Below are 57,671 nucleotides of genomic sequence, written 5' to 3'. Positions count from 1 at the left end.
CGTTCGGGATGGCGTTGCGGTTGACGGTGATGCCGACCTCGTGCAGGCGGTCCTCGGCCTGCTGGCCGTCGAGCTCGCTGTTGCGCAGGTCGACCAGGACGAGGTGGACGTCGGTGCCGCCGGAGAGCACGGACGCGCCGGCCTCGGCGACGTCGGCCTGCAGCAGGCGCTCGGCGAGGATCCGGGCGCCGTCCAGGGTGCGCTGCTGGCGCTCCTTGAACTCCTCCGAGGCCGCGACCTTGAAGGCGACGGCCTTGCCGGCGATCACGTGCTCCAGCGGGCCGCCCTGCTGGCCGGGGAAGACCGCGGAGTTGATCTTCTTGGCGAACTCGGCCTTGGACAGGATGACGCCGCCGCGCGGGCCGCCCAGGGTCTTGTGGGTGGTGGTGGTGACCACGTCCGCGTAGGGCACCGGGTTCGGGTGCAGCCCGGCGGCCACCAGGCCGGCGAAGTGCGCCATGTCCACCATGAGCAGCGCGCCGACCTCGTCGGCGATCCGGCGGAACTCGGCGAAGTCCAGCTGGCGCGGGTAGGCCGACCACCCGGCGATGATCAGCTTCGGCTGGTGCTCCTTGGCGAGGCGCTCGACCTCGGCCATGTCGACCAGGCCGGTCTTCTCGTCGACGTGGTACGCGGCCACGTTGTAGAGCTTGCCGGAGAAGTTGATCTTCATGCCGTGGGTCAGGTGACCGCCGTGGGCCAGGCTCAGGCCCAGGATGGTGTCACCCGGCTGGATCAGCGCGAACATCGCGGCGGCGTTGGCCTGCGCGCCGGAGTGCGGCTGGACGTTGGCGTGCTCGGCGCCGAACAGGGCCTTGATGCGGTCGATCGCGATCTGCTCGACCACGTCGACGTGCTCGCAGCCGCCGTAGTAGCGGCGGCCGGGGTAGCCCTCCGCGTACTTGTTGGTGAGCACCGAGCCCTGGGCCTCCATGACCGCCACCGGGGCGAAGTTCTCGGAGGCGATCATCTCCAGGGTGGTCTGCTGGCGGTGCAGCTCGGCGTCGACCGCGGCGGCGATCTCCGGGTCGAGGGCGTGCAGGGACTGGTTGAGAACCGTCATGGTGTGTTCTTCCCGGTGGAGGAGGAAAGGGGGCCGCGGGGCTGGGGGGCGACCGCCGCGCGACGGCCGCCCCGGTCAGGGTCTCAGCCGCCGATGAGGGCGGTGTACTCGTCCGCGCTGAGCAGCTCGTCGGTGGACTCCACGCGCACCTTGAACAGCCAGCCGCCCTCGAACGGGGCGCTGTTGACCAGGCCGTTGTCGTCCAGGACGTCCTGGTTGATCTCGGTGACCTCGCCGGTCACCGGGGAGTACAGGTCGCTGACCGACTTGGTGGACTCCAGCTCGCCACAGGTCTCGCCGGCAGTCACGGTGTCGCCGACCTCGGGCAGCTGCACGTAGACGATGTCACCGAGCGCGTCGGCGGCGTGCTTGGTGATGCCGACCGTGGAGACACCGTCCTCGGCGGCCGTCAGCCACTCGTGCTCCTTGGTGTACTGCAGGTGCTGGGGGTTGCTCATGGCGTCATTCTCCAGGATGGGAAGCGGGTACGGCGAAGCGGGCCGCCGCGAGGACGGCTTCGACGTGCGGGTATGGGGAAAACCGGGTGCCGGAGGGCGGTCAGCGGGCGCGCTTGTAGAACGGCAGCGCCACGACCTCGACCGGCTCGTGCTTGCCGCGCACGTCCACCGCGACGGTGGTGCCGGGGGTGGCGTGCGCCGCGTCCACGTACGCCATCGCGATCGGCCGGCCCAGCGTCGGGGAGGGCGCGCCCGAGGTGATCCGGCCGATCGGGGCGCCGTCGGTGGAGACCACGGTGTACTCGGCGCGCGGGACGCGCTTGCCCTCGGAGACCAGGCCGACCAGCACCTTGGGCGGGTTGGTCTCGGCCGCGGCGGCGGCCTGCTCCAGCGCCTTGCGGCCGACGAAGGCGCCGTCGTTGGTGGTCTTGTCGAAGCGGACGACCCGGCCCAGGCCCGCGTCGAACGGGGTGAGGTCGGTGGACAGCTCGTGCCCGTACAGCGGCATGCCCGCCTCCAGGCGCAGCGTGTCGCGGCAGGACAGACCGCACGGGATCAGGCCGCGGCCCTCGCCCTCGGCGGTCAGCGCCTGCCAGATCGCCTCGGCGTCGACCGGGTGGCAGAAGATCTCGAAGCCGTCCTCGCCGGTGTAGCCGGTGCGGGCGAGCAGCACCTCGCGGCCGGCCACCCGGGCCGGGAGGATCGCGTAGTACTTCAGGCCGGGCAGGTCGGCGTCGGTGGTCCCGGCCAGGATCGCGGTGGACTCCGGGCCCTGGACGGCGATCAGCGCGTAGGTGTCGCGGTCGTCGGTGACGACGGCGTCGTAGCCCTTGGCGCGGGCGATCAGCTCGTCGAGGACCAGCTGGGCGTTGGAGGCGTTGGCGACGACCAGGAAGGCGTCCTCGCGCAGGCGGTAGACGATCAGGTCGTCCAGGATGCCGCCGTCCTCGGCGCAGATCATGGTGTAGCGGGCGCGCAGTACGCCCAGCGCGGAGACGAAGCCGACCAGCGCGTGGTCCAGCATCTCGCCGGCCTGCGGGCCGGTGACGGTGATCTCGCCCATGTGCGAGAGGTCGAACAGACCGGCCTTGGTGCGGACGGCGAGGTGCTCCTCGCGCTCGCTCCCGTAGCGCAGCGGCATGTCCCAGCCCGCGAAGTCGGTCATGGTCGCGCCGAGGGCGCGGTGCAGCGCGTCGAGCGCGGTCAGGCGGAGGGACGACATGGCCAGGAACTCCTCGGTCGGGGCACTCAGGGGTGCACGCGCCGGACCGGACCCGCTCGGGGCCGACCCCGCGCGCGGGCATGCGGCGGCGTGGGTCTCCCCATCTGTCGTCGAACCTGAGAGCTTCACCGCCCAGCGGCCCGCAGCTGTTTCCAGCATCGGGGACGGCAGGGCGGCTTGCACCGTGGGTGGGCGCGCGACACGGTCGTGCGCCGCTTTCCAGATGTGCCTAACCCGTGCGGTAGGGGGGCCTGAGAGATTCCGGGGAGGACTTGCTCCTTCGGCGCCGGCTGTGCCGTCGGGCGGCACTCCGGGCTCTCCCGCGCGGGTTCGAGCGGCCGGTGTGGAGTTGTGGGGCCCGCGGCGCATGCCGTCGGACGCGCACATCATGGCACGTCCGTGGCGAGGAGGGGAGAGGGGACCCGGTCACACGGGGCGGTACCGAACAGCAGCCCTGGGGAGGGCCCCCGAAACCCCTAGACTGCTGCGCGTCGGCGCAGAGGGCGGCCGACCGGCAGAGGGCGGAATCGGCGGCGCATGGGATACCCGGTGGAGCAGCAGCAGGGATGGGGCGGTCCGGAGGGGGCGCCGGCGGGCGGCACGTGGCCGGCCAACGAGCTGGAGCAGGTGCTGACCGCGGCCCTGGGCGACCCGGGCGCGACGCCGAGGGTGATCGAGGTGCTGGCCCGCAGCCAGGTGTGGGTGCCGCTGCCGGCCGGGGCCGACCCGCAGGGGCAGTCGCTGGACCTGCCGACCATCGAGCTGGCCGGCGACCCGTACGTGCCGGTGTTCTCCTCGCAGGAGGTGTTCCTGCAGCAGGCCCCGGGGATGGCCTTCGCGATCGCGCCGGCCTGGGAGTTCGCCCGCGGGCTGCCGCTGGGCGTGGGCATCGCGGTGAACCCGGAGGCGGCGGTGGGCATCCCGGTGCCCCCGCAGGGCGTGGCCGAGCTGCGCCGCGGGCCGCGCGAGGACCGCTGGGAGGGCGCCGAGGACCCGGCGGCGCCGAGCGGCGGCCGGGTGGCGCTGCGCGAGCCGGTGCCGGGCGAGGACCCGGAGCACTTCCTGGCCGCCTGCCGGGCCGAACTCAGTGCCCTGCCCGGGGTGTTGACCGCCCGCAGGGCGCTGGCCAGCATCGAGGGCGAGCCGACGGTGATGTTCGTGGGCGTCCAGTTGGATCCGGCGGCCCCGGCCGACCCGGGCGCGGTGAACGAGGCGCTCGGCCGGGCGCTGGGAACCGCGCCGCTGCCGGGCGGCGTCCACCTCGTACTGCTCGACCTCGCCGAGGACCCGGTGGTCGAGTGGCTGCTCACCCAGGTCATGCCGTTCTACACGCGGGTGTGAGCGGGGTTCGTTCGTAGGCACGTCGCCGTGGCGGTGGCCGGTGCCGCGCCATAGGGTGCGTGCAGACGGCCGACGGGCCGGCGGGTTCGAGGAAAGAGGCGCGGCGAGGTGGGCGCATGAGTGCGGGAACGGGAGCGGGCGGGGTGCCGGGGCCCTGGGGCCAGGCACCGGCCGGGCGCCCGGGAGCGGATCCGGGCGCGTTGGAGCAGGCCCTGCGCGAGGTCGCGCCGGAGCGCTACGACGCGTACGAGCGGCTGCTGCACGCGCTGGCGGACGGCCGGGTCTGGATGCTGCTCTGGCACGGCACCCCGGGCAGTCCGGACGCGCAGTACGGGAACATGGAGATCAGCGGCCACGGCTACGCGCCGGCCGTCACCTCGCCCGAGCAGCTGGCCGCCTCCGGCTGGGCGCGGGCCCACGAGGTCATCTCCGGCCGGGAGATCGCCGCGTCGCTGTACCGCACCCGCTGGGGCCTGTGGCTCAACCCGCACGCGCCCGGCGGCGGCGTCGGCGTGCCCTGGGCGGACCTGCGGCGGATCGCCGCGGGCCTGGACCGGCTGCCGGCCGGTCCGTTGAAGCTGAGCGAGCCGCAGATCGACGCCCAGCAGTTCTTCGCGCTGCTGGAGCGGCAGGCCGGGGAGGTGCGGGCGGTCCGGGCGCTGCGCCGGGCCTGGGTGCAGCCGGCGGTGGGGGAGCCGTACCTGGCGATCGGCCTGGACCTGTACGAGAGTTCGCCGCCGGCGGTGGAGGCGGTGCGCGCGCTGATGCAGCGGGCGATCGCGGTGGCCCCGGAGGGGCTCGCGGTGTCCACGGTGGCGATGTCGGACGAGTACGACCCGGTGGCGCTGTGGATGCGCGCCAACTCGCGCCCGTTCTTCGACCGGGAGGCGGGCCGCCCGGCGACCGGCCCGTACCCGCCGGTGCCGCCGCCCCCGTACCCGTCGGTGCCGGGGCAGCCCGCACCGGGGCAGCCCGCACCGGGGTGGTCGTACGGGACGCAGCCGCCCGCGCAGGGCTGGCAGCAGCAGCCGCAGGCGCCGTGGCCCGGCTACCCCGGGCGCTGACCGCCCAATACCATTTTTTGCCGAAATCTTTACCGAGAAGCCGACTTGACCACCCGTCAAGTCGGCTTCGTTGCTTTCCGGACGAATTGTTCGGTTCGCGTACCCGATCATCTTGACATGGCTGTTACAGCCGTGTGAAGAGGGATATGCCGGAGGTCGGGGAGGTGCATGCCTGCAGATCACAGTTGGGCATCTCTCGGTTGTCAGGGCTGGCGCAAGCCAGTTCGGATGGCAGAGAGTTCTGCGCAACGCATCGCGCGTTCTTGCACCCCACAAGGGTGAACGCGCACGCCGACAGCCCGTCCACGCGAAGCCCATCCCGCGTGGTGGCAGTGTCCGTGCACGACGCACTGCCGTGAACACCCGCTCCTCCTAAGAACCTTTCGCACGTCCGCAGCCGCACCGCCGAAGCCGGCGACCGGCACCCGTGGGCCGGCCACCGTCGGCGAGGGGACCAACTGACCATGACCGCATCCGTCACTACCGCCGGGAACGAACCGGAGGCACCCGCCACCGCGAGCCCGGCCAAGAAGATCGAGGGCCGCTCCCTCGGCCAGATCGCCTGGACCCGCTTCAAGCGCGACAAGGCCGCCGTCGCCGGCGGTGTCGTGGTGATCCTGCTGATCCTGCTGGCCGTGCTGGCCAAGCCGATCGAGTCGATGTTCGGGCTCGACCCGGACGCCCTCCACCAGGACCTGCTGGACGCCGACCTCGGCGGGCTGCCGTTCGGCGACTGGGGCGGCATGAGCTGGGACCACCCGCTCGGCGTCGACCCGCTGCAGGGCCGAGACCTGCTCACCCGCGTCATCGAGGGCTCCTGGGTCTCCCTGCTGGTCGCCTTCGGCGCGACCGTGCTGTCCAACACCATCGGCACCGTGCTCGGCATCATGGCCGGCTACTACGGCGGCTGGGTGGACACCCTGATCAGCCGCGTCATGGACGTGTTCCTGGCCTTCCCGCTGCTGCTGTTCGCGATCGCGATCTCGACCTCCCTGCAGGGCGGTGCGTTCGGCCTGCACGGCCTCCCGCTGCACATCCTGGTGCTGATCTTCGTGATCGGCTTCTTCAACTGGCCCTACATGGGCCGGATCGTGCGCGGTCAGACGCTCTCGCTGCGCGAGCGGGAGTTCGTCCACGCGGCCCGCAGCCTCGGCGCCCGCGGCCCGTTCATCCTGTTCAAGGAACTGCTGCCCAACCTGGTCGGTCCGATCCTGGTCTACTCGACCCTGCTGATCCCGACCAACATCCTCTTCGAGGCCGGGCTGAGCTTCCTCGGCGTCGGCATCCAGCCTCCGCAGGCCTCCTGGGGCGGGATGCTCCAGGACGCGATCCGGTACTACCAGGTGGACCCCCAGTACATGGTGGTCCCCGGTCTGGCGATCTTCATCACCGTTCTCGCCTTCAACCTGCTCGGCGACGGGCTGCGCGACGCCCTCGATCCCAAGAGCAACTGACGCCGCGTCAGGCCACCTCCTCCTCCACATCCCCAAGGGGTTGATCTCACCCATGCGTAGGTCCCGTACCGTCGCCCTGACCGCGATGGCAGCCGCTGCCGTCCTGGTCGTCACCGGTTGCAACAGCTCGCCGAAGAGCGCCGATTCGTCCTCCTCGTCCGCCGCCTCGGGCGGCGGAGCCGACGCGGCCACCAAGAACATCGTCAACGCCTCGGACAAGAAGGGCGGGACGGTCACCTTCGAGATGAAGGGCACCCCGGACTCGCTCGACCCGGGCAACACGTACTACGCGTACATCTACAACTTCTCGCGCCTGTACGCGCGGCCGCTGACCACCTTCAACCCGGCCGCCGGCGAGGAGGGCAACAAGCTCGTCCCGGACCTCGCCGAGTCGATGGGCCAGCCCAGCGCGGACGGCCTGACCTGGACGTACAAGCTGCGCAAGGGCCTGAAGTACGACGACGGCACGCCGATCACCTCGAAGGACGTCAAGTACGCCGTCGAGCGCTCCAACTTCGCGCCGGACGTGAACTCCAACGGCCCGACCTACTTCCACGACCTGCTGGTGGACAACCCGACGCCGTACGCGGGCCCGTACAAGGACAAGGAAGGTGACCTGAAGTCGATCGAGACCCCCGACGACACCACGATCATCTTCCACCTGCAGCACCCGTTCGCGGACTTCGACTACCTGGTCAGCGCCCCGCAGACCGCGCCGGTCCCGCAGGCCAAGGACACCGGTGCGGACTACGTCAAGCACATCGTGTCCTCGGGCTCCTTCAAGTTCGAGTCCTACGAGGACGGCAAGCAGGCCGTCCTGGTGCCGAACACCAACTGGGACCAGAGCACCGACCCGATCCGGAAGCAGCTGCCGGAGAAGATCGTGCTCAAGATGAACATCGACCAGGCCACCATCGACAAGGACCTGCTGGCCGGCAACGCCCAGGTCGACCTGGTGGGCCAGGGCGTCGACCCGCAGACCCAGGCGCAGATCCTGCAGAACCCGAAGCTGAAGGCCAAGACCGACAACTCCTACGGCGGCCGCCTGGTCTACCTGGCGATCAACAGCAAGGTCGCGCCGTTCGACAACGTCGACTGCCGCAAGGCCGTCCAGTTCGCGATCGACAAGGTCTCGGTGCAGACCGCCGTGGGCGGCCCGATCCGCGGCCAGATCGCCAGCACGGTGCTCCCGCCGGACATCCCGGGCCACCAGGACTTCAACCTGTTCGAGACCAAGGACAACAAGGGTGACGAGGCCAAGGCCAAGGACGCCCTGAAGGCCTGCGGCAAGGACAGCATCAACACCGTCATCTCGGCCCGCACCGAGCGCGCCACCGAGGTCGCCGCCGCCACCTCGATCCAGGCCGCGCTGAAGAAGGTCGGCATCAACGCCGAGATCCAGCAGTACCCGCAGGGCAAGTACCTGACCGACAGCGCCGGCGCGCCGCAGTTCACCCAGGACCACAACATCGGTCTGATGATGATGCAGTGGGGCGCGGACTGGCCGACCGGCTACGGCTTCCTGCAGCAGATCGTCGACGGCCGCGCGATCAAGGCCTCCGGCAACAGCAACCTGTCCCAGCTGAACGACCCGGCGGTCAACAAGCTGATCGACGACGCCGCCGTCAACTCGGACAAGGCCGCCCGCGAGAAGATCTACGGCGACATCGACAAGAAGGTCATGGAGCAGGCGGTCATCGTCCCGCTGACCTACTTCAAGGTCTTCCTGTACCGCCCGGACAGCGCCACCAACCTGGCCTCCAACCCGGCCTGGTCGGGCGAGTACGACTACCTGAACATCGGCACCACCAAGTAAGAGCCTGGCTCCGCAATCCCTGAAGGCAGGTGAAGGCAGCGGCGCCCGCCGCCGTCCGGAAGATCCCGGACGGCGGCGGGCCGCCGGAGCCGCCCAACTGTGTTTGCCTACATCATCCGCAGGATCTTCGCGGCGGTGATTCTGCTGCTGGTCGTCAGTGCGGTCACCTTCGCGATCTTCTTCCTGCTCCCGCGCGTCGCCGGTGAGACGGCCGACCAGCTGGCCGCCCAGTACATCGGGAAGAACCCCTCGCCCGAGGCGATCGCCGCGGTCAAGCAGAACCTCGGCCTCGACCAGCCGCTGTACGCCCAGTACTGGAACTTCCTCAAGGGGCTGGTCAGCGGCGCCGAGTACAAGTTCGGGCCGGAACCGGCCACCTGCCACGTGCCCTGCTTCGGCTACTCCTTCAAGAACCACCTGGAGGTCTGGCCCGAGCTGTCCAAGCGGATCCCGATCACCATCTCGCTCGCCATCGGCGCGGCCGTGCTCTGGCTGGTCTCCGGCGTCGCCACCGGCGTCGTCTCCGCCCTCAAGCCGCGGTCGTTCTTCGACCGGCTCTCCATGGGCATCGCCCTCGCCGGCGTCTCGCTGCCGGTCTTCTTCACCGGTGCGCTGCTGCTCACGCTGTTCAGCTACGAGTGGCCGATCCTGGACAACCTCCAGTACGTCGACTTCACCGACAACCCGATCATGTGGGCCCGCAACCTGATCCTCCCGTGGATCTCGCTGGCCTTCCTCTACTCCGCGCTCTACGCCCGGCTCACCCGCGCCGGGATGCTGGAGACGATGAGCGAGGACTACATCCGCACCGCCCGGGCCAAGGGCCTGGCCGAGCGGAAGGTCGTCTCCCGGCACGGTCTGCGCGCCGCGCTCACCCCGATCGTCACCATCTTCGGCATGGACCTCGGGCTGCTGCTCGGAGGTGCGCTGATCACCGAGCAGGTCTTCTCGCTGCAGGGCGTCGGCCAGTTCGCCGTCCAGGCGATCTCCGACAACGACCTGCCGAAGATCCTCGGCGTCACCCTCCTCGCCGCCTTCTTCATCGTCGCCTGCAACCTCGTGGTCGACCTCCTGTACGCCCTCGTCGACCCCCGGGTGAGGCTCTCGTGACCGACCTCCAGAAGACCCCGGCGGACGCCGCTTCCGCTCCGGCTCCCGCCGGCGACCCGTTCCTGTCCGTGCGCGACCTGCGGATCCACTTCGACACCGACGACGGCCTGGTCCGCTCGGTGGACGGGGTCAGCTTCGACCTGCACAAGGGACGCACCCTCGGCATCGTCGGCGAGTCCGGCTCCGGCAAGTCCGTCACCTCGCTGGGCATCATGGGCCTGCACCGCTCCAAGCGGGCCCGGATCAGCGGCGAGATCCGGCTGAACGGCGAGGACCTGATCTCGGCCGGCCCCGACCGGGTGCGCCAACTCCGCGGCCGCGAACTGGCGATGATCTTCCAGGACCCGCTGACCGCGATGCACCCCTACTACACGGTGGGGCAGCAGATCGTCGAGGCCTACCGGGTGCACCACCCGCAGGCCACCAAGAAGCAGGCCCGCACCCGCGCGGTCGAGATGCTCGACCGGGTCGGCATCCCGCAGCCCGACCGCCGGGTGGACGACTACCCGCACCAGTTCTCCGGCGGCATGCGTCAGCGCGCGATGATCGCCATGGCCCTGGTCAACGACCCCTCCCTGCTGATCGCCGACGAGCCCACCACCGCCCTGGACGTCACCGTCCAGGCGCAGATCCTGGACCTCATCCGCGACCTCCAGGAGGAGTTCGGCTCCGCCGTCATCATCATCACCCACGACCTCGGGGTCGTCGCCGAGCTGGCCGACGACATCCTGGTCATGTACGGCGGCAAGTGCATCGAGCGCGGCCCGGCCGAAACCCTCTTCGACGCCCCCGAACACCCCTACACCTGGGGCCTGTTGGGCTCGATGCCGCGACTGGACCGGGAACTGCAGGACCGGCTCGTTCCGGTCAAGGGCACCCCGCCCAGCCTGATCAACGTGCCGACGGGCTGCGCCTTCCACCCGCGCTGCCCGTACGCCGCCCTGACCGGCGGACGCTCCGACAGCGAGGTCCCGGTGCTGGCCGAAGCCGCGCCCGGCCACCACGCGGCCTGCCACCTGCCGGCGGCCGAGCGGCACCGCATCTTCGCCGAAGAGATCGCGCCCCGGCTGTGAGCCCGGCCTCGTACCACCTTTCTGGAGAGAACCGATGACGGACACTCAGACGACGTCGATCCCGTCGCCGGCGCCCGCCTCCGACCGCGAGCCGCTGCTGAAGGTGACCGGCCTGACCCGGCACTTCCCGATCCGCAGCGGACTGATGCGTCGTCAGACCGGCGCGGTGCGGGCCGTCGACGGCATCGACTTCACGGTCAACGCCGGCGAGACGCTGGGCGTCGTGGGCGAGTCCGGCTGCGGCAAGTCGACGATGGGCCGACTGGTCACCCGGCTCGACGAACCGACCGCCGGGAAGATCGAGTTCGAGGGCACCGACATCACCCACCTGGGCGTCGGGGCGATGCGGCCGATGCGCCGCGACATCCAGATGATCTTCCAGGACCCGTACTCCTCGCTGAACCCGCGGCACACCGTCGGCACCATCGTCAGCGCGCCGTTCAAGCTGCAGGGCGTGCAGCCCGAAGGCGGCGTCAAGAAGGCCGTCCAGGAGCTGCTGGAACTGTGCGGGCTCAGCCCCGAGCACTACAACCGGTACCCGCACGAGTTCTCCGGCGGCCAGCGCCAGCGCATCGGCATCGCCCGCGCGCTCGCGCTGAAGCCGAAGATGATCGTCGCCGACGAGCCGGTCTCGGCCCTGGACGTCTCGATCCAGGCCCAGGTGGTCAACCTGCTGGACGACCTCCAGCAGGAACTCGGACTGACCTACCTGATCATCGCGCACGACCTCTCGGTGGTCCGCCACGTCTCGGACCGGGTCGCGGTGATGTACCTCGGCAAGGTCGTGGAGATCGCCGACCGGGACTCGCTGTACCGCAGCCCGATGCACCCGTACACCAACGCGCTGATGTCCGCCGTGCCCGTCCCCGACCCGCGCCGCCGCCAGCGCGCCGGCCGCGAGCGGATCCTGCTCACCGGCGACGTCCCCTCCCCGATCAACCCGCCCAGCGGCTGCCGCTTCCGCACCCGCTGCTGGAAGGCGCAGGACATCTGCTCCAGCCAGGAGCCGCCGCTGGTCGCGCTGAAGACGGGGCACCAGGTGGCCTGCCACTTCCCCGAGAACGCTCCTTCGGGGAACGCGCCTGCCGAGACGGCTTCCTGAGGGTTTCCGGCTCAACGCGGAAGGCCGCCCACCCCCTGGCCGGGGGAGGGCGGCCTTCCGCCGTTCACGCCGCGGGTGTCAGGTGCGGCCGGTCGGGACGGCCTCCGCCGGATGCCGACCCTGGTGGGCCGGGGCGGGCGGCGGGAAGCGGCGGTCCAGGGCCCTGGCCACCTTGCGGCCGAGGCGCTGGAACGGGACCTCCACCAGCCGGTAGCTCAGGTAGCCGAGGACGACCAGCGCCGCCAGGTAGCCGACCGTGAGGGCGGTCTGCCCCTGCCAGCCGGCGAGCGGATGGCCGCGCAGCTTCCAGCCGATGAAGAACATCAGCGGGCCGTGCAGCAGGTAGACCGAGAAGCTGATCGTGCCGAGCCCGCTGAGCCAGCGCGGGAACCGCCGTCGGCGCAGCAGCAGGCCGGCGGCGAAGACGGCCCACGCGGCCAGGTAGGCGAAGGAGAAGGCCATCCAGGATTCGGTCCAGGTGTGCCACAGCGCCGTGCCCTGGTCGTACAGGTAGCCGACCGTGACGCCGCAGACGATGACGAAGGCGCAGCAGAGCAGGGCCGGGAGCCGGTCGATCCCGCCGTGCTCCAGCCGGTGCAGCACCGTCCCGGCGAACATGGTCGCGAAGATCAGCATGGTCTCGAACCCGGTGGCCCGGCTGTTCAGCGTGACCAGGGCCAGGCCCAGGCCGCCGAGCAGCAGGGCGCCCCAGCGGGTCAGGTCCGGGCGGGCGGTGGCGAGGCAGGCCATCGCCGTCACCACGAGGACCGCGCAGGCGGCCACCAGGTGCCTGGTCGAGGCGAGGTCCACGGTGACGGCGCCGATCGGGAGCCAGGCGCCGAGCAGCAGGGCGACGGCCGCGAAGCCGAGCGCGATCGGCGCGCTGCGCCGGTGCCACCCCAGGACGAACAGGGCGGTCACGAAGTAGTAGAAGACCATCTCGTAGGTGAGCGACCACAGCACCCCGATGGTGCTGGGCACCCCCGTCAGGTCCTGGAGCATCAGCGCGTTGGCCGTGGACGACAGCAGCGGGTGGTCGAAGGAGAAGCCCTGGATGCTGGTGGCGTCGCGGGGCAGCACCAGCAGGCAGCCGGCCACCGCCGCGGCCACCGCGGGGTGGATGCGGAAGAAGCGCCCGGTCCAGAACGCCCGCACATTGCCGTGCCGCTCCAGCGAGGCCGGGATGATGTAGCCGCTGACCAGGAAGAACAGCATCACGCCGAAGAAACCGAGGTCCAGGTACCGCGGCACCAGCGCGCCGTGCGGGATCTTGTCGAGGAGCCCGAAGTGGTGCATCGCGACGGCCAGGGCGGCCAGTCCGCGCAACGCGTCCAGCCAGCCGAGCCTGGACGGGGCGGGTGAGTTCAGCGTCACAGCCGGAGGCTAGCGGAATCCTCCGGGCCGTACGGGCGTCGCGAGTTCGCCGTCGGCCGCGCCGGGCCTGCCGGTCCGGAGGGTGGGCCGGGGGCCGGAACATTCGGACACATCGGGTACACATGGACGGTGACCTCGCAGATCTTCCCGTCCGACGTGCAGCAGTCGCTGGACCTCGTCGGCATCTTCGTCTTCGCCCTCTCCGGGGGGCTGCTCGCCGTCCGCAAGAACATGGACATCTTCGGGATCTGCGTGCTGGCGGAGGTCACCGCGCTGGGCGGCGGGGTGATGCGCGACCTGGTCATCGGGGCGACGCCGGTCGCCGCCTTCACCAACCTCGGCTACTTCCTGACGCCGCTGGCCGCCGCCCTGGTGGTGTTCTTCCTGCACCCGGAGGTCGAGCGGATCAACCGGGCGGTGCAGACCCTGGACGCCCTGGGGCTCGGCCTGTTCTGCGTCACCGGCACCGCCAAGGCGCACGACTACGGGCTCGGCGCGGTCGCGGCCATCGCGCTCGGCATGGTGACCGCGGCCGGCGGCGGCGTGATCCGCGACGTGCTGGCCGGGGAGATCCCCTCGCTGCTGCGCTGGGACCGGGAGATCTACGCCGTCCCGGCCCTGGTCGGTGCCGCGCTGGTCGCGGCGCTGATCGGCGCGGACCGGCTCACCGGCCTGACCGGCACCGCCGCCGCGCTCACCGCCTTCGGCCTGCGGATGCTCGCCCTGAAGTACGGCTGGCGTGCCCCGCGGGCCTGGCGCCGCAACGGTTCTCGCACCAGCGAGGAGTAGGCGAGCCGCCGTACGCGAGCGAGATCGCCTCGGCCGTGCAGAGCAGCTCCGGCACCATCCGGACCAGTTCGGTCGACGGCACCTCGCCGGCCGGGGCGCTCAGCGCGCAGGCCGCGACCGTCCGCCCGCCGCTGCCCGCGACCGGCGCGGCCACGCAGGCGACCGGCTCCCGGTGTTCGGACGGCTCGGCCGCCCAGCCCCGGCGGCGCACCGCCGCCAGCTCGGCCTCCTCGCACGGCCCGTCGGCGGGCAGCCCGGCGAGCAGCACCCGCCCCACCGCCGTGTCCGTCACCGGGGCGCGGCGCCCGATCCGGGACGGCCCGGCCGCCGGGTGCCCGGCCACCTCGTCCAGGTAGAGCACCTCGCCGTCGTGCAGCACCGCGAGTCGGACGGTGTAGCCGCAGCGGGCGTTGAGCGCGGCCAGGTAGGGCGCGGCGACCTGCCGGATGTCGAAGTCCTCCAGCGCGCGGTGGGCCAGCGAGAGCACCCGGCCGCCGATCCGGTAGCGCAGGTCGGGCTGGCGGCGGGCGAAGCCGTGCTCCTCCAGGGTGCGCAGCAGCCGCAGCGCGGTGGACTTGTGCACCCCGAGGCTGCTCGCGGCCTGCTCCAGCGAGAGCGGCGCGTCACCCAGCGCGTCGAGCAGGGTCAGCGCGCGGTCGACCGACTGCGACATGGCGCTCCCGTGGATCCGACTGGAGAAGTGCTGGAGAAGTGTGCGTCAGGCTAACCGCTGGGTGGCGTAGTGGTACAAACCGGTACCGGACGCTACCGTCCGGCATTGGTACAGACCAATGCCGTGGGTGGGCACGGCGCCGGTCGTCCGCGGGGGCATGGGTGATCATGGTGTCGGCCGTGTGCCGGGTGGCCGGATCGATGCCCCCCGGGCCGGGGCCCCGTACCGTCCCGCCCTCTACAATCGGATGGTTATGCCATACCTGGACCATGCGGCGACCACGCCGATGCTGCCCGAGGCGATCGCCGCGATGACGGCGCACCTGGGGGTGGTCGGCAACGCCTCGTCCCTGCACGCGGCCGGCCGCCGCGCCCGCCGAGTGGTCGAGGAGGCCCGCGAGGCGCTGGCCGAATCGCTGGGCGCCCGCCCGAGCGAGATCGTGCTCACCGGCGGCGGCACCGAGTCCGACAACCTGGCGGTCAAGGGCCTGTACTGGGCCCGCCGGGACGCCGACCCGGCCCGAACTCGGGTGCTGAGCAGCCCCGTCGAGCACCACGCCGTACTGGACGCCGTGCACTGGCTCTCCGAGCACGAGGGCGCCACCGTCGAGTACCTGCCGGTCGATCCGCTGGGCCGGGTCCACCCCGAGGCGCTGCGCTCGGCCATCGAGCGCGACCCCTCCTCCGTCGCGCTGGTCACCGTGATGTGGGCCAACAACGAGGTCGGCACCGTCCAGCCCGTGCGCGAACTCGCCGCCGTCGCGGCCGAGTACGGCATCCCGATGCACGCCGACGCGGTGCAGGCGCTCGGTCAGGTCCCGGTCTCCTTCGCCGAGTCGGGGCTCACCGCGCTCACCGTCACCGGACACAAGATCGGCGGCCCCTTCGGCATCGGCGCGCTGCTGCTCTCCCGGGGCGCCGCGCCCGTCCCGCTGCTCCACGGCGGCGGACAGGAACGCGACGTACGCTCCGGCACCCTGGACGCCCCCGGCGCCGCCGGCTTCGCGGCCGCCGCCGCGTGGGCCGTCGAGCACCGGGCCGAGCAGGCGGTGACGCTCGGCGCACTGCGCGACGAACTGGTCTCCGCCGTATTCGCCGAGGTGCCGGACGCGGTCCTCAACGGCGACCCGTCGGCCGCGGGCCGGCTGCCGGCCAACGCGCACTTCTCCTTCCCCGGCTGCGAGGGCGACGCGCTGCTGATGCTGCTCGACGCCGCCGGCATCGAGTGCTCCACCGGCTCGGCCTGCACCGCCGGGGTGCCGCAGCCCAGCCACGTGCTGCTCGCGATGGGCGTCGACCCGCTGCTGGCGCGCGCCTCGCTGCGGTTCTCGCTCGGGCACACCACGGCGGCGGAGGACGTCACGGCGCTCGCGGCCGCCATCGGGCCGGTCGTCCAGCGGGCCCGCAACGCCGGCCTGGCGTCGGTGCGGCGGTAGGTTTCCCCCGGTCGGGCATGTCCGGCGGCCACGTACTCTTGTAGTCACCATGACTGACTTCCCGGGTGCCCCGACCACTCCGTCCACCGGCCGTCTGCGCGTGCTCGCGGCGATGTCCGGCGGAGTCGACTCCGCCGTCGCCGCCGCCCGCGCCGTCGAAGCGGGCCACGAGGTGACCGGCGTCCACCTGGCGCTCTCCGCCAACCCGCAGTCCTTCCGCACCGGCGCGCGCGGCTGCTGCACCATCGAGGACTCCCGGGACGCCTGGCGGGCGGCCGACGTGATCGGCATCCCGTTCTACGTCTGGGACCTCGCCGAGCGCTTCCGCGAGGACGTGATCGACGACTTCGTCGCCGAGTACGCCGCCGGCCGCACGCCGAACCCGTGCCTGCGCTGCAACGAGAAGATCAAGTTCGCCGCGCTGCTGGACAAGGCGATCGCGCTCGGCTTCGACGCCGTCTGCACCGGCCACTACGCCCGGATCGTCGACCACCCGGACGGCTCGCGCGAACTGCACCGCGCCGTCGACGCGGCCAAGGACCAGTCGTACGTCCTCGGCGTGCTCGACGCCGACCAGCTCGCCCACTCCCTCTTCCCGCTCGGCGACACCACCAAGGAAGCCATCCGCGAGGAGGCCGAGCGGCGGGGCCTCGCCGTCGCCAAGAAGCCCGACAGCCACGACATCTGCTTCATCGCCGACGGCGACACCCAGGGCTTCCTGGCCAAGCACCTCGGCACCGCGACCGGCGACATCCTCGACGTCGACGGCAGCAAGCTCGGCGAGCACGACGGCGCGTACGGCTTCACCATCGGCCAGCGCAAGGGCCTGCGCATCGGCCGCCCGGCGGCGGACGGCAAGCCCCGGTACGTGCTGGACATCTCCCCGGTCGACAACACCGTGACGGTCGGCCCGGTCGAGGGCCTCGACGTCACCGGGCTGACCGCCATCCGCCCCCGCTGGTGCGGTACCGAGCCGCTGGCCGACGGCCGCTACACCGCCCAGCTGCGCGCCCACGGCGAGGAGGTGCCGGTCTCCGCGTCGGTGGCCGACGGCGAGCTGCGGGTGCAGCTCGACACCCCGGTGCGGGGCATCGCCCCCGGCCAGGCGGTCGTGCTCTACGACGGCACCCGCGTCGTCGGCTCCGCGACCATCGCCACCACCGAGCGCCCGGCGGTCACCGCCGCCCGGCCCTGACCGCACCGGTGGCAGCGGCGTCATCCGAACGGATGACGCCGCTGAATCCCCGGGATGACCACGGCCCGGGAAGGCATCAATCCGGCTGATCCGACGGCCCGGGGCGCGAACCTAACCTCAGGGCCATGAACCGAACCCGCCGTATCGCGGCCGTCGCAGCCCTCGTCCTCGCCCTGCCCCTCCCGATGGCCGGGGCCGCGACGGCGTCGCCGTTGCCCTCGCCGTCCGCCACCGCGTCCGCCGCCTTCCACGGCGAACTGCCCCGCCCGACCGGTCCGTACGGGGTCGGCGAGGACGTGCTGCACCTGACCGACGCGGACCGCACCGACCCCTGGGTGCCCGAGGCCGGGCCGCGGCAGCTCGCGGTGTCGATGTTCTACCCGGCCCGGCAGGCCACCGGCGAGCCCGCCCCGTACATGACCCTCGGCGAAGCCCAGGGCTTCGTGGCGACGCGGGTCCCGCCCGGGACCGGAGTCCAGCCGCAGGACCTCGCGGCCACCACGACCCACGCCTACACCGGCGCGAAGGCCGCCGGCGGGAAGTTCCCGCTGGTCGTCCTCTCCCCGGGCTTCGAGAACCCCCGCGCCACCCTGACCGGCCTGGCGACCGACCTGGCCAGCCACGGCTACGTCGTCGCCCTGGTCGGCCACACCCACGAGGACTCCGGCGAGACGCTCGCCGACGGCAGCACCCCGGGATGCACACTGTGCGCCGACGGCGCACCGGACACGCTCCCCGACAGCCGGGCGAAGGACGTGTCGTTCGTCCTGGACCGGCTGACCGGGCACCAGCCGGCGTGGCGCCTGGCCCACCTGATCGACCGCCACCGCATCGGCATGGCCGGGCACTCCGTCGGCGGCGCCTCCACCCTGACGGCGATGGCCGGGGACCAGCGGATCCTGGCCGGGGTCGACCTGGACGGATCGTTCTTCGGATCGATCCCGACCGACAACCTGGCGGGCCGCTCGTTCCTCCTGCTCGGCAAGCAGAGCGACCACTCCGCCGGCAGCGGGGACACGTCCTGGGGCCAGACCTGGGCGGGCTGGGCGGGCTACAAGCCCTGGCTGGCCGTCGCGGGCACCACGCACGCCAGTTTCACGGACGTCCCGATCCTGGCCGAGGAGATCGGCCTGCGACTCCCCCCGGGGATGACCACCTCGCCGACGCGCGGGGCGCAGCTCACCCGGGAGTTCGTCGGAGCCTTCTTCGACCAGACCCTGAGGGGCATCCACCAGCCCCTGCTCGACGGCCCGTCGGCGGCGAACCCGGAAGTACTCTTCCAGCACCCGTGACCGGCAGCTCGTGCCGTACAAGGACTGAGCTACTGCACCTCGCGGTACCAGCGGCGGTACACGATGGGTTCGACGCACAGGACCGCCGCGCCCGCGATCGCGCCCACCAGGAGAGCGGGTGCGCCGCCGTGGTTGAGGGCCGCGGCGAGGCAGGCGGTGGCGACGGCGACCGGTCGTAGCAGGGTGAGGGGGCCGAGGCCGATGACCATCGCCAGGGTGCCGGCGCGGAACGGCAGGGTGAAGTAGACGGCGAGGGAGAGCAGGACGGCCGCGGCGTAGAGGGCGAGGGGGAGCAGGAAGCCCCAGCCGCCGGAGGTCAGGGCGGCGTACGTCCGCGCCCGGTCGGGGGTGGCCAGCAGGAGGGCGGCGGCCAGCGTGGGGGCGAGCAGCAGGGCGGCTCCGACGGCCAGTCCGCGGCCGGCGGCCCGCAGGTTGCCCCGGGCCTTGCGGATGCGGGCATCGCGTCCGGCGTAGGCGCGGAAGCCGCTGAAGGCCGCGTCGACCAGGCCCAGCAGCATCAGCGGTACGGCGGGGGTCATCGGGTGGCCTCGCCCCGGACAGGACCCAGATGCTCCGGGCCGACCAGTCGGCGCGACGCCCGGCCGAGGGCCTGCCGCAGCGGCGGCTCCAGCTGCGGGCGTACCCCGAGGATCGGGCGCAGCGTGGTGCAGAACGGGTTGGACAGGCCGCGGGGCTCGTACAGCAGCGCGCGCATGCCGGGTACGGCGGCGGCCCGCAGGAGCGTTTCGTCGTCGTGCGCGCGCCGGGCGGAGACGACGCCGTCGTGGCGGCCGAGCGGGTGGCGCATCCGGGCGCGGTGGAAGACCCGGGCGCCGATGGGCGCGAGGCTGGTCGCGGCGATGTCGAAGTGGCAGAAGGCGAGTGCCGGTGAGGCGGCCTGGGTCCGGAAGAACCCGGCCAGGGCGGCGGCGCCGAAGTGGTGCAGGACGCCGGTGGAGACGTAGACGGTCGCGGCTTCCGGCAGTTCGAAGGCGTTGCCGTGGACGAAGCGGCAGTCGAGCCCTTCCGCGCGGGCGAGGCGGTCCGCTTCGCCGACGAGCGCGGCGTTGAGGTCGACCCCGATCAGTTCGACGTCGGGGCCGAGGGCGCCGGTGGCCGCGAGCCAGCGGACCAGGTAGCCCAGGCCGCAGCCGATGTCGACCAGGCGGTACGGCCCGGGGTGTCCGCCGTCGGCCCGGATCGCGGTGAAGAGCGGGCCGAGCAGGTGGACCAGCCGGTTGCCGATGCGCAGTTCCTCGCTCAGCCGCTGGAGTTCGGTGTGCACGCTGATGAGCAGGCGGTCCACGGCGTCGGGGTCGAGGGTGCCGTCCCGGTCGGCGGGCAGTCCGGCGACGATCCGGGCCGCGGGTTCGTCCCCGCTGTCGCGCAGCTGCCGGACGACCTCGTCGCGCCGAACCGGCAGCCGACGGCCGTCGGCCAGGTCCACCGCGGTGATCAGGTCGGATATCTCAAGATGGCGCACGCGCAGCACCCTAGGGCCTGTGGGCTCCCTGTGGCCGGGCGATATCCCAATGAGTGGGGGCAGTGGGGCGTGATAGACCAGTGGGCACTATGAACATCTGTGTATTCTGCTCCGCGTACTCGCTCGACGACCGCTACACCGGCCCGGCCGCCGAGTTCGCCCGGCTCCTGGGGGAGGGCGGGCACACCCTGATATGGGGCGGGTCGAACGCCGGGCTGATGGGGCTGCTCGCCGACGAGGTGAAGGCGGCCGGTGGGCGGCTGGTCGGCGTGCTGGTCGAGATGCTGAGGCACAAGGGGTACGTCGGCGCGGACGAGTTGGTGATGACCGCCGACCTGGCCGAGCGGAAGGCGGAGCTGGCCTCCCGGGCGGATGCGATCGTCGTCCTGGTGGGCGGGCTGGGGACGCTGGACGAGGTCACCGAGGTGCTGGAGCTCAAGAAGCACGGGATGTTCGAGAAGCCGGTGGTCGTGCTCGACACCGAGGGGTTCTACGCGGGCCTGCGCACCCAGCTGGAGCGGATGGACGCGGAGGGCTTCCTGCCCCGCCCCCTCACCGAGCTGATCAGCTTCGCCGACACCCCCGCCGAGGTGTTTGCGCAGCTCAAGGCCTGAGAGGATCGACGCCATGGCTGCACATCTGATCACCGGCGCGGGCTCCGGCATCGGCGCCGTCCTGGCCGAACGCCTCGCCGAGCGCGGGGACGAACTCTGGCTGCTGGCCCGCGACGCCCGTCGGGCCGCCGAACTGCGGCAGCGTTTCCCCGGGGCGAGGACCCTCGTGGGCGATCTCGGGGACCCGGCCAAGCTGTCCTGGGCCTTCGGCCACCAGGCGCTGCCCGTCACCCTGGACTCCCTCCTGCACGTCGCGGGCGTGGTGGAGCTGGGCCCGGTCGGCGATCTGCCGGTGAAGGCCTGGCAGGAGACGCTGAACGTCAACCTGGTCGGCCCCGCCGAGCTGACCCGCCTGCTGCTGCCGTCCCTGCGCCTGACCAAGGGCCACGTGCTCTTCGTCAACTCCGGCGCCGGCCTCAACGCCCACGCCGAGTGGTCGGCGTACGCGGCCAGCAAGCACGGCCTGAAGGCGCTCGCCGACTCGCTGCGCCACGAGGAGCACGCGCACGGTGTCCGCGTCACCTCCGTGTACCCGGGCCGTACCGCGACCGCGATGCAGGCGAAGGTGCACCAGCAGGAGGGCAAGGAGTACGACGCCGACCGCTGGATCGCCCCCGAGTCGGTCGCCAGGGCGATCCTGGCCGCCCTCGACGCCTCCCGGGACGCGGAGCTGACCGACATCACCGTCCGCCCGGGCCGGTAGGGCGCCCGCCCACCGGCCGACGGGCCCCCGAATCCGGCCCCGAAAACGGCCCCCGAAACCGAGCCCCGGGCCCGGTCCGGGGGCCGTTCGCGTGCGGCCCAAGAACCGGTGGAATTCGTCTTGGCGCGGCCCCCCCTGCTGTGCAATGATCCGCTCCGCCCTCCGACTGATCGTTTCCGGACATCGGGGGGCAGAAAAGCGTCATTTGCGCTTCAAAGTCCCAGGGGGGCTCCAATTTCCAGAATCCGTACAGCGCTGGCCGTCGGTGCGACGCTGCTCGGGACGGTCGCTCTGCCGGCCGTCGGCGCGGGCAGCGCGGCCGCGGCGGGCGGCACTCTCTCCGTCAACAACGCCGCGGGTGCGAACTGCACCGACAGCGGCACCGGCACCGAGGCCGCCCCGTTCTGCACCATCGCGGCGGCCGCCGCGGTCGTCCAGCCGGGGCAGACGGTCGAGATCGCCGACGGCACCTACAACGAGAACCTGACCATCACGCGGTCGGGCACCGCCGAGGCGCCGATCACCTTCCGCGCCAAGGGAGGCAACAGCTCCTTCGGCGGCGGCACCCGCATCGGCGGGTTCGAGACGCCCGTCGACGGGTTCGTCGTCAAGGGCGCCGATCACCTCCGGTTCGAGAAGCTGGCCGTGTTCTCGGCCTTCCAGAAGACCACCGTGCTGGTGGACGGCGCCCACGACGTCTCCTTCGACGGGATGATGATCGGTGCCGGCGCCGGCCTGCACATCACCAACGGCTCCGCGAACGTGCGCTACGGGCGCAGCTCGTTCGGCTACGCGCAGGGCCCGGCGATCACCGTGGACGGCGGCGCCACCGGCACCGTCGTGACCACCAACATGGTCCAGGCGAACTACAACGACAACATGACCGGGATCCTGGTCAAGGACGCCCCGAACACCGTCGTCGTGGCCAACACCGTCTACTCGTCCTGCTTCCAGGGCATCGTGCTGGACGGCACGTCGACCGGCGCGGTCGTCGAGAACAACGCGGTGAACACCGCGCGGAACATGAACAGCGCGTGCGGCGGCGACCCGGCCAAGTCCGCCGGGATCACCGTCGCGCAGACTGCGACCGCGGGCACCAAGGTCGACTACAACCTCATCGACCCGAGCAGCGGCGGCGCGGCCTACACCTGGGCCGGTACCTCGTACACCGACCAGCCGTCGTTCACCGTGGCCAGCGGCGGCCAGGGCGTGCACGACTTCGTGGCCCCGACCTGGGTCCCCAAGGGCCCCGACTCGCCGGTCAACCACGCGGTCGACTCGGCGGACGAGAACGCCCCCGGCATGCTCCCGACCGACCTCAACGGCGCGGCACCCGGCGACGACCCGACGGTGCCCAACACCGGTACGGGCAGCGGCATCCGCGACCGGGGCGCCAACGAGATGCTCGACATCGGCAGCGCGTTCACCCCGGCGGGCCCGACCCGTCTGCTGGACACCCGTCTGCCGATCGGCGTCCCGGCGGCGCAGGCCGTCGCGCCGTACGGCACCGTGGACCTTCAGGTCGCCGGTGTGGCCGGCGTGCCGGCGACCGGTGTGACGGCCGTGACGATGAACGTGACGGTGACCCAGCCGCAGCAGGACGGCCACCTGACCGTCTTCCCGCACGGCGACACCGCGCCCAACTCGTCGAACCTCAACTGGGTGGCCGGGCGGACGATCCCCAACCTGGTCACCGTCCCGGTGAAGGACGGCAAGGTGTCGTTCTTCAACGCCTCCGGCGGCACGGTGCACCTGATCGCCGACCTGGAGGGCTACTACAGCCCGAAGGGCTCGCTGTTCCACGCCCAGGGCCCGACGCGGCTGCTGGACACCCGTCAGCCGATCGGCGTCCCGGCGGCGCAGGCCGTCGCGCCGTACGGCACCGTGGACCTTCAGGTCGCCGGTGTGGCCGGCGTCCCCGCCTCCGGTGTGACGGCCGTGACGATGAACGTGACGGTGACCGACCCTCAGCAGGACGGCCACCTGACCGTCTTCCCGCACGGTGACGCCGCGCCCAACGCCTCCAACCTCAACTGGACGGCCGGGCGCACGATCCCCAACCTGGTGACGGTGCCGGTGAAGGACGGCAAGGTGTCGTTCTTCAACGCCTCCGGCGGCACCGTGCAGCTGATCGCCGACCTCGCGGGCTACTACAGCGCCGAGGGCAAGGTGGCCTACCGCCCGGCCGGCCCGTTCCGGCTCGTCGACACCCGGCAGGACACCTCCTGGGAGTCGGGCACCCGCCCGGCGGGCACCGTCCCGGCCTGGGGCACGCTCGACATCCCGGTCGGCGACATCCCGAACGTCGCGGCGGTGACCCTCAACGTGACCGTCACCGAGCCGGGCGCCGAGGGCCACCTCACCGTCTACCCGCACGGTGACGCGGCGCCGAACGCCTCGAACCTCAACTTCCTGCCCGGCGAGACCATCCCCAACCAGGTGGTCGTCCCGGTCAAGGACGGCATGGTCTCGCTCTACAACGCGAGCGGCGCCCCGCTGCACCTGATCGTCGACGAGTTCGGCTACCAGGCGTACTGATCCCGGCGGATCGACCCCGCGGCCCCGGTGCCGAGCCCCGCGCTCGGCACCGGGGCCGTCGTCGTGAGTAGGCTCGGACGGGTGAGCACCCCACACCCCTTCCCCGACCTGCGCGGCGCCGCCTCCGGCGTCGGCTCGCTGCCCGGCACCGACGCGCGGGAGGCCGCCAAGACCGCCACCGGGGCGTTGGAGCACCTGCCGTTCCTGCCCGAGCTGCCCGCGCGCGGCCCGGGCGCCGACATGATCGGCCGCGGCGCCGGCCTGCTGGTCGAGCTGTTCGCGCAGACCGAGCCGAGCGGCTGGCGGTTCACCGACCGCCCCGGCCGGGACACCCGGCGCGCCCACTCCTGGCTCGGCGAGGACCTGGACGCCCTGGAGGAGTTCACCCAGGGCTACCAGGGCGCGCTCAAGGTCCAGGCCGTCGGCCCGTGGACGCTGGCGGCGAGCATCGAGCTGAAGTACGGCGAGAAGGCGCTCTCCGACCACGGCGCCTGCCGGGACATCGCCGGCTCGCTCACCGAGGGCCTGCGCCGCCACCTCGCCGACGTCCGCAAGCGCATCCCCGGCGCGGAGGTGGTGCTGCAGCTCGACGAGCCCTCGCTGCCCGCCGTCCTGGCCGGCTCGGTGCGGACCGCGAGCGGCTTCCAGCGGCTGCGCGCCGTCGACCGGCAGGTCGCCGAGGAGGTGCTGCGGGAGACGATCCGCGGCCTGGACGCGCCCGTGGTCGTGCACAGCTGCGCGCCGGACGTCCCGATCCCGCTGCTGCGCCGCGCCGGCGTGGCGGGGATCTCGCTGGACTTCTCCCTCCTCACCGAGCGCTCGGACGACGACCTCGGCGAGGCCGTGGAGGCGGGCACGGCGATCCTCGCCGGTGTCGTCCCCTCCACCGACCAGGCGGTGTCCGACCCGGCCGGTAGTGTCCAGGGTGTCAGGACCTTGTGGCGCAGGCTCGGGTTCGCCCCGGAGCTGCTGGGCCGTCGCGTGCTGGTGACGCCGACCTGCGGGCTGGCCGGGGCCTCCCCGGCGTACGCGCGCAAGGCGCTGTCCCTGAGTGTCCGGGCGGCGCAGAGCCTGGTGGACAACCCGGAATGAGAACGTAGGAGGGCTTGCGGTGGTGGCTGTCGAGGGCTGGGAGGACATCCCGGCGGAGGTGCGCCGGCGGCACGCCGAGCTGGCGCAGGAGATCACCGACCACCGCGCCCGGTACTACGAGCAGGACGCGCCGGTCGTCAGCGACTCCGAGTTCGACGCCCTGATGCGCGAACTGGAGTCGCTGGAGGCCGAGCACCCGGCCCTGGTCACCCCGGACTCGCCGAGCCAGAAGGTCGGCGGCGCCCCGACCGAGCTGTTCGCCGAGGTCGAGCACCGCGAGCGCCTGCTCAGCCTCGACAACGCGATGGACGACGAGGAGCTCGCCGCCTGGGCCGAGCGCGTCGCCACCGAGCTGCACGGCATCGACTACCACTACCTGTGCGAGCTCAAGGTGGACGGCCTGGCCGTCAACCTCACCTACGAGAACGGCCAGTTGGTGCAGGCGGCGACGCGCGGCGACGGCCGGGTGGGCGAGGACATCACCGCCAACGTCCGCACCATCAAGGAGATCCCGCACCGGCTCAAGGGCGAGGACGTCCCCGAGCTGGTGGAGATCCGCGGCGAGGTCTACTTCCCGACCGAGGCCTTCGAGGCGCTCAACGCCTCGTTCGTGGAGGAGAACGAGCGCCGCCGCCAGGAGAACGAGGAGCGCGCCAAGGAGGGCAAGCGGCCCCGGGCGATGATCCGGCTGTTCATGAACCCCCGCAACGCCGCGGCCGGTTCGCTGCGCCAGAAGGACCCGCACGTCACCGCCTCCCGCCCGCTGCACATGGTGGTGCACGGCATCGGCGCCCGGGTCGGCTTCGACATCGACGACCAGTCGCACGCCTACGAGCTGCTGCGCGGCTGGGGCCTGCCCACCGCCCGGCACAACCAGGTGGTGGGGACGCTCGACGAGGTGCGGGCGTTCATCAGGCACTTCGGCGAGCAGCGGCACTCGGTCGAGCACGAGATCGACGGCGTGGTCGTCAAGGTGGACGAGATCGCCCTGCAGGGCCGGCTCGGCGCCACCTCCAAGTCCCCGCGCTGGGCGATCGCCTGGAAGTACCCGCCGGAGGAGGTCACCGGCAAGCTCGCCGAGATCCGCGTCGGCATCGGCCGCACCGGCCGGGCCACCCCGTTCGCGGTGCTGGCGGAGCCGGTGAAGGTGGCCGGTTCGATGGTGCAGTACGCGACGCTGCACAACCAGCAGGTCGTCAAGGCCAAGGGCGTGCTGCTGGGCGACACCATCGTGCTGCGCAAGGCCGGTGACGTCATCCCGGAGATCCTCGGCCCGGTGGAGAGCCTGCGGGACGGCACCGAGCGGGAGTTCGTGATGCCCTCGCACTGCCACGAGTGCGGGGCCGAGCTGCGTCCGATGTCGGAGGGGGACATCGATCTGCGCTGCCCCAACGCCCAGTTCTGCCCGGCCCAGATCCGGGAGCGGATCGCCTTCCTGGGCGGCCGCTCCTCGCTGGACGTGGAGGGCCTCGGCTACGTCGCGGCCACCGCGCTGACCCAGCCGCTGGAGCCGGTCGAGGCGCCGGTGAAGGACGAGGGGGACGTCTTCGGGCTGACGATGGAGCAGCTGCTGCCGATCAAGGTGCTGGTGCGCGACCAGAAGACGGGCATGCCCAAGCTGGACGACCGCACCGGCAAGGAGAAGAAGGCCACCTTCTTCGCCAACCAGAAGGGCGAGCCCAAGAAGACCGCCGGCGTTCTGCTGGAGAACCTGGAGAAGGTGAAGGAGCGCCCGCTCTGGCGCTTCCTCAACGGCCTGTCGATCCGGCACGTGGGGCCGGTCGCGGCCCAGGAGCTGGCCCGGGAGTTCCGCGACCTGGACCGGATCTTCTCGGCCACCGAGGAGGAGCTGGCCGCCGTCGAGGGGGTCGGGCCGATCATCGCCCGGTCCGTGGTCGAGTGGTACCAGGAGGAGTGGCACCGGGGGATCCTGGAGAAGTGGCGTGCCGCCGGTGTCCGCTTCACCGAGGAGTTCGCGGACGAGGAGGAGGCGGAGCGCCCGCTGGAGGGCCTGACCGTGGTCGTCACGGGTACGCTCGCCGGCCACACCCGGGACGGCGCCAAGGAGGCGCTGACCTCGCGCGGAGCGAAGGTGACCGGTTCGGTTTCGAAGAAGACCGATTTTGTGGTCGCCGGTGACAACCCAGGGTCCAAGTACGACAAGGCAGTTCAGCTCGGCCTGCCGGTCCTGGACGACGCGGGCTTCGCCGTCCTGCTCGCCGACGGGCCGGCCGCCGCCCGCGCCCACCTGGGGCTTCCGGAGCCCGCGGAGCCCGAGGAGGCCGTCGAGCCGCCGGAGGCACCCGCCGGGGACTGACCCGGGGCCGCCCCGAGCGGCGGACGGCCGGATCCGGGTTGTTATCGTCCTGATGCAGCGTCACCGGGTGCCGTGCAGTGAAAGCGGGCATTGTGTCACTGTGCGACACCCGGGCGCGGTGGCGCGTTTCCGGTTGTCCGAAAGTCTGCCCACCGGGTCGACCCCGGCATACCCTGGAGCGCAACAGAGTGTCAGCAGGGGTGGGGGCACCGGCTGAGCCGGTGCTCTTCGGGGTCGCTCCATGCCCGGCAGCTGTCGGTACCGGCACGGTGCCTCACCGTAAGGCGGCCTGACGGGGCGGGCCCGACGGAGGACAGGGCTTATGGATCGTACGACCGGCGGTGCGCCCACACGCCCGCCGCAGGGGGTGGCGGGTGCGGTCCTGCTGCTCGGCGTGCTGCTGGCCGGAGCCGCGCCGCTCATCCCGCTGGCCGTCCTGGTCTACCGGTACGAACCCGAGCTGCTGCCGCTGTTCGCGGTGCCCCTGGCCGTGCTGGTGGCGGCCTGGCGGATCGCCCGGGACCGCGCCCGCGACCAACTGACCGACCCGCTGACGGACCTGCCCAACCGTCAGGCCCTGCTGCTGGCCGCCCAGGAGGCGATCGCCGAATGTGATCACGGCTACAGCGTCGGTCTCATACTGCTTGACCTCGACCGCTTCCGATCACTCAACGACACACTCGGTCATACGGCCGGTGACCGGCTGCTGGTTCACATCGCCCGCCGGCTGCACCGGGCACTGCGCTCCGGCGGCCCGGCCGGCAGCGCCACCCGGGAGTCCATCGACGACGTCTTCGCCGGCCTGCCCCGGCACTACCGGCGCGGCCGGCCCATGGTGGCCCGGATGGGCGGCGACGAGTTCGCCGTCCTGCTGCCCGGCATCAACTGCCCGGACAGCCTGGAACGGGTCGCCAAGGCACTGATCGCCGAGCTGGCCGCCCCGATCCGGCTGGACGGGCTGCTGCTCGTCCTGGAGGCCAGCGGCGGCGTCTGCGTCTACCCGCAGCACGCCCAGGACGCCGAGTCGCTGCTGCGCCGGGCCGACGTCGCGATGGGCCACGCCCAGAGCGGCCGCAGCGGCGTCTCCCAGTACGACGAATCCCAGGACGCCGACACGCCGTACCGGATCGGGCTGCTCGGGGACCTGCGGCGGGCCCTGGAGACCGGCGAGGTGCAGCTGCACTACCAGCCGAAGGTGGCCTTCGACGGCCGGGTGGTCGGCCTGGAGGCGCTGCTGCGCTGGGAGCGGCCCGGGCAGGGGAAGGTCTCCCCGGACGAGTTCGTCGGGCTGGCCGAGTCCAGCGGCCTGATGCCCCGGCTCACCGACTACGTGCTGGAGGCCGCCGTCGGCCAGCTCGCCTACTGGCGCGAGCAGGGGCTGCAGGTGCAGGTCGCGGTCAACGTCTCGCCGCGCGACGTCCTCAACCCGGGCTTCGCCCAGCGCGTCGCCGGCCACCTCGTGCGCCACCAGGTGCCGGCCCACGCGCTCCAGCTGGAGATCACCGAACGGCTGCTGCTGGACGACTCCCGGCGGGCCGCCGACACCCTCGCCGAACTGCGCGGCTACGGCGTCGGGATGTCCCTGGACGACTTCGGCACCGGGCACTCCTCGCTGGTGCGGCTGCGCAGCCTGCCGGTCGGCGAGCTGAAGATCGACCGCTCCTTCGTCTCCCGGATGGTCGCCGACGACCACGACGCGGCGGTGGTCCGCTGCTCGGTGGAGCTGGCCCACTCGCTGGGCCTGACCGTGGTCGCCGAGGGCGTCGAGGACGACGAGACCTGGGAGCGGCTGCACTGCATGGGCGTGGACGCCGTCCAGGGCTGGCTGGTGTCGGCCGCGCTGCCGGCCGAGCAGGCCACCGCCTGGCTGCGGGTGCACCGCACCGGCGCCCCGCCGGTCGAGCGGCTGGGCGCGCCGCCGCAGATCCGCGCCGCCCTCAGGTCGCTGCAGAGCGGCCAGCCGCTGCAGGGCGGCAAGCCGATCGTCCAGCCCGCCATCCCGCCGGTGCTGCCGCCGACGCTCCCGCCCGTCCTGCCGCCGGTGCTGCCGCCCGTGATCCAGGCGGTCCAAGCGGCACAGATGGAGATCAAGGCGCCGGGGACGCAGAGTTGGGCCCGCTTCCGGCCGCAGTGACGGGCGCGCAGGTGCGACGGTGACCCGGCAGTGACGGGCGCCGCCGGTTACTCGTTGGCCGGTGGCCGGGCCGGGCCCCATAGGATGGGGTCCAAAGACCACGAGGACGGAGCGCCGGAACCCGGCTGCTCCTGCCCGGGCCCGGCACCGCCCGCAAGGCGGGGCCGGGTCTCACCAGAACTCACCCTGAGGATCGCTGCATGCCTGGCATCACGCGCGAGGAGGTCGCCCACCTCGCCCGGCTGTCGCGTCTTGAGCTGAAGCCCGAAGAGCTGGACCACTTCGCCGAGCAGCTCGACGTGATCATCGGCGCGGTCGCCCGCGTTTCCGAGGTCGCCGGACAGGACGTACCGCCGACCTCGCACCCGCTGCCGCTGACCAACGTCATGCGCGCGGACGAGGTGCGGCCCTCGCTCACCCCGGAGCAGGCGCTGTCCGGCGCCCCCGCCGCCGAGGAGCAGCGTTTCCGTGTGCCGCAGATCCTCGGGGAGGACTGACCGAGATGACCGAGCTGATTCGCTACACCGCCGCCGAGACCGCGAGCGCCATCGCCAAGGGTGAGGTCTCCGCCGTCGAGGTCGCCCAGGCGCACCTGGACCGCATCGGGGCCGTCGACAAGAAGGTCAACGCCTTCCTGCACGTCGACACCGAGGGCGCGCTGAACGCCGCCAAGGCCGTCGACGAGAAGCGCGCCAGGGGCGAGGAGCTGGGCCCGCTGGCCGGCGTCCCGCTCGCGCTGAAGGACGTCTTCACCACCAAGGGCATCCCGACCACCTGCGGGTCCAAGATGCTCCAGGGCTGGATCCCGCCCTACGACGCCACCCTGACCACCCGTCTCAAGGACGCCGGTGTGGTCATCCTCGGCAAGACCAACATGGACGAGTTCGCGATGGGCTCCTCCACCGAGAACTCCGCCTACGGCCCGACCGGCAACCCGTGGGACCTCACCCGCATCCCCGGCGGTTCCGGCGGCGGTTCGGCCGCCGCGCTGGCCGCCTTCGAGGCCCCGCTGGCGATCGGCACCGACACCGGCGGCTCGATCCGCCAGCCCGGTGCCGTCACCGGCACCGTCGGCGTCAAGCCGACCTACGGCTCGGTGTCCCGCTACGGCCTGGTGGCGTTCTCCAGCAGCCTGGACCAGGGCGGCCCGTGCGCCCGCACCGTGCTGGACGCGGCGCTGCTGCACGAGGCCATCGCCGGGCACGACCCGCTGGACTCCACCTCGATCGACGCGCCGGTCCCGGCCGTGGTCGAGGCCGCGCGGATGCGCGACGTCCGCGGCATGCGGATCGGCGTGGTCAAGGAGTTCGCCGGCGAGGGCTACCAGGCCGGCGTGATGCAGCGCTTCCAGGAGTCGGTGGAGCTGCTGCGCGAGCTGGGCGCCGAGGTCGTCGAGGTCTCCTGCCCGTCGTTCAACCTGGCGCTGCCGGCGTACTACCTGATCGCGCCCAGCGAGTGCTCCTCCAACCTGGCCCGCTTCGACGCGATGCGCTACGGCCTGCGGGTCGGCGACGACGGCTCGCGCTCGGCCGAGGAGGTCACCGCGCTGACCCGCGAGGCCGGCTTCGGCGACGAGGTCAAGCGCCGCATCATCCTGGGTACCTACGCCCTGTCCTCGGGCTACTACGACGCCTACTACGGCTCGGCCCAGAAGGTCCGCACGCTCATCTCGCGGGACTTCGACGCCGCCTTCGCCGGTGTGGACGTGCTGGTCTCGCCGACCACCCCGACCACCGCCTTCCCGATCGGCGAGCGCGCCGACGACCCGATGGCGATGTACCTGGCCGACCTGTGCACGATCCCGTCGAACCTGGCGGGCAACGCGGCCATGTCGCTGCCGGTCGGCCTGGCCCCGGAGGACAATCTCCCGGTCGGCCTGCAGATCATCGCACCCGCGATGGCGGACGACCGCCTGTACCGCGTGGGCGGCGCCGTCGAGGCCGCGCTCAACGACAAGTGGGGGCACACCCTGCTGGAGGAGGCACCGGCACTGTGAGCAAGATCGAGAAGGCCAAAGGCTTCAAGCACTCGAAGCCCGGTCTCTGGCTGTCCATCGGCACCAGCGCGTTCGGTGCGATCTCCGTGGTCAAGGACGTCCGCAAGGCCCGCGAGGAGAGCGACACCCTCAAGCTGGTCAACGCCCTGGTCGGCGCGGCCGCGCTGATCACCGGCACGGCCCTGCTGGTGCGCGAGCTGCGCCAGCTGGCCTCCGACGACGTGCTGCTGGGCTGAGCTGAGCTGAGCGCCCCGGCCCGGCCCCGCGCGATGCGGCGGCCGGGCCCGTACCTCCCAAGCTTCAAGTGAGAAGGGACGCTGTGAGCGTCATGAACCTGGTCTCCTACGAGGACGCTCTCGCGTCGTACGACCCGGTGATGGGCCTTGAGGTCCACGTCGAGCTGGGCACCAAGACCAAGATGTTCTGCGGTTGCTCGACCGAGCTGGGCGCCGAGCCGAACAGCCAGACCTGCCCGACCTGTCTGGGCCTGCCGGGCTCGCTGCCGGTGGTCAACGCGGTCGGCGTGGAGTCGGCCGTCAAGATCGGCCTGGCGCTGAACTGCGAGATCGCCGAGTGGTGCCGGTTCGCGCGGAAGAACTACTTCTACCCGGACATGCCCAAGAACTTCCAGACCTCGCAGTACGACGAGCCGATCGCCTTCAACGGCTACCTCGACGTGCAGCTGGAGGACGGTTCGACCTTCCGCGTGGAGATCGAGCGCGCCCACATGGAGGAGGACACCGGCAAGTCCAGCCACGTCGGCGGCGCCACCGGCCGCATCCACGGCGCCACCCACTCGCTGCTCGACTACAACCGGGCCGGCATCCCGCTGATCGAGATCGTCACCAAGCCGATCGTCGGCGCCGGAGAGCGCGCCCCCGAGGTCGCCAAGGCGTACGTGGCCGAGCTGCGCGAGCTGATCCGTTCGCTGGGCGTCTCCGAGGCCCGGATGGACAAGGGCCAGATGCGCTGCGACGTCAACCTGTCGCTGCGTCCGAACGGCACCGAGACCTTCGGCACCCGCTCGGAGACCAAGAACGTCAACTCGCTGCGCAGCGTGGAGCGGGCCGCCCGGTTCGAGATCCAGCGGCACGCCACCGTGCTGACCGACGGCGGCACCATCGTCCAGGAGACGCGTCACTTCCACGAGGACGACGGCAGCACCACCTCGGGCCGGATCAAGGACAACGCCGAGGACTACCGCTACTTCCCCGAGCCGGACCTGGTGCCGGTGGCCCCCGCCCGCGAGTGGGTGGAGGAGCTGCGCGCCGCGCTGCCCGAGCTGCCGCGGGTGCGCCGTGCCCGGCTGCAGTCCGAGTGGGGCCTGTCCGACAAGGACATGCAGTCCGTCCTCAACGCCGGTGCGGTGGAGCCGATCCAGGAGACCATCGCGGCCGGCGCCCCGGCCGACCAGGCCCGCAAGTGGTGGATGGGCGAGCTGGCGCGCCGCGCCAACGAGACCGGCACCGAGCTGAGCGAGCAGCCGATCACCCCGGCGCAGGTCGCCCGGGTCACCGCGCTCGTCGCCGAGGGCAAGCTGAACGACAAGCTGGCCCGTCAGGTCATCGAGGGCGTGCTGTCCGGTGAGGGCGAGCCGGACGAGGTCGTCGCGAAGCGCGGCCTGGCCGTGGTCTCGGACGACTCCGCGCTCGGCGCCGCCGTGGACCAGGCCATCGCCGAGAACGAGGCGATCGCCGCCAAGATCCGTGACGGCAAGGTCGCCGCGGTGGGCGCGCTGGTCGGCGCGGTCATGAAGGCCACCCGCGGCCAGGCCGATGCGGCCCGGGTCAAGGACCTGATCCTGGAGCGGCTTGCCCCGGAAGGACAGTAGGCACAGCTTCGAGAAGCTGGGCGTCTCCGCCTGAGGACTCGCCGACGCTGAGGGCGCCTAGGCCGTCGACCCTGTCTTCCTAAGGCATCTAAGGCGTCTAAGGCCCTCTAAGTAAGGCCTAAGGCCCGGTCTCACCTCCGTATGGGGGTGAGACCGGGCCTTAAACCTTTTCCGGGGCCCGATCTAAGGCGTCCGGGCCCCGGAAGATCGGGCACGCTGCCGATGTGGCACCCCCCACTGGGAGAGGAAGCTCTTACCTGTCAGCGAAACGCAGTGAATCCCACAAAGGGGAACCGAAGTGATCGAGTACGAGACCTTCCAGCAGCAGGCCCACGAGCTGGTAGCCCGCGCCGAGCACGAGCGCCTGGTGCGCGAGGCCAAGGAAGCGCGCCGCCTGCGGCGCCGTCCGGTGGCCGCCCGCTTCCAGCGGCGCCCCGTGCGTCAGACCGAATGCTGACGGCACGGCACCAGGACGGTGCCGACGGAGCAATGGAGGGGGAGACGCTGCGAGTGAGCGTCTCCCCCTCCGGGCGTTCGCCTGGGGAGATAACCTCTCGGCCGGGCCCCACCGGCTATGGCATGCTCGCCTCCATGCAGCAGATATCGGTCAGCCCCGTCTTCGTCGGCCGTGGCAGCGAGATCACCGAACTGACCGACGCGCTGCGCCGGGCGGGCGCCGGCAGTCCGCAGGCCGTCCTGATCGGCGGCGAGGCCGGCGTCGGCAAGACCCGGCTGCTGGAGGAGTTCCTGCAGCGCGCCGTCGACGGGGGAGCGGTCATCTCGCTCGGCAGCTGTCTGGAGGTCGGCGCCGAGGGCCTGCCGTACGCGCCGCTGGCCGCCGCGCTGCGCCGGCTGCACCGCTCGCTGGGCGCCGAGCTGGAGGCCGCCGCGGCCGGCAGCGAGGGCCATCTCTCCCGGCTGCTCTCCGAGTTGGGCGAGGCGGACGGCGAACCGAACGACGAGTACAGCCGGGCCCGGCTGTTCGAGCACACCGCGAGGTTGTTCGAACGGCTCGGCGCGGAGCGTACCCTCGTCCTCGCCGTCGAGGACCTGCACTGGTCCGACCGCTCCACCCGCGAGCTGCTCGCCTTCCTGGTGCGCACCCTGCACCGCTCCCGGGTGCTGCTGGTCGCCACCTACCGCAGCGACGACCTGCACCGCCGCCACCCGCTGCGCCCCTTCCTCGCCGAGCTCGAACGGCTGCGCACCGTCCAGCGGTTGGAGCTGGAGCGGTTCGACCGCCGGGAGGTGGCCGCCCAGCTGGCCGGCATCCTGGGCACCGCCGCCCCCGACCGCCAGCTGGTGGACCGGATCCACCGCCGCTCGGAGGGGAACCCCTTCTTCGTCGAGGAGCTGGCCACCGCCTTCCACGACGGCCGCGGCGCCGGGCTGACCGACTCGCTGCGGGACATCCTGCTGGTGCGGGTCGAGGGCCTGGACGAGGAGGCCCAGCGGGTGGTGCGGATCGCCGCCGAGGGCGGCTCGCACGTCGAACACGCCCTGCTGGCCGCCGTCCTGGACGACGACGAGGAGGCGCTGATCGAGGCGCTGCGGTCGGCCGTCGGCGCCAACATCCTGCGCCCGGACAGCGAGGGCGAGGGCTACCGGTTCCGGCACGCGCTGGTCCGCGAGGCGGTCTCGGACGACCTGCTGCCCGGCGAACGGCACCGGATCAACCGCAAGTTCGCGCTCGCCGTGGAGGCCCAGCCGCAGCTGGTCCCCGGCGACGCGCTGCCCGCCCGGCTCGCCAACTACTGGTACCACGCGCACGATCCGGCCCGCGCCCTGCCGACCGCCTTGGACGCCGCCCGCGCGGCCCGCCGGCGCAACGCCTTCGCCGAGCAGCTGGGCATGCTGGAACGGGCCCTGGAACTGTGGGACATGGTCACCGAGGAGGTGCTGGCGCACACCCTGCGCCCGTACGACTGGGCCGAGACCTACCCGCCCGGCTCCTGCGACCACAGCGCCGCCGACGAGGACTGCGACCGGATCCAGCTGGAGGACGTGCTGGCCGAGGCGGTGGTCGCGGCCCGGCGCTGCGGGGACCGCGAGCGCGGCCTGAGCCTGGCCAAGCGCGGGGTGCGGCTGGTCGACGAGACGGTGCACCCGGTGCGCGCGGCCTGGTTCCGGATCAACCGGGCCCGGATGCTGGGCAGTCTGCGCCGCTCCGGGGACGAGGAGGAGATCGGCCACGCGCTGCGGCTGGTAGAGCACCTGCCGCCGTCCGCCGTCCAGGCCGAGGTGTTCGCGCTCGGCGCCGGCTCGGCGATGCTCAAGAAGCCCGGGCCCGAGCACCTCGAACTCGCCGAGCGGGCGATCCGGATCGCCGAGGCGGTCGGCGCGCACTCGGTCGAGGTGCACGCCCGGATGACGCTCGGCGGCCTGCGCTACGACGTCCACGGGGACGCCGAGGGCGGGCTGGCCGAACTCGCCGGCGCGGTCGAGCGGGCCCGCCGGCTGGGCGTGCCCGACCTGCTGCTGCGCGGCATCAACAACCTGGCCAGCATGCAGCGCGGGCTGGGCCGTTCCGAGGACGCCGTCCGGCTGGCCCGCGAGGGCCTGGAGTTCGCCGACGGCAACGGCCTGCTGCGCAACATCGGCACCATCCTGACCGGCAACCTGGTCGAGGCGCTGATCGACCTCGGGCGGGTCCGGGAGGCCGCCGAGGTGCTCGCCGCCTCCGAGCTGACCAGCCTGAGCGGCACCCACGCCGAGTTCCTGGACCGGATGCGCGGCGAACTCGCCCTGCTGAAGGGGGACCTGCCCACCGCGGCGACCATGCTGGCGCAGGCTCGCGCGGCCAACCGGGTCGGCCAGGTCCAGCACAGCGTGCCGATCAGCCGGCTCGCGGTGCGGCTCGCCGCGCTCGGCGCCCGCCCGCTGGAGGCCCGGGCCGAACTGCTCGCCGCACTGGAGGAGGACGGACGGCTCGGCTACGAGTCCGACGTCTACCCGCTGCTGGCCGAGGCCGTCGGCGTGGAGGCGGACAGCCGCGGCCTGCCGGAGGCCGAGGCGGGCCGGGCCGACGCCCTGGCCGCGGTCGCCGCGGCGGCCGCCGAACTGCGGCCCCGGGCGCCGCTGCACCACGGCTGGGCCCGGCTGCTGGAGGCCGAACTGGCCCGCGCCGAGGGCGCCGACACCCCCGGCCAGTGGGCCGCCGCCGTCGAGGCGCTGCGGCCGACCGGCCTGCCGTACCCGCTGGCGCTCGCCCTGCTGCGGGCCGGCGAGGCCGAGGTGCAGGCCGGGCGGCGCGAGGCCGGTGCCGAACTGCTGCGCGAGGCGGCCGAACTGGCGGCCGTACGGGGTGACCGGATGCTGGCGGCGCAGATCACGGGCCTGGCCGAGCGGGCCGGGCTGACCCTCGCTCCCCGTGAGCGGGCGGCCGTCAAGGAGGCGCCGGCGCCGCTCGCCGGGGACTCCTTCAACCTCACCCCCCGTGAGCGGGACGTGCTCCGGCTGCTCGCGCGCGGCTGGACGAACCGGCAGATCGCCGAGGAACTGTACATCTCGCCGAAGACCGCGAGCGTGCACGTCTCCAACATCCTGGGCAAGCTCGCGGTCGGCGGCCGGGGCGAGGCGGCCGCGCTGGCCCACCGGCTGCGGCTGTTCCCCGACGACCTGGCCCCGTCAGAGCGTTGAAGCCGGCCCCGTCAGGCCGTTGAACCCCGCCCCGTCAAGGCGTTGAAGCCGGCCCCGTCAGGCCGTTGAACCCCGCCCCGCCACCGGGCCCGGACCGCCCTCGCCGCGGCCGGGCCCGGTAGGGGGCGGGCGCCGCCGCGTGCTCCCGTGCGCGCCGCGTGAGCCCCCGCCCGCGCGCCGCCGCCAACCGGGCCGATCCATCGGAATCAGGGGCATTTCCCCACCCCTGCGCCATTACTCTAAGTTGAGTGGGCGTGTCATTGAGTGACGGAATTGGTGTAGGGTCCGTTTTGGGAGCATCGGTTCGGTGCGGCGACCAAAAGGTTGCCCACCCCCTGGGCCACCGTCCTGACGGGGCGCCAGGCCACCGCGTACGGCCGAGAGGTACGCGGCCGGTGGCCCGTGTCCGGGGCGCGAGGCCCCGGGCCGGAGGGGGAGAGGCCGAGTGAGCTCCACCGAAACGGTGTTGCCCGACGCCGGGCGCCCGGGCGCACCGCCCGCCGACACGTCCGCCGTCGACACGACCGCGCCCGCCCGGCGCGGCCCGCTGGGCCGGATCCGGGACAGTCGCACGCTGCCCGGCCTCGCCCTGGGCGCACTCTGCCTGGCCTACGCCACTGGCGCCGCGGTCGGCTGGGGATCCCGCCAACTCGCCGTCTTCATGGGCGACTTCGGCCTGGCCGCGGCAGCCGTCGCGGCCGCGCTGTCCTGCCTGGTGTACGGCTGCGCCGTCGGCGGCCACGCCCGCCCGGCCTGGCTGCTGTTCGGCCTCTCCTCGCTCATGGTCGCCATGGGCAACGGCACCTGGGGCTGGTACGAGCTGGTCGTGCGCACCGAGCTGCCGCAGGACTCGCTCGCCGAGTACACCTTCCTGCTGTTCGCCCCGCTCGCCATCACCGGCGTCCTGGTGCTCGCCCAGCGCCCGCGCTCGGCGGCCGGCTGGCTCTGCCTGCTGCTCGACGGCTGGCTGATCGCGGGCTCGCTGTTCACCCTCAGCTGGAGCCTGGCACTCGGCCGGATCGCGGCCGGCGAGGACGGCTCCCCGCTGCGCCTGGCCCTCAACCTGGCCTACCCGGTGCTGGACATCCTGCTGGTCAGCCTGGTCGTCGGGCTGCGCTTCAGCGGCCGGGACGGCAACCGGGCGGCGGTGCACACCGCGATGCTGGCGCTCGCCGTCACCGTGCTGTGCGACGCCCTGTTCACCTCCGCGGAGCTGCGCAGCAGCTACCACTCGGGCGAACTGCTGGACGCCGGCTGGTTCTCCGGCAGCCTGCTGCTGGCCTGGGCGCCCTGGTCGTCGCGCTGGCGCCGCCCGCTGCGCGAGCACCCCTCGGCCGGCGGCCTGCCGCGCCGCCGGGTGGCCACCACCTTCAGCGCGCTCACCCCGTACGCGGCCGCCGCGGTCTGCACCGCCGGCATCCTCTACAACGCCCTCGGCGGGCGCGAGTTGGACCGCGTGGTGGCCGCGGCCGCCTGCACCGTCGGGCTGGCACTGATCCTCAGGCAAGGCGTGATGCTGCTCGACAACCTGTCGCTGGCCCAGGAACTCGCCCACAAGGAGGCGCACTTCCGCTCCCTGGTGCAGGGCTCCAGTGACGTCATCATGATCGCCGGCGCCAACGGCGTGCTCTCCTACGTCTCCCCGGCCGCGCTCGGCGTCTACGGGCGCGACCCGGAGGAACTCGTCGGCGGCAACCTGTTGGACCTCGTCCACCCCGAGGACGTGGACCGGGTGCTCTCCGAGGTCCGCCGCTACCTCGCCAGGGTGCGGCTCACCGCCCACCGCAACCCGCGCACCGCCGTGCCCTCGGCCCGGGTGGAGTGCCGGATCAGCTCCGGCTGCGGCGAGTGGCTGCACGTCGAGTCCACCGTCAGCCGGCACCGCGACGGCCTGCTGCTCAACAGCCGGGACGTCACCGAACGCGTCATGCTCCAGGCCCAGTTGCAGCACAACGCCTTCCACGACCCGCTCACCGACCTGCCCAACCGGGCGCTGTTCACCCAGCGGCTGCGGGCCGCCCTCGGCGCCCGCGGCCAGCAGGGCGGGACCGGCGCCGGGATCGCGGTGCTCTTCCTCGACCTGGACGGCTTCAAGGCGGTCAACGACACCGCCGGGCACCAGGTCGGCGACGAGCTCCTGGTGCAGGCCGCCCGCCGGCTGCAGGGCGCCGTCCGCTGCGGGGACACCGTCGCCCGGTTCGGCGGCGACGAGTTCGCCGCACTGGTCTGCGGCCCGCTCGGCCGCCTCCAGGTCCAGGAACTGGCCGATCGGCTGCGCGTCGCGCTCTCCGAGCCGTACTGGATCGGCGGCACCGAGCTCGGCGTCGCGGCCAGCATCGGCATCTCCTTCGGCACCCCCGAGCGCGGCCCCGCCGCCGACCCCAGAGCCGCGGCCGACGAACTGATGCGCAACGCCGACCTCGCGATGTACCGGGCCAAGTCCGAGGGCAAGGGCCGGGTGGTGCTCTACACCCCGGCGATGCGGGCCGACCTGGAACGCCGCACCGAGCTGGAGGAGCGGCTGAGACTGGCCGTCCGGGAGGGCGGCTTCACCCTGCTCCACCAGCCCGTGGTGGACCTCGCCGACGGCGCGGTGTCCGGCGTCGAGGCACAGGCCCGCTGGCGCTCGGCGGGCGGCCTGCTGCTCACCCCGGCCGAGTTCCTGCGCTCCGCCGAGCACGGCGACGCGGCCACCCGGTTCTCCCGCTGGCTGGTCCACGAGGCGATCGCCGCGGCCGCCGCCCGGCGCGGCCTCGGCCGGGCGGGCCGCGGCCCGGCGGAGCCCGTCCCGGTGGCCGTCCGGCTCTCCACCGAGCGGCTCTGCTCACCAGGCCTGTACGAGACGGTGGCCGCCGCGCTGCGCGACAGCGGGCTGCCGGCCGGCGAGCTGGTGATCGAGGTCGCCCGGATGGGCACGGACGCGCTCGCCGACGAACTCGGCCGGCGGCTGGCCGCGCTGCGCCGACTCGGCGTCTCCACCTGGCTGGCCGGCTACGGCGCCGGCGGCGGCTCGCTCGGCGCCCTCGCCCGGCTGCCCCTGGACGGCCTCAAGCTGGACCACACGCTGGTCCAGGACCTCGGCGAGTCCCCGCTCGCCCGGACCCTCGCCGGGCACGCCCTGCGGCTCGGCCGCGACCTCGGGATGGCCACCGCCGCCGAGGGCGTGGACCTGCCCCGGCAGGTCTCCGCACTGCGCGAACTCGGCTGCGGCCAGGCCCAGGGCTCCGTCTTCGCCCCGCCGCTGGACGAGCCCAGGCTGCGCCGTGCGCTGGCCCGCCGCGGCTACCCGCTGCCGAACCCGCTCGGCTCGCTCGCCGCCCGCCGCACGTACCCGGCCGCCGACACCCGGACGAGTGGCCGCGGGGACGCCGCGCCGGGACGTGGCGTACATCACCACGGTGTCGCTGACCTGCCCGAACACCCTGCCGTCGGCGGTCCGGCAGGGGGTCCGCATGGCGAGACGGTCATCCCACCTGCTTGACACGCCACCCCGGACGGGAGGATGGTCGTTGCCATGCGCACCCGAATTCTCGTACTTGGCGGGCGCGTCGGCTGACAGGGCTCGCACGCCCTGCTCGTGACAGACCGACGCGCCACCCCTCGCATGCCCTTGGGCACGAGGGGTTTTTTGTTGCACTGACGCTGTTCCACCCCGCAAGACCCCTGGCCTCGACCACCCGAGAAATCCCGACTTGTCGGATTGAGCGGGACGATTGAGGCAGAGCCGGCGATCGACCCGGACCGGGACCCCACCCTCGCAGCACGGGGCCCGCAGCACCGGGTCGGCAAAACCCGAGAAGAGACAGGCAGATGACTGAGCACGCCGCATCCCCCCGCCGCGGGGACAACCCGGCCGCCAACGCTCCCGCTCCCCAGCACGTCGTCGAGACCATGACCGGCGCCCAGTCGCTCATCCGCTCGCTGGAGGCCGTAGGCGCGGACACCGTCTTCGGCATCCCGGGCGGGGCCATCCTTCCCGCGTACGACCCGCTGATGGACTCCGCCAAGGTGCGCCACATCCTGGTCCGGCACGAGCAGGGCGCCGGCCACGCCGCCACCGGCTACGCCCAGGCCACCGGCCGGGTCGGGGTCTGCATGGCCACCTCCGGCCCGGGCGCGACCAACCTGGTCACCCCGATCGCCGACGCCTACATGGACTCCGTGCCGATCGTCGCGATCACCGGCCAGGTCTCCTCCAAGGCGATCGGCACCGACGCCTTCCAGGAGGCGGACATCTGCGGCATCACCATGCCGATCACCAAGCACAACTACCTGGTCACCGACGCGGCCGAGATCCCCCGGGTGATCGCCGAGGCCTTCCACATCGCCGCCACCGGCCGCCCCGGCCCGGTCCTGGTCGACATCGCCAAGGACGCGCTGCAGGCGACCACCACCTTCCGCTGGCCGGTCGAGGCCTCGCTGCCCGGCTACCGCCCGGTCACCAAGCCGCACGCCAAGCAGATCCGCGAGGCCGCGAAGATGCTGGTCGGCGCCAAGCGCCCGGTGCTGTACGTCGGCGGCGGCGTCATCAAGGCACAGGCCACCGCCGAGCTGCGGATCCTCGCCGAGCTGACCGGCGCCCCGGTGGTCACCACCCTGATGGCGCTCGGCGCCTTCCCGGACAGCCACCCGCAGCACCTGGGCATGCCCGGCATGCACGGCTCCGTCCCCGCCGTCACCGCCCTGCAGAAGTCCGACCTGCTGTTCACCCTCGGCGCCCGCTTCGACGACCGCGTCACCGGCAAGCTGGACGGCTTCGCCCCGAACGCCAAGGTCGTCCACGCCGACATCGACCCGGCCGAGATCGGCAAGAACCGCCCGGCGGACGTGCCGATCGTCGGCGACGCCCGCGAGGTGCTCGCCGACCTGATCGTCGCCGTCCAGGCCGAGTTCGACGCCGGCCACAAGGGCGACTACGCCGAGTGGTGGGAGAAGCTCGACGAGTGGAAGACGACCTACCCGCTCGGCTACGAGCCGGCGCCCGAGGGCCGTCTCTCGCCGCAGCAGGTCATCGAGCGGATCGGGAAGCTGGTCGGCCCCGAGGCGATCTACGCCGCGGGCGTGGGCCAGCACCAGATGTGGAGCTCGCAGTTCATCCGGTTCGAGAAGCCCGGCACCTGGCTCAACTCCGGCGGCGCCGGGACGATGGGCTACGCCGTCCCCGCGGCGATGGGCGCCAAGGCCGGCCGCCCGGAGAGCGCGGTCTGGGCCATCGACGGCGACGGCTGCTTCCAGATGACCAACCAGGAGCTGGTCACCTGCGCCCTGAACGACATCCCGATCAAGGTCGCGGTCATCAACAACGGCTCGCTGGGCATGGTCCGGCAGTGGCAGACCCTGTTCTACAACCAGCGCTACTCCAACACCGTGCTGCACGCCGGCCCGGGCCACGACGGCATCGAGCCGCCGGCCCAGGGCGGCACCCGGATCCCCGACTTCGTCCTGCTGGCCGAGGCGATGGGCTGCGTCGGCCTGCGCTGCGAGCGCCCCGAGGACCTCGACGCGGTCATCAAGCAGGCGATGGAGATCAACGACCGCCCGGTCGTCATCGACTTCATCGTCCACCAGGACGCCATGGTCTGGCCGATGGTCGCCGCCGGGACCAGCAACGACGAGATCCAGTTCGCGAAGGGCGTGCGCCCCGACTTCGGCGACGACCTCGACTGACAGCCCTCCTTCCAGAACGACTGAGGAATCACATGTCCAAGCACACCCTCTCCGTCCTGGTCGAGAACAAGCCCGGCGTGCTCGCCCGCATCGCCTCGCTGTTCTCCCGTCGGGGCTTCAACATCGACTCCCTCGCCGTCGGCCCGACCGAGCACCCGGACGTGTCCCGGATGACGATCGTGGTCAACGTCGAGGACCTCCCGCTGGAACAGGTCACCAAGCAGCTCAACAAGCTCGTGAACGTGATAAAGATCGTCGAACTCGACCAGGCCGCTGCGATCCAGCGGGAACTGGTCCTGGTGAAGGTCCGCGCCGACAACGAGACCCGGTCGCAGATCGTCGAGATCGTCCAGCTGTTCCGTGCCAAGACCGTCGACGTGTCGCCCGAAGCGGTGACCATCGAGGCCACCGGCAGCTCGGACAAGCTGGAGGCCATGCTCCGGATGCTGGAGCCATACGGCATCAAGGAGTTGGTCCAGTCCGGCCTGGTCGCCATCGGCCGCGGCGCCCGTTCGATCACGGACCGGTCGCTGCGCGCCCTCGACCGCAGCGCGTAAGCACGCTGTCTCAAACCCTGAAGCAAAAGACCCCACACCGCCGGGACCGAATACGGTGAACGAACCCGGCACCCATGATGCAAGGAGATGTGCCCCCGTGGCCGAGCTGTTCTACGAAGACGACGCCGACCTGTCCATCATCCAGGGCCGCAAGGTCGCGGTCATCGGCTACGGAAGCCAGGGCCACGCCCACGCGCTGTCCCTGCGCGACTCCGGCGCCGACGTCCGGGTCGGCCTGAAGCCCGAGTCCAAGTCCCGTGCCAAGGCGGAGGAGGCCGGCCTGCGCGTCGTCACCCCGGCCGAGGCCGCGGCCGAGGCCGACGTCATCATGATCCTGGTCCCGGACCCGATCCAGGCCGACGTCTACGAGGCCGACATCGCCCCGCACCTGAACGCCGGCGACGCCCTGTTCTTCGGCCACGGCCTGAACATCCGCTTCGGCTTCATCAAGCCGCCGGCGGACGTCGACGTCTGCATGGTCGCCCCGAAGGGCCCGGGCCACCTGGTCCGCCGCCAGTACGAGGAGGGCCGCGGCGTCCCGGCGATCGTCGCCGTCGAGCAGGACGCGACCGGCAACGCCTTCGCCCTGGCGCTGTCGTACGCCAAGGGCCTGGGCGCCACCAAGGCCGGCGTCATCAAGACCACCTTCACCGAGGAGACCGAGACCGACCTGTTCGGCGAGCAGGCCGTCCTCTGCGGTGGCACCGCCGCCCTGGTGAAGGCCGGGTTCGAGACCCTGGTCGAGGCCGGCTACCAGCCGGAGATCGCCTACTTCGAGTGCCTGCACGAGCTGAAGCTCATCGTCGACCTGATGTACGAGGGCGGCCTGGAGAAGATGCGCTGGTCGGTCTCCGAGACCGCCGAGTGGGGCGACTACGTCACCGGCCCGCGGATCATCACCGACGCCACCAAGGCCGAGATGAAGAAGGTCCTCGCCGAGATCCAGGACGGCACCTTCGCCAACACCTGGATCGCCGAGTACAAGGCCGGTCTGCCCAAGTACAACGAGTACAAGAAGGCCGACGAGGACCACCTGCTGGAGACCACCGGCAAGAAGCTGCGCTCGCTGATGAGCTGGGTGAACGAGAAGGCCTGAGCCTTCTCCGACTGTCCGTCTTTGCCGGACCCTTGTTTCGTAGGGCCCTTGTACAAGTAGGCTGCTCTCGTCCGGGTGATTTCGCCGGACGGGAGCAGCCTGGCACCCAGCTCGTCGATACACTCCGAGTGCGCGTCAGGCCCACAGCGTCGTGCGTCTACCTACGCGGCATGCCACCCTCCCCCGCCCTTCCACGCCACCTACGTGCCGGGGGAACCGCAGAGTTAAGGACACACTGTCGTGAGCACTGTGACATCCAAGACCGCCGTCGTTCTGATCGCCGAAGAGCTGTCGCCCGCCACCGTCGACGCCCTCGGCCCGGACTTCGAGATCCGCCACTGCAACGGCGCGGACCGCACCGAGCTGCTCACCGCGATCGCCGACGTCGACGCGATCCTGATCCGCTCGGCCACCAAGGTCGACGCGGAGGCGCTGGCCGTCGCCCGCAAGCTCAAGGTGGTCGCCCGAGCCGGCGTCGGCCTGGACAACGTGGACGTCGCCGCCGCCACCAAGGCCGGCGTGATGGTCGTCAACGCGCCGACCTCCAACATCGTCACCGCCGCCGAACTCGCCTGCGGCCTGCTGATCTCCGTCGCCCGCAACATCGCGCCGGCCAACGCCGCGCTCAAGCAGGGCGAGTGGAAGCGCAACAAGTACACCGGCGTCGAGCTGAGCGAGAAGACCCTCGGTGTCGTCGGCCTCGGCCGGATCGGCGTGCTGGTCGCCCAGCGGATGTCCGCGTTCGGCATGAAGATCGTCGCGTACGACCCCTACATCCAGGCCGCCCGCGCCGCCCAGATGGGCGTCAAGCTGGTCACCCTGGAGGAGTTGCTGGAGGTCTCGGACTTCATCACCGTCCACCTCCCCAAGACTCCCGAGACCATCGGCCTGATCGGCGACGAGGCGCTGCACAAGGTCAAGCCGACCGTGCGCATCGTCAACGCCGCCCGCGGCGGCATCGTGGACGAGGAGGCGCTCGCGAGCGCCCTGCGCGAGGGCCGGGTGGCCGGTGCGGGCCTGGACGTGTACGCCAAGGAGCCGTGCACCGACTCCCCGCTGTTCGGCTTCGACAACGTGGTCGCCACCCCGCACCTGGGCGCCTCCACCGACGAGGCGCAGGAGAAGGCCGGCATCGCGGTCGCCAGGTCGGTGCGCCTCGCGCTGGCCGGCGAGCTGGTACCGGACGCCGTCAACGTCCAGGGCGGCGTCATCGCCGAGGACGTCCGCCCGGGCCTGCCGCTCGCCGAGAAGCTCGGCCGGATCTTCACCGCGCTGGCCGGCGAGGTCGCCGTCCGGCTCGACGTCGAGGTCCGCGGCGAGATCACCCAGCACGATGTCAAGGTGCTCGAACTGTCCGCCCTGAAGGGCGTCTTCGAGGACGTGGTGGCGGAGACGGTGTCCTACGTCAACGCCCCGCTGTTCGCCCAGGAGCGCGGCGTCGAGGTCCGCCTGACCACCTCCAGCGAGAGCCCCGAGCACCGCAACGTGATCACCGTGCGCGGCACGCTGGCGGACGGCGAGGAGATCGCCATCTCCGGCACGCTGGCCGGCCCCAAGCAGACCCAGAAGATCGTCGGCGTGGACGCCTTCGACGTGGACGTGGCGCTCACCGACCACATGGCCTTCTTCAAGTACGAGGACCGCCCCGGCGTGGTCGGCGTGCTCGGCCGCCACCTCGGCGACGCGGGCATCAACATCGCCGGCATGCAGGTCGCCCGTGACGGCGGCGGCGCGCTGGCCTCCCTCACCGTGGACAGCGAGATCCCGCAGGAGGTCCTGTCGGCGATCGCCGCCGAGATCGGCGCCCGTTTCGCGCGCTCCGTCGACCTGGGCTGAACCTGACGCCCCACGGGGCCCGGACCGCCGTTCGAACGGCGGTCCGGGCCCCGCTGCGTTCCCACCGGTCACTCCCGTCTCAGATACTAGGAAATCCAAGTATTCGTGCAGACACCGCCGGGGCGTGGCCTTACCGTGGAAGAGCCATACGGTGTGCCGCCCCTGTAGCCAGGGCGTGCGGCCCGTGTGCGCGTGCGCCTTCACGGGCAGGCGACCCCTGCCTCCGCGCTCCTTCCCGTCGCCCGCCGCCGCCCCGCCCGGGGCAGGCCGCGCGTGGCACCCCCTTCGCCCACCGCTGACCTCCGCAGCGCCGCTTCCAAGGAGCCCGGTATGCCCTCCACCGCCGACCGCCACGCCACGTCCGCCCCCGCCGCCACCCCCGTCCGCGCCCCGCGCCGCCGCCGGGCCGCCGAGCGGAACCCCTTCGCGGCCGCCGCCCTGCAGCGCTCGCTGGACCGCCGGGACAACGGGGGCGCGACCGGCCACCACTGAGCGGCACCGCGGGTGGCGTTCATCGGGCTACTGCTCCGACCGGGCTGACCATCCGTCACTCCGTCGAGTGCAACCCGGGGCCATCCGAGGGAAGTTGCTCGCCCCCACCGGCGCGATCATCCTAATTTGGGGCCCCCGGAAGGGTGATCGGCGTCCGCGCGGGCGGGCGTCAGCGACACGGAGTGCGGATCAGTCCCCCCGGCCGGGGGAGAGGGCCCAGTGCGCCTGCCACCACTTCGCCGACCCGTCGCCCGGATCGGCCTCACCCTGGCCCTGCTGGCCGGGAGCGTCGCCCTCGCCGCCGCCCCGGCGGCCGGCGGCCCACCGTCCGCGGGACCGCCGACCGGCACCCCGCCGGGAGGCGGCCGAACGGCCTCCGTCCTGCTCGAACTCACCACCGAGGCGGCCGGCCCCGCCTGGCGGCGCGCCGCCGACGGAGCCCGGCGGGAGCGGCGCTCCCCCGAGGCCGTCCGCCGCGAGGCCGCGCGGGCCGGCGCCGACCAGCGGGCCCGGGCCGGGGACGCGCTCGACCGGCTCGCCGGGGCCGTCCACCAGGCGGCGCCCGCCGCCCGCGAGCTCTACCGCACCCACACCCTGCTCACCGGCCTCGCCGTCAGCGCGCCCGCCGACCGGCTGCCCGCCCTGCGGGCGCTGCCCGGCGTCCGGGCCGCCCACCCGATCGTCAACAAACGGCGCGACAACGCCCACTCCGTCCCGCTGACCGGCGCCCCGCAGGTCTGGGCCGGCGGCTCCGCGCCGGACGGCGACACCGGCAAGGGCGTGCGGATCGGGATCATCGACAGCGGCATCGACTACACCCACGCCGACTTCGGCGGCCCCGGCACCGAGCAGGCCTTCCGCTCGGTCGAACGCGGCAAGCCCGCGCCGCCCGCGCTGTTCCCCAACGCCAAGGTGGTCGGCGGCAAGGACCTGGTCGGCGACGACTACGACCCCGACCCGAGCTCCCCGAACCACCAGCCGGTGCCGCACCCCAGCGACAACCCGATCGACTGCGCGCGCAACGGCCACGGCACCCACGTCGCCGGCACCGCGGCCGGGTACGGCGTCACCGCCGACGGCCGCCCGTACACCGGGCCGTACGGGCCCGGGCTGGACCCGGCCTCGTTCAAGGTCGGCCCCGGCGCGGCCCCCGGCGCCCAGCTGTACGCGATCCGGGTGTTCGGCTGCGACGGCTCCACCGACCGGCTCGCCCAGGCCCTCGACCTGGCCGCCGACCCGAACGGCGACGGCGACCTCGGCGACCGGCTGGACGTCGTCAACCTCTCGCTCGGCAGCCGCTTCGGCAGCACCGACGACACCGACGCACTGGCCGTCGACCGGCTCGCCGCGCTGGGCACCGTCGTGGTCGCGGCCGCGGGCAACGACGGCGACGCGTACGGCATCGGCGGCAGCCCCGGCACCGCCGCCCGGGCGATCACCGTCGCCGCCTCCGTGCACGGACACGCCGACGTGGACGGCCTCACCGTGCTCGCCCCCGCCGCCCTGGCCGGGGTCGTCCCGGCGCACTGGAGCGCGCGCTACCCGGGCTGGTCCGGCGCCGACGTCACCGGCGAACTCGCCCTGCCCGCCGACCAGTCGGACGGCTGCACCGCCTTCGACGAGGCCGACCGGAAGCGGCTGGCCGGCCGGATCGCCGTCCTCGCCTGGAAGACCGCCGAGGCCGACCGGGCCTGCAACTCCGGCCCGCGCGCCGACCACGCCGCGGACGCGGGCGCGATCGGCGCGCTGTACGCCGCCGACACCGACCACCTCGCCGAGATCGCGGGCAACGACCGCATCCCCGCCGCCCTGCTCGCCCACGCCGACGGCGAACGCCTGCGGCAGGCGGCGGCCGCCGGGCCGGTACGGGTCCGGCTCGCCGCCTCCGGCAACCCGCTGCACGGCTCGGTGGCCCAGGACCAGCCGGCCCGGGCCGACACCCTCACCGACTTCACCTCGCGCGGCACCGGCGTGCCCGGAGTGGTCAAGCCCGACCTGGCGGCCCCCGGCGAGAGCATCTGGTCCGCCCGGGCCGGCAGCGGCGCCGGCGGCCAGCGCGAGAGCGGCACCTCCATGGCAACCCCGCACGTCGCCGGGCTCGCCGCGCTGGTGCGCGCCGCACACCCCGACTGGACGGTCGAACAGCTCAAGGCCGCGCTGATGAACACCGGCGCGGACACCTACCTCGGCGACGGCCACACCGGGCCGGTCTACGGGCCCGAGCGCACCGGGGCCGGGCGGGCCCGGGTCGACCTGGCGGTACGGACGCCCGCCGTCGCCTACGCGGCGGGCAAGGGCGCCGAGGAAGGCGGCGTCGGAGTCTCCTTCGGGCCGGTCGGGATCGGCGGGCCGACGGCGCTCGGGCGGGACATCGAGGTCCGCAACCTCTCCTCCTCGCCGCTGAGTTACCGCACCGGCTACGCGGCGGCCACCGAACTGCCGGGCGCCGCCTTCGAGGTGGCCCCGGCGCGGGTCGACGTCCCGGCGGGCGGCACCGCGCGGGTACGGGTGACGCTGTCCGTACCGGGGAAGTTGGGGCGCGCACCCGACCCGACCATCGACACCGTGCAGGGCGGAAAGGCCCGCAGCTACCGGGGCGAACTCTCCGGCCGGGTGCTGCTGACCCCGGTCGCCGGCGGCGCCCTGCCGCAGTTGCGCGTTCCCGTGTTCGCCGCGCCGCGGCCGACGAGCGACCTCAGGGCGACCGCCTCCGCCCGCACCGCGCACGACGGCGCCCTCGTCACGCTCGGCGGCAGCGCCGCCCCCGGTGCGACGCCCGGGCTGGTCACCGCCCTCGCCCTCGGCGGCCAGGGCGCCCGCTGGGCCGACTGCCCGGCTGGCAGCGGCGCCGCCGTCGGCCCGGGCGCGGGCATCCGGCCGGAGGACGCCGCGGCCGCGCCGGACCCGGCCCAGGAGGTCTGCGCCGAGCACCCCGGTGAGCGGGCCGCCGACCTACGGGCGGTGGGCGCGGCCGTCGACCCCGACCTGCTGTACGTGGGCGCGCAGCTGTGGGCTCCCGCGGCGACCCCGGTCGGCCAGTACGGCGTACGCGTCTCGCTGGACACCGACGGGGACGGCACCACCGACGTCATCCTCAAGGCCGACCGACTGCACGGCAGCGACGTCCTGGTCTCCCGCGCCCTCGACGCCAGGACGGGGGCCGAGCTGGACGTCCAGCCGCTCAACGCCCGCTGGGGCGACACCGACACCGCCCTGCTGGACAGCGACGTGCTCGTCCTGCCCGTCCGGCTGAGCGTCCTGCCCGGTGTCCGGCCGGGGCACGGCACCGTCCACTACGGCGTCTGGACGGGCGTCGCCGTCTCCGGCCTCCCGGACCCGGCCGAGGCCTTCTCCGCCATCGGCCTGCGCGGCACCCGCCCGGCCGTCCCGCTGGACGTCCTGCACCCGGCCCTCACCGCCCGGGCCGGCCTCACCGGCCCCCCGGCGGTGCTGGCTCCCGTCGGCCCGGGCACCGTCCTCGACGTGCACCGCACGGTGGGCGCCGGTCCGGCGCTCCTGCTGCTGCACCACCTCAACCCGGGCGACCGGCGGGCCCAGGTACTGAAGCTGCCCTGACCGCCGCAGCCACGCCCAGGGGCGGCCCGCCGATCGGTACCGGCGGGCCGCCCCTGGGCGTGCGGTCAGGCCCCGTCCGCGGACGCGGCGATCCGGCGGCGCACGCGGCGCGGGGTGTGGGCGGGCCGGCGGCGGGCGAGCCGGGCGAAGCTGGCGACCAGGGCGAGGACGGCGGCGCCGGCGGAGGTGACGACGAGGCCCTCCGAGAGGCCGGGCGGGCGGAAAGAGCAGGCGAGCCGGGAGGCGCCCGGGCCGAGGGGGACGCCGATCATGCCCAGCACCGGGGTGGGGGCGGTGGCCCGGCCGCCGTCGACGGCGCAGCTCCAGCCCTCGGTGGCGGGCACGGAGAGCAGCGCGGTGCCGGTGGAGCCCGCCGGGAGGGTGGCCGCGACGGTGTGCCCGCCGGCCTCGACGCGGGTCGCGCCGGTGGCGGTGAGGCGGGCGACGGCGGCGTCCAGGGCGTCCGTCCGCAGGCAGCCGATCGGGCGGGCCGGGACCTGGCTCACGGTGTCGGAGCGCAGCGTCACCCGGACCACGCCGTCCGCCGGGACGGTCCCCAGCCGGTGGATCGCCACCGCCGTGGTGGGCTGCTCACCGTCACTGCGGTAGTCGGTGCCCAGGCCGCTGACCGTGCCGCGGTACCAGACGCCGTGGAAGTACGCCGTCGAACCGGGCGTGCAGGCGGCGGTGAGCACGGTGCCCTCCCCGCCGGCCGGCACCGACCAGCCGCTGGTGCCGTGCAGGGTGGGCGCGGGCCCGCCGGCCGGGACGGGCAGCGGGGCGTCGTACACCTGGCTGCCCAGCAGCGACTCCTGCCGGGACCAGACCGAGGAGGTCTCCGGGCGGGCGCCCGGCGGCAGCACCGTCACCAGCGGCGGTGCGGCCGCGCGGCCGGGGGTGAAGCCGTACGGCGGCGGCCCGTCGTCCAGGTGCGCGCGGACGCCGAACAGCGCCCGCCCGACCGGGTCGGTGACGCTCGTGGTCTGCCGCCCGCCGGCCGTCCAGCCCGCGCCGAGGTCGTGCAGCAGCAGGGCGGCGACGGTCGGCAGGTAGCTGCTGAAGTAGCCGCCGCCCTGGCCGTTCAGCAGCAGCGGGTCGTTGGTGGTGAAGGCGTGCGGGCCCGGGTCGCTGCGGCCCTGCGGCCAGTCGTCGGCCTCGTGGACGGCGGTGTGCCCGGCCCGGACGGCCGGCGCGGAGACGTCGTCGGAGGGCGCCGCGCCGAGCGCCGCGTACCCCGACCAGACGGCGTTGCCGACCACCGCGGCGCCGATCACCCAGGTCGCGGCGGTGTTCGCCCGGCGGTCGGGGTGCCGGCGGTCGAGGACCCACAGCGCGGTGAGCAGGACGGCGCCGCCGACGGTCAGCAGCACCCAGGTGGCGGGGCGCACGGAGTGCCGGCTCGCCGCCAGCCCGGCGATCACCGCGACCACGGCGGCGCCGCCGAGCAGGGTGAGCGGGTCCGGCCGGTGCGCCAGCGACACCCAGCCGGCCAGCACCAGCAGCCCGCTGAGCACGAAGGCGGCCCGGTACGGCCCGCCGGCCGGGATCGCCAGGCCGTGCCAGACCAGGACGGTCGGGGTCCACACGAAGCTGAGCACCACCAGCACCAGCACCGCGCACCAGACCGCCCGCTCCCGGATCCGCACCCGCCGGTTGAACGGCAGTCCGCACACCAGCAGCAGCCCGAACAGGCCGATCGCCACGTCCGGCAGCGGGCGCCCGCCGTGCGTGGCGGGCAGCAGCTGGGCGAGGTGGCCGCCGATCCCGGACGGGCCGAGCGGCTGCACCGGGGACTCGGGCTGCGCGCGCCGCGCGGCCCGGACCGCGACGAACAGCACCGGGGAGGCGAGCAGCACCCCGACGGTGGCCATGGTGACGGCCCGGCCGGTGGTCCGGACCCGGTGCCGGAACGGCCGCGGGGTGGCGAACAGCCGGATGGCGAAGAGTAGCCCGGCGATCAGGGTGGCCAGGGCGGCGGTGTACAGGTTGCCGACCCAGGCGAGGGCGACGCACAGCGAGCCGGCCACCCAGCGGCGCTCGTGCAGGCACCAGTCGGCGGCCATACCGAGCAGCGGCAGCGAGACCAGGCCCCAGAGCCACATCGGCGCGGCCCCGCCGACGTCCAGCACCCAGGCGCACAGCCCGTACCCGACGGCGGCGAGCACTCGCAGCCGGCGCGGGCCCGGGTGGACGCGGCCGAGCAGGTGGGCCATCAGGGCGGTGCCGAGGCCGATGGTGGCCAGGGTGACCAGGAAGACGGCGAGCGGGCCCTGGTCGCGGGGGAGGAGCGCGGCCGGCCAGGAGAACGGGTTCATCAGGTAGGCGAAGAAGTCCGCCAGGAACGGGACGCCGTACCCGCTGTTCCAGTTGAACAGCAGGTCCCCGGCGGCCTCCCCGTGCAGCAGGTCCCACAGGTGGGCGTGGTACGGCACGGCGACCGCCTCCACCCCGGCCGGCCACCGCCCCTGCAGCCCCGCCGCCAGCGCGTACCCGCCCGCCGCCAGCCCGGCCGCGCCCCCGCAGACCAGCACCTCCCGCCGCTGCTCGGCCCTCACCCACGCGCCCCGTTCTGCCAGTGACCCCGGATCCCGCCACCCTAAGCGCGCCCCCGGCGCGGATCCGATCACCCGCGCCCCCTCAAAGGGGTGGCGCCCGAGGAGGCTTTGCCGAGTAGCGGCCGTGGAGGTGGTGTCCGAGGAGTCGCAGGAGCGTGACCGCGACACCAAGCCGCGGAAGTACGCTGCGGCCGGCATCCTGCACTTCTGGCGGGTGGAGAGCGATGACGAGGGCCGCCCCGTCGTCTACGTGTACGAGCTGGACCCGGCCACCAGGGCCTATGGCCTGACCGGGATCCACCACAAGCAGCTGAAGGTCGATCAGCCGTTCCCGGTCGAGATCGACCTGACCTGACCTGATCCGTCCGAATGATGGACGCGAGGTGTCAGTCCCTGGACGGCGGAGTAGGGTCCGAGCATGTCTCGCACCATTCGTCTCGCAGTTGTCCCGGGTGACGGCATCGGCCAGGAAGTGGTGGCCGAAGGCCTCAAGGTCCTGGGCGCCGTGCTTCCCGCCGATGTGAAGCTGGAGACCACCGAGTTCGACCTCGGGGCCCGGCGCTACCACCGGACGGGGGAGACGCTGCCGGACGACGTGCTGGCGGAGCTGAAGTCGTACGACGCGATCCTGCTGGGCGCCATCGGCGACCCGAGCGTCCCGTCGGGGGTGCTGGAGCGGGGGCTGCTGCTGAAGCTGCGGTTCGCCTTCGACCACCACATCAACCTACGTCCCGGGCGGCTGTTCCCCGGGGTGCAGTCCCCGCTGGCCGGTGAGCCGGAGATCGACTTCGTGGTCGTCCGCGAGGGCACCGAGGGCCCGTACGTCGGCAACGGCGGCACGCTGCGCACCGGGACGCCGCAGGAGGTGGCCACCGAGGTCAGCCTGAACACCGCGTACGGCATCGAGCGCGTGGTGCGCGACGCCTACCGCCGGGCCCAGGCGCGGCCGCGCAAGAAGCTCACCCTGGTGCACAAGAACAACGTGCTGGTGCACGCCGGGCACCTGTGGACGCGGATCTTCGCCGAGGTCGGCAAGGAGTTCCCCGAGGTCACCACCGACTACCTGCACGTCGACGCGGCGACCATCTTCTTCGTCACCCAGCCCGAGCGCTTCGACGTCATCGTCACCGACAACCTGTTCGGCGACATCCTGACCGACCTGGCCGCCGCCGTCACCGGCGGGATCGGCCTGGCCGCGAGCGGCAACATCAACCCGAGCGGCGAGTTCCCGTCCATGTTCGAGCCGGTGCACGGTTCGGCGCCGGACATCGCCGGCCAGGGCAAGGCCGACCCGACCGCCACCGTGCTGTCGGTCGCCATGCTGCTGGAGCACCTCGGCCTCGCCGCCGAGGCCGCCAAGGTCGAGACCGCCGTCGCGGCGGACCTGGCCGAGCGCTCCGGCACCCGCAGCACCGCCCAGGTCGGCGACGCGCTCGCCGGCCGAGTATCCGGGTAGCGGGCCGGATCCGAAAAGCGGGGTCCGGGTAGCGGGCCGGATCCGAAAAGCGGGGTCCGGGTAGCGGGCCGGATCCGACAGCGGAGTTCCGGCTAGCGGGCCGGACCGACAAGGTTTCCGGCCAGGTGGGCCGGACCGCATAACCACAGCTTGCAGCTCTCAAAGGAGCGGGCAGCTGTTCGGCACGGCCCTCTGGATGCGAGTATCGACAGTGGGCCGTGCCGTCGTGCGTTCATTCCGGCGTTCGATCGCCGAAACGTTCATTCGATGGTGGTGGCCCGGACCAACCCCACGGTGAAGGAAACAGCCATGAGCACGCCCACCCAGGCGCCCATCACGTTCGACCTCAAGCCCTCCGCCCACCCGCTGCCCGCAGCGGAGCGACAGGCCCGGCTGACCAACCCCGGCTTCGGCCGGGTCTTCACCGACCACATGGTCACCATCCGCTGGACCGAGGGCGTGGGCTGGCACGACGCCCAGCTGGCGCCGTACGCGCCGCTGGAGATCGACCCGGCGAACATGACCCTGCACTACGGCCAGGCGATCTTCGAGGGCCTCAAGGCCTACCGCCAGGCCGACGGCTCCATCGCCACCTTCCGTCCGGAGGCCAACGCCGCCCGCTTCCAGGCCTCGGCCCGCCGCCTGGCCATGCCGGAGCTGCCGGTCGAGACCTTCGTCGAGGCCGTCGAGCTGCTGGTGCAGCAGGAGCAGGAGTGGGTCCCGAACGAGCCGGAGCAGAGCCTCTACCTGCGTCCGTTCATGTTCGCGACCGAGGTCGGCCTGGGTGTCCGCCCGGCCAACTCCTACCTCTTCATGATCATCGCCTCGCCGGCCGGCGCCTACTTCCAGGGCGGCATCAAGCCGGTCTCGGTCTGGCTGTCCAAGGAGTACGTCCGGGCCGCGCCCGGCGGCACCGGCGCCGCCAAGTGCGCGGGCAACTACGCCGCCTCGCTGGTCGCCCAGGCCCAGGCCGCCGAGAAGGGCTGCGACCAGGTCGTCTGGCTCGACGCCGCCGAGCACCGGTGGGTCGAGGAGATGGGCGGCATGAACCTGTACTTCGTCTTCGGCGAGGGCAAGGACGCCAAGATCGTCACCCCGGAGCTGTCCGGCGCCCTGCTGCCCGGCATCACCCGCGACTCGCTGCTCCGGCTCGCCGCGGACCTCGGCTACGCCGTCGAGGAGCGGAAGATCTCCACCGACGAGTGGCAGCAGGCCAACGCCGACGGCACCCTCACCGAGGTCTTCGCGTGCGGCACCGCCGCCGTCATCACCCCGGTCGGCTCGGTCAAGTCCGCCGCCGCCGACTGGACCGTCGGCACCGGCGAGCCCGGCCCGATCACCATGGAGCTGCGCAAGGCGCTGCTGTCGATCCAGGGCGGCCAGGCCCCCGACACCCACGGCTGGCTGCACAAGATCGTCTGATTCCGCGGACTGCCCGCACCGCCCCCGGCCTGCCCCGTTTCGCATCGCGAGACAGGCGGGCCGGACCCGGTCGGGCTGTGCCAGACTGCCAGCGTGTCCTCGCTTTCGCTGATTATCGGCAGCAGGCGCGCCGGTCCGCAGTGACCGCTCCCGCAGGACCCGATGCGGGGCGACCACGAGCGTCCAGACCCGCGCGCAGACCTCTCGCACCCGCGAGGGGTCTTTTGCTTTTCGGGCACGGCCCCACGAACACCGTGGGAGCGGCCCGTAAAGCACAGCCACCCGGACCGGCCGAGAGCCCCCACGAAGGGCTCGGGGACACCGGGGCCGCGCGCGAGATCCTGGACAGTGGAGCCGGGACCAGAAATCCGGCCAGAGCAGTACGAACCTCCACGAACGGAGCACCAGGGGTCATGACCGAGGTCAGCCGTACCGACGACAGTTTCCACGTGTTCGACACCACGCTGCGCGACGGCGCCCAGCGCGAGGGCATCAACCTGACGGTGGCGGACAAGCTGGCCATCGCCCGGCACCTGGACGAGTTCGGGGTCGGCTTCATCGAGGGCGGCTGGCCCGGGGCCAACCCGCGTGACACCGAGTTCTTCGCCCGCGCCGCCGCCGAGCTGGAGCTGGCCCACGCCCAGCTGGTCGCCTTCGGCGCCACCCGCCGGGCCGGCGGCCGGGCCGCGGACGACCCGCAGCTGGCCGCGCTGGTCAACTCCGGCGCCCCGGTGGTCACCCTGGTCGCCAAGTCGCACGACCGGCACGTGGAGCTGGCGCTGCGCACCACGCTGGACGAGAACCTGGAGATGATCCGGGACAGCGTCGAGTTCCTGCGCTCCCGGGACCGCCGGGTGTTCATCGACTGCGAGCACTTCTTCGACGGCTACCGGGCGAACCGCGAGTACGCCCTGTCGGTGGTCCGCACCGCGCACGAGGCCGGGGCCGACGTGGTGGTGCTCTGCGACACCAACGGCGGGATGCTGCCGGCCGGCGTCCGCGAGATCGTCGCCGACGTCCTGGCGCAGACGGGCGCCCGGCTCGGCATCCACGCCCAGGACGACACCGGCTGCGCGGTGGCCAACACCCTGGCCGCGGTGGACGCCGGCGCGACCCACGTGCAGTGCACCGCCAACGGCTACGGCGAGCGGGTCGGCAACGCCAACCTGTTCCCGGTGGTCGGCGCGCTGGAGATCAAGTACGACCGCCGGGTGCTGCCCGAGGGCCGGCTGGCCGAGATGACCAGGATCTCGCACGCGATCGCCGAGCTGGTCAACCTGGCCCCCTCCACCCACCAGCCGTACGTCGGCTACTCGGCCTTCGCCCACAAGGCGGGCCTGCACGCCTCCGCGATCAAGGTCGACCCGGACCTGTACCAGCACATCGACCCCGAGCGGGTCGGCAACACCATGCGGATGCTGGTCTCCGACATGGCCGGCCGGGCCTCCGTCGAGCTCAAGGGCAAGGAGCTCGGCTACGACCTCTCCACCGACCGCGACCTGGCCGGCCGGGTGGTGGCCAAGGTGAAGGAGCAGGAGAACCTCGGCTACACCTACGAGTCCGCCGACGCCTCCTTCGAACTGCTGCTGCGCGACGAGGTGCGCGGCAGCCGGGACCGCTTCTACACGCCGGAGTCCTGGCGGACCATCAGCGAGCAGGGCCCGAACGGCATCTCCGGCAACGAGGCGACCGTCAAGCTGTGGGCCAAGGGCGAGCGCCGGATCGCGGTGGGCGAGGGCAACGGCCCGGTGAACGCGCTGGACCAGGCGCTGCGCACCGCGCTGGAGGGGATCTACCCGCCGCTGGCCACCTTCGAGCTGGTGGACTACAAGGTCCGCATCCTGGAGGGCCAGCACGGCACCGGCTCCAAGACCCGGGTGCTGATCGAGTCCACCGACGGCACCGCCACCTGGTCCACCGTCGGCGTGGCCGACAACGTGGTCGCCGCCTCCTGGCTGGCGCTGGAGGACGCGTACACCTACGGCCTGATCCGGGCCGGGCTGGAGCCCACCGAGTAGCCGGCGCCCGGCACGACGTGCACGACGTGAGGCCTATGGACCCGAAAGTCCATAGGCCTCAAGCGCGTTCGTCACCGGTGCGTCACCGCAGCCGGGCGAGGAGGGCGTGTTCGACGAGGGTGATGAGGGCGCTCTTGGCGCTGTCGCGGCGGCGGGCGTCGAGGGTGATGACGGGGGTGTCGGCGCCG

40 protein-coding genes, 3 pseudogenes and 1 riboswitch (1 of these 44 running past the window's edge) are annotated in these 57,671 nt (G+C 72.8%); of the genes and pseudogenes, 34 read left to right on the top strand and 9 right to left on the bottom strand.

Annotated elements, in window-relative coordinates; translation table 11 throughout:
• From glyA to gcvT, 3 genes are all read right to left on the bottom strand, one after another.
• Positions 1-1,063 carry the 5' portion of a serine hydroxymethyltransferase gene (gene glyA / locus OP86_RS14280; protein ID WP_030255015.1) on the bottom strand. Its footprint begins 206 nt before the window's first position, so the window shows 1,063 of its 1,269 coding nt (coding positions 1-1,063); the start codon lies at positions 1,061-1,063; the stop codon falls past the left edge of the window.
• An 83-nt stretch (positions 1,064-1,146) separates the two neighbouring features.
• On the bottom strand, positions 1,147-1,521 hold the full coding sequence (gcvH, locus tag OP86_RS14275; RefSeq protein ID WP_030057440.1) for a glycine cleavage system protein GcvH: 375 nt from the start codon (positions 1,519-1,521) through the stop codon (positions 1,147-1,149).
• 100 nt (positions 1,522-1,621) lie between these two features.
• On the bottom strand, positions 1,622-2,743 hold the full coding sequence (gene gcvT, locus OP86_RS14270; protein WP_030057439.1) for a glycine cleavage system aminomethyltransferase GcvT: 1,122 nt from the start codon (positions 2,741-2,743) through the stop codon (positions 1,622-1,624).
• A 229-nt stretch (positions 2,744-2,972) separates the two neighbouring features.
• Positions 2,973-3,076, bottom strand: a riboswitch (glycine riboswitch).
• A 204-nt stretch (positions 3,077-3,280) separates the two neighbouring features.
• Here gcvT and OP86_RS14265 point away from each other — a divergent pair.
• The 7 genes from OP86_RS14265 (at position 3,281) to OP86_RS14235 (ending at position 11,703) form a co-directional block, all read left to right on the top strand.
• A complete protein-coding gene (locus OP86_RS14265) occupies positions 3,281-4,084 on the top strand; it encodes an enhanced serine sensitivity protein SseB C-terminal domain-containing protein (RefSeq protein WP_030255018.1) in 804 nt (267 codons plus the stop codon).
• 116 nt (positions 4,085-4,200) lie between these two features.
• Positions 4,201-5,148 (top strand): enhanced serine sensitivity protein SseB C-terminal domain-containing protein, encoded by a 948-nt coding sequence (locus OP86_RS14260; RefSeq protein WP_167344207.1) that lies wholly within the window; start codon positions 4,201-4,203, stop codon positions 5,146-5,148.
• A gap of 464 nt (positions 5,149-5,612) precedes the next feature.
• Positions 5,613-6,602, top strand: coding sequence for an ABC transporter permease (locus tag OP86_RS14255; RefSeq protein ID WP_030057435.1), 990 nt, complete (start codon positions 5,613-5,615; stop codon positions 6,600-6,602).
• A gap of 52 nt (positions 6,603-6,654) precedes the next feature.
• Positions 6,655-8,418, top strand: coding sequence for an ABC transporter substrate-binding protein (locus OP86_RS14250; RefSeq protein ID WP_030057434.1), 1,764 nt, complete (start codon positions 6,655-6,657; stop codon positions 8,416-8,418).
• Between the two features lie 99 nt (positions 8,419-8,517).
• Positions 8,518-9,528: an ABC transporter permease gene (locus OP86_RS14245; protein WP_030057433.1), complete on the top strand. Its 1,011-nt coding sequence runs from the start codon at positions 8,518-8,520 to the stop codon at positions 9,526-9,528.
• A complete protein-coding gene (locus OP86_RS14240) occupies positions 9,525-10,601 on the top strand; it encodes an ABC transporter ATP-binding protein (protein ID WP_030057432.1) in 1,077 nt (358 codons plus the stop codon). The genes OP86_RS14245 and OP86_RS14240 overlap by 4 nt, the downstream gene beginning before the upstream one ends.
• A 34-nt stretch (positions 10,602-10,635) precedes the next feature.
• Positions 10,636-11,703, top strand: a complete 1,068-nt coding sequence (locus OP86_RS14235; protein WP_033331900.1) for an ABC transporter ATP-binding protein — start codon at positions 10,636-10,638, stop codon at positions 11,701-11,703.
• Positions 11,704-11,781: 78 nt separating this feature from the next.
• Here OP86_RS14235 and OP86_RS14230 read toward each other — a convergent pair whose 3' ends face one another.
• Positions 11,782-13,077 carry an acyltransferase family protein gene (locus tag OP86_RS14230; protein ID WP_051830077.1) on the bottom strand — a complete coding sequence of 432 codons (1,296 nt, stop codon included), beginning with the start codon at positions 13,075-13,077 and terminating at the stop codon, positions 11,782-11,784.
• A gap of 129 nt (positions 13,078-13,206) precedes the next feature.
• On the opposite strand from OP86_RS14230, the gene OP86_RS14225 reads away from it, so the two are divergent.
• Positions 13,207-13,866 carry a trimeric intracellular cation channel family protein gene (locus OP86_RS14225; RefSeq protein ID WP_030057429.1) on the top strand — a complete coding sequence of 220 codons (660 nt, stop codon included), beginning with the start codon at positions 13,207-13,209 and terminating at the stop codon, positions 13,864-13,866.
• On the opposite strand, the gene OP86_RS14220 is transcribed toward OP86_RS14225, so the two are convergent.
• Complete coding sequence (locus OP86_RS14220; protein ID WP_030255037.1) at positions 13,772-14,539, bottom strand: IclR family transcriptional regulator; 768 nt, start codon at positions 14,537-14,539, stop codon at positions 13,772-13,774. The two genes, OP86_RS14225 and OP86_RS14220, sit on opposite strands and share 95 nt — an antisense overlap.
• Before the next feature lie 253 nt (positions 14,540-14,792).
• Here OP86_RS14220 and OP86_RS14215 point away from each other — a divergent pair, with 253 nt between their 5' ends.
• From OP86_RS14215 to OP86_RS14205, 3 genes are all read left to right on the top strand, one after another.
• Complete coding sequence (locus OP86_RS14215) at positions 14,793-15,974, top strand: cysteine desulfurase family protein (RefSeq protein ID WP_030057426.1); 1,182 nt, start codon at positions 14,793-14,795, stop codon at positions 15,972-15,974.
• Positions 15,975-16,023: 49 nt separating this feature from the next.
• Entirely contained in the window at positions 16,024-17,169 is a 1,146-nt protein-coding gene (mnmA, locus tag OP86_RS14210) for a tRNA 2-thiouridine(34) synthase MnmA (RefSeq protein ID WP_030255042.1), read from the top strand.
• A 125-nt stretch (positions 17,170-17,294) separates the two neighbouring features.
• On the top strand, positions 17,295-18,461 hold the full coding sequence (locus OP86_RS14205; RefSeq protein ID WP_030057424.1) for an alpha/beta hydrolase family protein: 1,167 nt from the start codon (positions 17,295-17,297) through the stop codon (positions 18,459-18,461).
• 29 nt (positions 18,462-18,490) lie between these two features.
• Here OP86_RS14205 and OP86_RS14200 read toward each other — a convergent pair whose 3' ends face one another.
• Positions 18,491-19,000 carry a hypothetical protein gene (locus OP86_RS14200; protein ID WP_030057423.1) on the bottom strand — a complete coding sequence of 170 codons (510 nt, stop codon included), beginning with the start codon at positions 18,998-19,000 and terminating at the stop codon, positions 18,491-18,493.
• A complete protein-coding gene (locus OP86_RS14195; RefSeq protein ID WP_030057422.1) occupies positions 18,997-19,944 on the bottom strand; it encodes a class I SAM-dependent methyltransferase in 948 nt (315 codons plus the stop codon). Before OP86_RS14195 ends, OP86_RS14200 begins: the two co-directional genes overlap by 4 nt.
• A gap of 89 nt (positions 19,945-20,033) precedes the next feature.
• On the opposite strand from OP86_RS14195, the gene OP86_RS14190 reads away from it, so the two are divergent.
• From OP86_RS14190 to OP86_RS14110, 19 genes and pseudogenes are all read left to right on the top strand, one after another.
• Entirely contained in the window at positions 20,034-20,558 is a 525-nt protein-coding gene (locus tag OP86_RS14190; protein ID WP_030057421.1) for an LOG family protein, read from the top strand.
• 13 nt (positions 20,559-20,571) lie between these two features.
• Entirely contained in the window at positions 20,572-21,261 is a 690-nt protein-coding gene (locus OP86_RS14185) for an SDR family oxidoreductase (protein WP_030057420.1), read from the top strand.
• A 120-nt stretch (positions 21,262-21,381) separates the two neighbouring features.
• On the top strand, positions 21,382-23,799 hold the full coding sequence (locus OP86_RS34300) for a right-handed parallel beta-helix repeat-containing protein (RefSeq protein WP_063832371.1): 2,418 nt from the start codon (positions 21,382-21,384) through the stop codon (positions 23,797-23,799).
• Between the two features lie 81 nt (positions 23,800-23,880).
• A complete protein-coding gene (locus OP86_RS14175; RefSeq protein WP_234434752.1) occupies positions 23,881-24,891 on the top strand; it encodes a methionine synthase in 1,011 nt (336 codons plus the stop codon).
• Positions 24,892-24,913: 22 nt separating this feature from the next.
• Positions 24,914-27,208 carry an NAD-dependent DNA ligase LigA gene (ligA, locus tag OP86_RS14170; protein ID WP_030057417.1) on the top strand — a complete coding sequence of 765 codons (2,295 nt, stop codon included), beginning with the start codon at positions 24,914-24,916 and terminating at the stop codon, positions 27,206-27,208.
• Positions 27,209-27,593: 385 nt separating this feature from the next.
• Positions 27,594-29,342, top strand: a pseudogene (locus OP86_RS14165) (putative bifunctional diguanylate cyclase/phosphodiesterase); the annotation flags it as partial.
• A gap of 200 nt (positions 29,343-29,542) precedes the next feature.
• Positions 29,543-29,839, top strand: coding sequence for an Asp-tRNA(Asn)/Glu-tRNA(Gln) amidotransferase subunit GatC (gene gatC / locus OP86_RS14160; RefSeq protein ID WP_030057414.1), 297 nt, complete (start codon positions 29,543-29,545; stop codon positions 29,837-29,839).
• A 5-nt stretch (positions 29,840-29,844) separates the two neighbouring features.
• Positions 29,845-31,338, top strand: a complete 1,494-nt coding sequence (gatA, locus tag OP86_RS14155) for an Asp-tRNA(Asn)/Glu-tRNA(Gln) amidotransferase subunit GatA (RefSeq protein ID WP_030057413.1) — start codon at positions 29,845-29,847, stop codon at positions 31,336-31,338.
• Entirely contained in the window at positions 31,335-31,574 is a 240-nt protein-coding gene (locus OP86_RS14150) for a hypothetical protein (protein ID WP_030057412.1), read from the top strand. Before gatA ends, OP86_RS14150 begins: the two co-directional genes overlap by 4 nt.
• 83 nt (positions 31,575-31,657) lie before the next feature.
• Complete coding sequence (gene gatB / locus OP86_RS14145) at positions 31,658-33,169, top strand: Asp-tRNA(Asn)/Glu-tRNA(Gln) amidotransferase subunit GatB (protein ID WP_030057411.1); 1,512 nt, start codon at positions 31,658-31,660, stop codon at positions 33,167-33,169.
• A gap of 298 nt (positions 33,170-33,467) precedes the next feature.
• The gene (locus OP86_RS36590; RefSeq protein ID WP_157849737.1) at positions 33,468-33,626 is read left to right on the top strand and encodes a hypothetical protein; all 159 of its coding nucleotides are present in this window, start codon (positions 33,468-33,470) and stop codon (positions 33,624-33,626) included.
• A 134-nt stretch (positions 33,627-33,760) separates the two neighbouring features.
• On the top strand, positions 33,761-36,808 hold the full coding sequence (locus OP86_RS14140) for a helix-turn-helix transcriptional regulator (protein ID WP_234434753.1): 3,048 nt from the start codon (positions 33,761-33,763) through the stop codon (positions 36,806-36,808).
• 547 nt (positions 36,809-37,355) lie between these two features.
• Complete coding sequence (locus tag OP86_RS14135) at positions 37,356-40,289, top strand: putative bifunctional diguanylate cyclase/phosphodiesterase (protein ID WP_051830082.1); 2,934 nt, start codon at positions 37,356-37,358, stop codon at positions 40,287-40,289.
• Between the two features lie 329 nt (positions 40,290-40,618).
• The gene (locus tag OP86_RS14130) at positions 40,619-42,475 is read left to right on the top strand and encodes an acetolactate synthase large subunit (RefSeq protein ID WP_030057406.1); all 1,857 of its coding nucleotides are present in this window, start codon (positions 40,619-40,621) and stop codon (positions 42,473-42,475) included.
• Positions 42,476-42,507: 32 nt separating this feature from the next.
• A complete protein-coding gene (ilvN, locus tag OP86_RS14125; protein ID WP_030057405.1) occupies positions 42,508-43,032 on the top strand; it encodes an acetolactate synthase small subunit in 525 nt (174 codons plus the stop codon).
• Positions 43,033-43,129: 97 nt separating this feature from the next.
• Entirely contained in the window at positions 43,130-44,128 is a 999-nt protein-coding gene (ilvC, locus tag OP86_RS14120) for a ketol-acid reductoisomerase (RefSeq protein WP_030057404.1), read from the top strand.
• Positions 44,129-44,377: 249 nt separating this feature from the next.
• Complete coding sequence (serA, locus tag OP86_RS14115; protein ID WP_033331896.1) at positions 44,378-45,964, top strand: phosphoglycerate dehydrogenase; 1,587 nt, start codon at positions 44,378-44,380, stop codon at positions 45,962-45,964.
• Positions 45,965-46,294: 330 nt separating this feature from the next.
• Positions 46,295-46,456, top strand: a complete 162-nt coding sequence (locus OP86_RS37165; RefSeq protein WP_167344205.1) for a hypothetical protein — start codon at positions 46,295-46,297, stop codon at positions 46,454-46,456.
• A gap of 219 nt (positions 46,457-46,675) precedes the next feature.
• Positions 46,676-50,032 (top strand): S8 family serine peptidase, encoded by a 3,357-nt coding sequence (locus tag OP86_RS14110; protein ID WP_051830075.1) that lies wholly within the window; start codon positions 46,676-46,678, stop codon positions 50,030-50,032.
• A 65-nt stretch (positions 50,033-50,097) separates the two neighbouring features.
• Here the strand turns inward: OP86_RS14110 and OP86_RS14105 are convergent, their stop codons facing one another.
• Positions 50,098-52,587: a YfhO family protein gene (locus OP86_RS14105; protein ID WP_199815141.1), complete on the bottom strand. Its 2,490-nt coding sequence runs from the start codon at positions 52,585-52,587 to the stop codon at positions 50,098-50,100.
• 55 nt (positions 52,588-52,642) lie between these two features.
• Here OP86_RS14105 and OP86_RS35830 point away from each other — a divergent pair.
• The 4 genes and pseudogenes from OP86_RS35830 to cimA all read left to right on the top strand — a co-directional run.
• A pseudogene (locus tag OP86_RS35830) lies at positions 52,643-52,942 on the top strand (Uma2 family endonuclease); the annotation flags it as partial.
• A 63-nt stretch (positions 52,943-53,005) separates the two neighbouring features.
• Positions 53,006-54,043 (top strand): 3-isopropylmalate dehydrogenase, encoded by a 1,038-nt coding sequence (locus tag OP86_RS14095; protein ID WP_030255069.1) that lies wholly within the window; start codon positions 53,006-53,008, stop codon positions 54,041-54,043.
• Between the two features lie 309 nt (positions 54,044-54,352).
• On the top strand, positions 54,353-55,465 hold the full coding sequence (locus OP86_RS14090) for a branched-chain amino acid aminotransferase (RefSeq protein ID WP_030057395.1): 1,113 nt from the start codon (positions 54,353-54,355) through the stop codon (positions 55,463-55,465).
• 413 nt (positions 55,466-55,878) lie between these two features.
• Entirely contained in the window at positions 55,879-57,483 is a 1,605-nt protein-coding gene (gene cimA / locus OP86_RS14085) for a citramalate synthase (protein ID WP_030057394.1), read from the top strand.
• Between the two features lie 82 nt (positions 57,484-57,565).
• Here cimA and OP86_RS14080 read toward each other — a convergent pair.
• Positions 57,566-57,671 (bottom strand): annotated as a pseudogene (locus OP86_RS14080) (ATP-binding protein); the annotation flags it as partial.

The organism is Streptomyces novaecaesareae (assembly GCF_000716875.1).
Taxonomy (GTDB): Bacteria; Actinomycetota; Actinomycetes; order Streptomycetales; family Streptomycetaceae; genus Kitasatospora; species Kitasatospora novaecaesareae.
Note: the sequence above shows the minus strand (reverse complement) of the source record. Positions and strands in the feature narration are given on the sequence as shown.

What these genes read in the sequence shown, in the direction of transcription:
- mnmA (WP_030255042.1), top strand. Translation starts at nt 16,024, where the DNA reads ATGACTGACTTCCCGGGTGCCCCGACCACTCCGTCCACCGGCCGTCTG.
- OP86_RS14130 (WP_030057406.1), top strand. Translation starts at nt 40,619, where the DNA reads ATGACTGAGCACGCCGCATCCCCCCGCCGCGGGGACAACCCGGCCGCC.
- OP86_RS14250 (WP_030057434.1), top strand. Translation starts at nt 6,655, where the DNA reads ATGCGTAGGTCCCGTACCGTCGCCCTGACCGCGATGGCAGCCGCTGCC.
- OP86_RS14215 (WP_030057426.1), top strand. Translation starts at nt 14,793, where the DNA reads ATGCCATACCTGGACCATGCGGCGACCACGCCGATGCTGCCCGAGGCG.
- gatA (WP_030057413.1), top strand. Translation starts at nt 29,845, where the DNA reads ATGACCGAGCTGATTCGCTACACCGCCGCCGAGACCGCGAGCGCCATC.
- OP86_RS14185 (WP_030057420.1), top strand. Translation starts at nt 20,572, where the DNA reads ATGGCTGCACATCTGATCACCGGCGCGGGCTCCGGCATCGGCGCCGTC.
- OP86_RS14095 (WP_030255069.1), top strand. Translation starts at nt 53,006, where the DNA reads ATGTCTCGCACCATTCGTCTCGCAGTTGTCCCGGGTGACGGCATCGGC.
- gcvH (WP_030057440.1), bottom strand. Translation starts at nt 1,521, where the DNA reads ATGAGCAACCCCCAGCACCTGCAGTACACCAAGGAGCACGAGTGGCTG.
- ilvN (WP_030057405.1), top strand. Translation starts at nt 42,508, where the DNA reads ATGTCCAAGCACACCCTCTCCGTCCTGGTCGAGAACAAGCCCGGCGTG.
- gcvT (WP_030057439.1), bottom strand. Translation starts at nt 2,743, where the DNA reads ATGTCGTCCCTCCGCCTGACCGCGCTCGACGCGCTGCACCGCGCCCTC.
- OP86_RS37165 (WP_167344205.1), top strand. Translation starts at nt 46,295, where the DNA reads ATGCCCTCCACCGCCGACCGCCACGCCACGTCCGCCCCCGCCGCCACC.
- OP86_RS14235 (WP_033331900.1), top strand. Translation starts at nt 10,636, where the DNA reads ATGACGGACACTCAGACGACGTCGATCCCGTCGCCGGCGCCCGCCTCC.
- OP86_RS14090 (WP_030057395.1), top strand. Translation starts at nt 54,353, where the DNA reads ATGAGCACGCCCACCCAGGCGCCCATCACGTTCGACCTCAAGCCCTCC.
- OP86_RS14140 (WP_234434753.1), top strand. Translation starts at nt 33,761, where the DNA reads ATGCAGCAGATATCGGTCAGCCCCGTCTTCGTCGGCCGTGGCAGCGAG.
- cimA (WP_030057394.1), top strand. Translation starts at nt 55,879, where the DNA reads ATGACCGAGGTCAGCCGTACCGACGACAGTTTCCACGTGTTCGACACC.
- OP86_RS14190 (WP_030057421.1), top strand. Translation starts at nt 20,034, where the DNA reads ATGAACATCTGTGTATTCTGCTCCGCGTACTCGCTCGACGACCGCTAC.
- OP86_RS14200 (WP_030057423.1), bottom strand. Translation starts at nt 19,000, where the DNA reads ATGACCCCCGCCGTACCGCTGATGCTGCTGGGCCTGGTCGACGCGGCC.
- OP86_RS14220 (WP_030255037.1), bottom strand. Translation starts at nt 14,539, where the DNA reads ATGTCGCAGTCGGTCGACCGCGCGCTGACCCTGCTCGACGCGCTGGGT.
- OP86_RS14265 (WP_030255018.1), top strand. Translation starts at nt 3,281, where the DNA reads ATGGGATACCCGGTGGAGCAGCAGCAGGGATGGGGCGGTCCGGAGGGG.
- OP86_RS14260 (WP_167344207.1), top strand. Translation starts at nt 4,201, where the DNA reads ATGAGTGCGGGAACGGGAGCGGGCGGGGTGCCGGGGCCCTGGGGCCAG.
- OP86_RS14205 (WP_030057424.1), top strand. Translation starts at nt 17,295, where the DNA reads ATGAACCGAACCCGCCGTATCGCGGCCGTCGCAGCCCTCGTCCTCGCC.
- OP86_RS14255 (WP_030057435.1), top strand. Translation starts at nt 5,613, where the DNA reads ATGACCGCATCCGTCACTACCGCCGGGAACGAACCGGAGGCACCCGCC.
- gatC (WP_030057414.1), top strand. Translation starts at nt 29,543, where the DNA reads ATGCCTGGCATCACGCGCGAGGAGGTCGCCCACCTCGCCCGGCTGTCG.